Consider the following 55,939-nt stretch of genomic DNA (forward strand, 5'->3'; position numbering starts at 1 on the left):
ACGATCGTGTCGCCGGGTTTCGGGGCCATCATGTGGACCATCAGCTCGATGATGTGGCGCGGGGTGCGGAACTGGCCGTTCTGGCCGGCGGAGGCGATTTTCGCGAGCAGGTATTCGTAGATGTCGCCCTTGGTGTCGCGGTTCTCCATCGGCACCTTGTCCAGGCGATCGACTACCCGCTGCAACATGCCAGGGTTCGGGATCGTGAGCCGGGCGTCCTTCATGAAGTGCGCATACGTGGAGTCCTCGCCGCGCATCTCCTTGATGAACGGGAACACCCGGTTCGCGACGATGTCGAACATCTCGTCGGCATGCCGGTCCCGGAACACCGACCAGCGCAGGTCGTTGTACGGCCGGCCCTCCGGGTCGTTCCCTTCCGGGAACGGGTTGCCCTCGAGCGGCTGCGCCAGCAGGTTCGCCCGCTCCAGCGCGCGGGTCTGCTCATCGTCCAGGCGCCGGATGAACAGCAGGTATGTGATCTGCTCCATCACCTCGAGTGGATTGGAGATGCCACCTGTCCAGAACGCGTCCCAGACTGCGTCGACCTTGTTCTTGATGTCACCGGTGATCACGGGATACCAAAACCTGCCTGTTCTGCTCGACGAAGACCAACAGAACTGTATAGATCACCGGCCGATACCACCGTTCCCCCGCCCCCTTCCGGATCACTCGGACGGTCGTGCCTGCCTGTCCGACTCGCCGACTCTGCCGGCGGGGCGGCCCAGCCGCCGGGGTCCGCCGGCGCCATGACCGAGCCGGCCGTGTCATAGCCGACGACGATTGCGACCAGTGCGCCCGATCAGGCGCGGTGTGGGCCCGGGACCGCGCCGGTGGTGGCCAGGATGGTCGCCGCGACCAGTTCCGGGTCGTCGATCATCGGCACGTGGCCGACGCCGGGCAGGATCTCGAAGCGGGCTTGCGGGAGCCGTTCCCGGGCGATGCGGCCGTTGACTTCGGGTGGCAGGATGGCGTCCGCACCGGACCAGGCCAGGGTGATCGGGCACGGCAGTTCGGGGACGGCGGGGATGTACTCGTCGGTGGCGAGCAGGTCTTCGGTGGCGGCGCATTCGACGAGGTCGGTCGCCGCGGTCAGTGCTTGTGCCGGGGTCAGTCGGTCGGCGTGGCAGGCGATGTCGCGCATGGCGAGTCGGCGGATCGTCGCCGAGCGGAAGACCAGCGGCTGGACCCGGTGGGTTGCCCGGGTGAGTGCGCCGAGGCGGCGCAGTTTCCGGACCGCGGCGGTCTGCCCGTGGCCGCCGGGGTTCCAGAAGCCGGCGGGTGAGAGGGCGCAGACGCTCGAGGCGCGGCCGCGGAGTGCCAGTTCGATGGCGATCCAGCCGCCGAGTGAGTTGCCCGCGAGGTGGGCTTGCTCGATACCGCGATCGTCGAGCATCCGTTCGGCCGCGTCGACGACGTCGCGCACCCGGACCGGGCGCTGCCGCACCGCGGGCCCGCCCCGGTGGCCGAGCGCGGTCGGCGCGAACACGTCGTGGTGGTCGCTCAGGTGCGGGACGACGTCGTCCCACGCCGCCGCGGACATGGTGACGCCGTGGAACAGGACTACTGATGAGCGAGCGGGACTCATCAGCGCATGCTACCCAGCGTTCGCGTCCACGCCCGTCGAGATGGCGGCTCGGCCGATCTGGTGACCGATGTGGGTCAGCAGCCGCCCGGTCAGGTCCGGGTCACCGGCGGTGTCCTCGTCGGTGTAGTCCCCCAGCGCATACACGGCGCTGAACCCGGCCGAACCCCATTGATCCGCCCGCAGCGTGCTCCGACCGGCGACGGCGACGACCGGAACGGGGTGGGCGCGACGGGCCAGCACCGCGGGGAGTTTGCCGTGGGCGGTCTGCTCGTCGATGCTGCCCTCGCCGGTGACCACCAAGTCGAATTCGGGCAGTTGCCGGTCGAATTCGAGCAGGTCGAGAAAGAACCCGGCCCCCGACACGACCGTCCCGCCGAGCAGGAGTGCCGCGAACCCGATGCCACCCGCGCTGCCCGCTCCCGGCACGGCCGCGACCGCCGCCGCGTTCGGGTAGCCGCTGCGGGCGAAGGCCCGGACCAGGTTGTTCAGACCGGCATCGAGGAACGCCACTTCGGCGGGGGTCGCCCCCTTCTGCGGCGCGTAGACGGGCGCCGCACCGGTGGGGCCGAGCAGGGGGTTGGTGACATCGCCGGCGATCACGAGGTCCACCCCGGACAGCCGCATCGCCCGGGACGCGTCGACGGTGTGGACGCGCGCCAGGCTGCGTCCGCAGGCGCGCAGTCGCCTGCCGCTCGCGTCGGCGAAGGTGAAGCCGAGCGCGGCGAGCATTCCCATGCCGCCGTCGGTGCCCGCGCTGCCACCGAGGGCGAGCACCAGTCGCCGCGGGCGGTGCCGCAGGGCTTGCGCGATGGCCTGTCCCAGACCGAGGCTGCTCGCGTCCAGGGGCAGTGGGCGCCCGTTGGGCAGGGTGGTGAGGCCGCAGGTGTTGGCGACCTCGACCACGGCGGTGCCGTCGCCGACCGCGATCCGGCCGTAGGTCGGGGTGCCCGCCGCACCCGCCACGGTGACCGGATGCGGCGCGAGCCCGGCGGCGACGGCGGCGTCGACGCTCCCGTCACCGCCGTCGGCCAGCGGCATGCGCCGGCTCTCGACGCCCGCCGACGCCAAGCCCTGCGCCACGTGGTCGGCCACCTCGGACGCGGTGAGGCTGCCTTTGAACTTGTCGGGGGCGATCAGAACCCGCACCGAGACGTTTCCTATCCGTGATCGGAGGGCAGTGGAATCAGTCCGCGTGCGCCGCGGCGCCGAGCAGATCCCGCACCCGGTTGGCGACCGAGATGAATTCCGGCGTCTCCATGGTGGCGGCGTACTCGCGGTGCGCGGGCAGGTCGACGTCGAGCACTTCGACGATGCGACCCGGCCGCGGACTCATCACCACGACCCGATTGGCCAGGTAGACGGCCTCGGCCACCGAATGGGTGACCAGCAGCACGGTGGTGCCCGTTTCCCGCCAGATCCGATGCAGTTCGACGTTCATCCGCTCCCTGGTGAGCGCGTCGAGCGCGCCGAACGGCTCATCCATCAGCAGCACTTCCGGTTCGTGCAGCAGGGCCCGGCACAGCGAAACCCGCTGCTGCATACCGCCGGAGAGCTCGTGCGGCAATGCGTTCTCGAATCCGGTGAGCCCGGTCATCTCGATCAGACGCGCGCATTCGGCCGCGGCGGCCCGCTTGTTCATGCCGCGCATCTCGGCCTGGAGCAGGATGTTCTTGCGCACGGTCCGCCATTCCAGCAGCGCGGCGCGCTGGAAGACGTAACCGATATTGCGCTGCGGTCCCCGCACGGGGGCGCCGCCGAGTTCGACGCGGCCCTCGCTCGGCTCGGTGAGCCCGGCGACAACTTTCAACAGCGTGGATTTACCGCAGCCGGAGGGACCGACGATCGAGACGAATTCGCCCCGGCCGATCCGTAAATCCACATCGTGCAGTGCGGTGACCTCGCCGCGGTTGGAGGAGAAGCGGACGGTCAGGTCCGCGACCTCGACGGCGGTGTCGGCGATGGTGGTCGGTGTGCTCATGTCGTCCTCGCTCCGGTCACGGCTGGCTGGCGGGGGTGAATGCCGAGTCCCAGTATTTGGCCGGGTCCTCGGCTTTCTCGAGGAGTTTCGCCTCACTGAGCACCTCGACGGTGGCGCGCCAGTTCGCTTCCACGTTGGTTCCCGGCGCCTTGCCCGCGGTCTCGGGCGTGCTGAGCAGCGGGATGGTCTGCTGCCACTGCTCGAGCAACACCGACTGCGGCGGCAGTTGCGGATCCTTGCCCTCCATCGCGGCGACCGCCTGCTCGGGCGCGGCGACGGCGGCGGCGAAAGCCTCACTGGTCGCATCCACCATGGCCTGCACCAGTTCGGGCGAAGACGCGATGGTTTCCTGGTTGGCGATGAGCCCGTTGCTGTAGAAGTTCAGTGCCTGATCCGAATACCGCAGGTAGCGGACTTCTTTGCCGCTCTTGTTCGCGATCGTCGGTCCCTGGTCGTGGGCGAAACCGATCAGCCCGTCGACCCGGCCCGACAGCATCGCCGACATCTTGCCCGCCGAGTCGAGGCTCTGCTGAGTCACCTGGTCGGCGGGCACGCCCGCCTTGTCGAGATACATCGGGAAGGTCGTGGTCGGCGCGTCACCGGCGGAGACGGCGATGGTCTTGCCCGCGAGGTCGGCCGGGGTGCGGATATCCGAATCGGCGAACACCTGCACCGCCGAGGGGGTGGTCTGCAGGAAAACGCCGACGCTTTTGATCTTCACGCCCTTGTCGATATTGCTGAGGACCGCCGGGGTGTCGGCCCAGCCGAAGTCGGTCTGGTTGGCGCCGGTGGCCTGGGCGGTTTTGGTCGAGCCTTGACCCGCCGAGATCTTCAGGTCGATGCCGTGCTTGGCGAAGATGCCTTCCTGCACCCCGTAATAGAACGGGGCGTGCTCGCCGTAGGGGTACCAGTTGAGCATCAGCGACACCTCGGTGGTCGCGCCGTCGGCGCCGGGCGCCTTCGCTTCGGTGCCGCCGCCTCCGCAACCGGTCAGTGCCAGGATCGAGGCCAGCGCCGCGGCGCCGATGGTCGTGCGTGTGCGAGTACGGAATGTCATGCGAGTTCTCCAGCTGTGGCGGTGATACGAAGGGTCGGCGTGCTCATGCGCCGCCGACGACCGAGGCCGTGGACCGACGGGAGGCGTGCCAGGGAATGAGGAACTGCTCGGCGATCTCGATGATCGCGAACAGGATGATGCCGAGCAGGGACATGATGATCAGGGCCGCGAACAGCATGGCCGTGTCGATGTTGCCGTTGGCTTGCAGAATCACATAGCCGAGCCCCTCGTTGGCGCCGACGAATTCGCCGACCACCGCGCCGGTGACCGCGAGGGTGGCCGCGATCTTGAGCCCGGACATCAGTTGGGGCAGCGAGGCGGGAAAACGGACCTTCACGAACGTCTTCCAGTTGCCGGCGCCCATGGTGGAGGTGAGTTCGAGAATCTCCGGGTCCACCGAGCGCAGGCCGGCCATACCGGAGATCACGATCGGGAAGAAGGCCATCAGCACCGCGACCAGGATCTTCGGGCTGGTGCCGAACCCGAGCCAGACGATGAACAGCGGCGCGATCGCGATTTTCGGGATGACCTGCGCGAAGAGAATGAGCGGGTACATGGTTCGCTCGACACTGCGCGAATAGATCATCACCAGCGCGACCGCCTCGCCGATCAACGCGGCGATGACGAAGCCGACGACTGTTTCGTAAGTGGTGACCCACGTGTTCTCGAGCAGGTAGGCCGAGTTGTCGACGGTGGTGCGCCAGGTTTCCGCCGGCGACGGCAGAATATAGGGCTCGACGAGCTCGAATTCGGTGACGACCCACCAGGCGACGACGAGCGCCGCCACCAGGGCGAGCGGCCGCCACACGGTCGACCACAGGCTCGACAGGGGTGGGAGCTTTCGGCGCCGGGGGCGAACGGGTTGCGTCGCTTTCGGTGCGGAGGAACCGGCCTCGACGGACGTGACTACCGCCATCTGGAGTCCTAAAGCTAGTAGTGGAGCGGGGTTCGAACGGTACCCGCCGGGAATGCGCTTTCCGAAGCTGGACCCGAGGCTAGTGTGACCGGACCCACAGTGTCAAGGGTCTCGAATCGGCGCAGGTCAGGACCGGCGCGACACGCTGCTGTCGCGCAGGATCACGCGGCCGGGCACGAATTCGTGGACCCGCTCCGCCGTCGCCGACTCGTCCAGCGCGAGCGCGACGGCACGCTCGCCGATCTCGACCAGGGACAGCGCGACCGTCGACAAACCCGGCACGTGATCCCGCAGCGTCGGAATGTCGTCGAATCCGGCAACACAGACATCGTCGGGCACCGAAAGCCCGAGCTCACGCCACGCGGCGATCGCCCCGATCGCCATCACGTCGCTGACGGCGAACACGCACGGCGCCGCGGCCCCGGTCTGCCCGGGACGCAGATCCAGCGCGGCGGCGAGGCGGCGCGCGGCGCTGAAGCCACCGTCGCGGGAGAAGTCGCCCGCGATCTCCACCAGCGGTGTCACGCCCCGGCACGCGAGCGCTTCGACGAAGCCGTTGCGCCGGTCGACGGCGGTTCTGATATGCGCGGGCCCGCCGATGACGGCGAAGTCCCGATGCCCCTGCCCGAGCAGTGCGCGCGCCAATTCGGCTGACGCCGCATGGTTTTCGGGCTCCACCGCGGCCCCGAAGGACAACGGCTGCCCGATCACGACCACCTTGCCGTTGTTGTCGAGATACCGCGCACACTCCTTCTCGAGGTCGCGGTCGAGGTCCCCGCTCTGGCGCGAGCCCGCGAGGATGATCGCGTCGGCGCGATGCGAGATGAAGGTGCTCACCGACTCGCGTTCGATGTCGAAGTCGCGTTGCGTGCTGGCCAGCAGCACGAGTTTGCCCGCCCGGCGCGCCGCCGCCTGGACGCCCTGGACGATCGAGGAGAAGTAGGGGTCGGCGATGTCGTGCACCACGAGGCCGATGAGGCCGGTCGACGCCCGTGCGAGCGCCTGGGCCTGGGCATTCGGCACGTAACCCAGCTCGGCGGCGGCGGCGCGGACCCGGTCGGCGACGCCTTCGCCGGGAACCCGGGACGAGCCGTTGAGCACGCGGGACGCGGTTGCCAGGGAGACGCCCGCCCGGGCCGCGACGTCTTGCAATCTCACAGCCGCCATGGCTTGGTGCCTCGTTCTCTCGATGCGGGTGGGGTTGACCGAACTTCGGGACTAGCATAGCTTGGAAAGCGCATTCCGAGGCTGCTTGTCCACTCGATGGGTGCGAGTCGCTCCGCACCGTCCACGACGCCGTCCCGCGGTCGTCGGTCCCGTAAATCAGAAGAGGCACAGACCAATGCCCGATTCCCCCACTCCCCCACGCCTGCTCCGCATCGCCATGAACGGCGTCACCGGCCGCATGGGCTATCGCCAGCACCTGATGCGATCGATCCTGCCGATCCGCGACGCCGGTGGCCTGTTGCTCGCCGACGGCACCCGCGTCCAGGTCGAACCCATTCTCGTCGGTCGCAACGCCGCCAAGCTCGCCGAGCTCGCCGAGCAGCACGGCATCGCGGAATGGAGCACCGACGCCGCGGCCGTCCTCGCCGATCCGTCTGTCGACATCTACTTCGACGCGCAGGTCACCTCCCGGCGCGCCGACGCGCTGGCGACCGCGATGAAGGCGGGCAAGCACGTCTTCACCGAGAAGCCGACCGCCGAAACGCTGACCGAGGCCGTCGAGCTGGCCAGGGTGGCCGCCGACACCGGGGTCACCGCCGGCGTCGTGCACGACAAGCTCTACCTGCCCGGCCTGGTGAAGCTGCGCAGGCTCGTCGACGAAGGCTTCTTCGGCCGGATCCTGTCGTTGCGCGGCGAATTCGGCTATTGGGTCTTCGAGGGCGACGGCCAGCCCGCCCAGCGCCCCAGCTGGAACTACCGGGCCGAGGACGGCGGCGGCATCGTGGTCGACATGTTCTGTCACTGGAACTACGTGCTCGAGGGACTGCTCGGCAAGGTCGAGGCGGTCACGGCCAAGGCGACCACCCACATCCCCACCCGCTGGGACGAGCAGGGCAATCCGTATCAGGCGACCGCCGACGACGCCGCCTACGGCATCTTCGAGATGGAGAACGGCGTCATCGCGCAGATCAACTCGTCGTGGGCGGTGCGGGTGTACCGGGACGAGCTCGTCGAGTTCCAGATCGACGGAACGCACGGCTCCGCCGTGGCCGGGCTGCGCAAATGTGTCGCGCAGCACCGCTCGCACACGCCCAAGCCGGTCTGGAATCCGGATCTGCCGGTCACCGAACGGTTCCGCGATCAGTGGCTGGAGGTGCCGGCGAACGCCGAGCTGGACAACGGGTTCAAGCTCCAGTGGGAGGAGTTCCTCACCGACGTGGTGAACCGACGCCCGCACCGCTACGGGATGCTGTCGGCCGCCCGGGGAGTGCAGCTCGCCGAACTGGGTCTGCGCAGCTCCGCCGAGGGCCGTCGGATCGAGGTCCCGGAGGTGACGCTGTGACCGCGACCGCCACGGGCGCCTCGGTCCTGCTGCCCGTCGACGACCGGTTCGAGCCCTATGCGCTCGGCGCGCCCGGCGCGTGGACGCGACCGACCCGGCCGATCAGCTCACGCGTCGCCTTCGCTGCCGCGCACGTGATTCCGCGGTCGACGGCCGACAACACACCGGGCGCGCCCGCCCAGATCGACTGGGACGCGACGCTGGCCTACCGGCACGAACTGTGGTCCTACGGGCTCGGCGTCGCCGATGCCATGGACACCGCGCAACGCGGCATGGGCCTGGACTGGCAGGCGACGGCGGAGCTGATCCGGCGATCCGGTCGCGAGGCCGCCTCCGCCGGCGGCCGGCTGGCCTGCGGGGCCAGCACCGATCAGCTCGACCTCGCCGCACTCCCCTCGGGCGCGGCCGGGCTCGCCAGGATCGTCGACGCCTACCGCGAGCAGGTGGCGGTGGTGAGCGAGGCCGGAGCGCAGGTGATCCTGATGGCCTCGCGGGCGCTCGCGCAGGTCGCGCGGTCGGCCGCCGACTACGCCTACGTCTACGAGCGGGTGCTGGCCGACGTCGAGCGACCGGTGATCCTGCACTGGCTCGGCACCATGTTCGATCCCGCACTGCACGGTTATTGGGGCAGTGCCGACATCGACGCCGCCACCGAGGCATTCCGCACCCTCGTCGCGAACAACCGGACCAAGATCGACGGCGTCAAGGTCTCCCTGCTCGACGCGGCACACGAGGTCGCCTTGCGCCGCGCACTGCCCGACGGCGTGCGGCTCTACACCGGTGACGATTTCAACTACCCCGAGCTGATCGTCGGCGATGCGCACGGCCATTCCGACGCGCTGCTCGGCATCTTCGCGGCGATCTACCCCGCCGCCTCGACCGCCCTACAGGAACTCGACAACGGCAACACCACGCGCGCGGCCGAAATCCTGAGCGCCACACAGGACCTCGGGCGGCACATCTTCGCCGCACCGACGTACTACTACAAGACCGGCATCGCGTTCCTGTCGTGGCTCAACGGACGGCAGGCCGGGTTCTCGATGGTGGGCGGGCTGTCCACGGGCCGATCCGCGCCGCACCTGATCGAAGTGTTCCGGCTCGCGGACAAGGCCGGGCTGCTGTCGGACCCGGAACTGGCCGCCCACCGCATGCGGATCTATCTCGAACTGAACGGACTGGTCTCATGACATCGGTTGCGGCACAGCACCTCCCGTACGATCTGACCGACCCCTATCGCTCGCTCTCGTTGAACACGGCCACCACCAAGCGGTGGACCCTCGCCGAGGCCGTCGACGGAGCCGCCCGAGCCGGACTCGGCGCGATCGGACTGTGGCGCGATCGTGTCCAGGAAATCGGGGTGGCCGCCGCGGCGAAGCTCGTCGCCGACGCGGGACTGCGCGTCTCCAGCCTGTGCCGTGGCGGTTTCCTCACCGCGCCGGGCGACGGACAGTCGGCACTCGACGACAACCGGCGTGCCATCGACGAAGCGGCGGCACTCGGCACGCGCGAACTGGTGATGGTCATGGGCGGTATCGCCGACCGTGACCTCGCCGCCGCCCGCGCGCGCGTCGAGGAGCGGCTGGCCCTGCTGATGCCCTACGCGGCCGAGCGCGGTGTCCGCCTGGCCCTCGAGCCGCTGCACCCGATGTTCTGCGCCGACCGCGCGGTGATATCCACACTGGCACAGGCCCTGACGATGGCCCGCCCGTATCCGGCCGAGACCGTGGGCGTCGTGGTCGACACCTTCCACCTCTGGTGGGACCCCCTCCTGGAAGACCAGATCGCGCAGGCCGGCGCGGAAGGACGGATCAGCTCCTACCAGGTGTGCGACTGGCTGAACCCGATGGCGGCCGATCCGCTGCTGTCGCGAGGCATGATGGGCGACGGCGTCATCGACTTCGCGACCATCGGCGGATGGGTACGCACGGCCGGGTACCGGGGCGACGTGGAGGTCGAGATCTTCAACGCCGCGGTGTGGGAGGCCGATGGGCATTCGGTGATCGAGACGATGAAACAACGCTACCGGGAGTTGGTCCTGCCCGCACTGGTGGGCTGATGCGTTGCGGCCCGCGTCGTCGCCGCCTCGGCAGGACGCGGGCGAGCCCCTCTTCGATCACCGCGTAATCGGTGCCGAGTATCCGCCGCAGGCGCCCGGTCCAGCGCACATCGATCGGCCATCGACCGCGCTCACCGGCTGGCTGGCCGAAGGTGTTGGAATCACCGAAAACAGAACCGCGAAGGCGGATGGATCGACGATCACAGCTCGCGGTCTCGGTGCGTTCCGTCGACCGGTGTCGCACCGGCGGCTTCCGCGATTCGGTCGATCTCTCGGGCGAGCGCGAAGTCCATCTCGGTCAGCTTTCGCCCGACATCGTGGGTCGTGATCCGGAATTCGATCCGCTGCCACGTGATCAACATGTCGGGGTGGTGGCCCACCTCGCGAGCCTTCGCCGCGACATACACCGCCAAGTGCACGCATTCGTGGTAGGTGTGTGTGAACGTGCGGGTGATCTCGTCGCCGTCGCGCACCCAGCCGGGCAGAGCTTCGAGACGGTGGGCGATCTCGCTGTCAGCCAATGGAACAGGCAGTGCGCTCATGGGGCCGACTCTACGAGTATGCGCAGCTCCCGTCCTGCCGACGTATGAACCCATGATTCGGCCTGCACTACTACCTTGTTCAGTTCTCGCCGAATCCTGGCCGACCCGGTGACTCGCGAGGCATCCATCGCCTCCGCTGCTGCCCACAGCGCACGGTCCGGGTCTGGCACTCGGGCGAGCGCGGCGGACTGCCGCGCCCGGAATACAGCGTTGTCTCGTCGGGCAGACGCAGGCATCACATCCATGATTTCGTCCCACAGGGCAGCGGCTGCGGCGGCACCCTGCGCGCTGCCGGTTCGCCCGTAGCAGGTCGCCCGTTGCACTTCCATGTAGTACGGGGTCCGGCGGCAGGCGTTGCCCCACGGTTGCTCATCGTCGATCCGGCTGAGGAGGGGCACAGCTTCATCGAGCAGGCGATCTGCGGTGGCGCGGTCGCCGAGCATCGCATGACCCTGTGCCTCGTGCTGGAGCGCCATTACGCGGGCCTTCGGGGACAGCCGAGCTCCCGCCGCACGAGCTGCCTGCGCGTAATCGATGACAGCGCGGCCGTCGTCCTGGTCGAGCGCGAGCATTGCCATGTTGGACAACCCGTACGAAACCAGTTGGGGGTTCCCGGAACGATGCGCGAAGGCCAAAGTGGTGTCTCGCCAACTCGCTGACGCCGCGCGATCACCCGCGTCCTGGTAGAGCCAGCCGAGCAGCGCAGCGTAAGCTGTGCCGATTTCGAGAAGGCCCCTGCGCACGGACCTGTCCGCCGTGCCGACCAGACGGACGAGTAGTTCGGTCTGGGCTCGCACTGTAGGAACCAGATAGAGCGGCCCCAAGTACATGTCTGCCAGGTAGTGCCCTGACAGTTGGGAGCGGAAGTAGTCGACGAGTTCTGGAGCCACCCGACCTCCACTGACCAGGTCCGACACCGAAACGGGCATCGCCGCCGTATCCGGCTTCGCGCAGGCCGCGGCCAGGACAGGCAGCCCGACGAGGGCGGTTCCGAAATCACGTCGCCTCACGTCGTCGTCTTCCTCAGGTCCGAGTACCACTGATGCCCTACTGGATCGGGACACGCCGGTCCCCGCGGTGGGGAAAGCGATGTTTGGGCGGTGGAGTGCAGCGTCGAACCGCGCTCGCTGCTCATCGTCGAGCCTCCGGTGAGCGGTGTCCATGCACTCGGAGTACTTCGCACCCAAGGTGATGCCGGCACCTCGCCGTTCCCATTTGCCGACCGCCTCAAGAGAGCATCCAATTCGGTCGGCGAACTGAATCTGCGTGTCCCGCAATGCGGTGCGCAGAGCGGCGACCTCACGTCCGGTCCACTTGATGATCGTGATCCCTCGGCGTTCTCCCCTCCGCTGCGGTACCGCAAGAGTACGGCTGAAACCAACGCCTGTGAGCCCACCGAGGTGGATCCGTCCTCGGCGGGGAGCGGTGCCCTGCCCGACCACTACCCGCACCAGGACCTACCGAAGCTCCCCACTCGCCGCACGCACAACCAGTCGATGGCGGCCACCCTCCGGCTCTGGCACACCCGCAACCGCGAACTTCTCGAACGTGTCGCTGTCGGCCTCCGTCACCTCGACCAGCCGCGCGCCTGCCAGAACACCGACCCCGTTCGCGGTCGCGCACACGCCATTCATCTGATGGCCGAACACGTCCGCCACGGATGCCGTCGGTTCCAACTCGCCGCACAGTACATCGAGGACTCGCAGTGACCGCAGAACCCGGTGGCGGTTCACCGGATCATGCAGCGACAGGCACTTCCACGCATCCGAGCAAGACGAGACGAGCGATCGCAGTGCTGCGCAGTGACCACGACCCGGCCGTGTACGACGCGCTGACGCGGGCGCACCCACTGAGGATCGTCTACACCGTGCATACCGATGCCGCCGCCCTCCTGGCAGCGCGCATCGGGGTCCACCACGCCCTTGAACACGCCGCGGACGCGGCCGTGGTTCCGCACCTCGGCACCCTCGAACCCGATTCACCATGGTGGCTGGTCACCCAAGTCGCCGACCTGATCACCGGAAAACAAATCTATTCACTTCGTTCGGCAACCAGCACCCAGCGGAGGTCGGAGCATTGACAACGCTCGGATTCGCCATCGTCATCGGCCTGCCACTGGCCGTGCTGGTCTTGTCGGTAGCGCTTCCCGAACGGCGAGACAAGTCATGAGCGATCGGCAGCGCCAGCCGTGAGCCGGGCTTTCAACGGGGAGTATGTGCCGACATGATCGCAGCGCCCTCGTCTACACCGGTTACACGGTTGTGGTGGGTTGCGGTGTCGGGGCCGCTCGGCGGCTGCCCGCTACCAGCAGGCCGACCGCCACCGCCATGATCGGCCAGGGGGTGAGGATCAGGATCACGGCGCATTGGGCGGTCCACAGGCCGAGCACCCAGGCGAGGAAGCGGGGTGGGGTGATGCCGCGGCGGTCCAGCCACAGGACGGTCAACCCGACCAGGACCAGCGGGATGCCGAAGCTGTTGAGTGAGAGCCACAGTGCGCTGTTCGCCGGGCTCATGTCGGCCAGATCGTCGCGCCACAGTGCGCCGGAGAACCAGTCACCGGCGTGACTCGCGGCACGCATCAAGGTCAGGGCCAGAATCGTGTGTGCGGCTCCGAAGAGGACGATGAGCCGCCCCGCCCAGGTGATCACCGGACCTCCCCGGGGGTGACGGCACGACCGGCCGAAACGCGTTGGCGCCATTGGCGATCCCATCGCCGCAGCATCGCGGGGTAGACGATCAGCAGCCGGAACGGTTCGATGGCGGCCAGGTACAACCGGCCGAAGCGGCCGTTCGGTTGGACCAGGACGGCCATGCGCAGCTCGTACCCGTCGCGGACCGGCACCCAGCCGAAGTGCGCGATCCCGTGCACTGTCCTGTTCGCCAGTTCGAGCGCCGCTTCGTCGTGGAGTTCGTACAGCGTGGTGAACGGGCTGTCCGGCGTCGCCGTTTCCGCCGGGTCCCGCCGCAGGTCGTCGGGCAGCCGGTCGCGGAGGGAACGGACCCGGGTCCCCAGCCCGGTGCGGGGGTCGTCCCAGCCCAGCAGCGCGCCGAGGCGCCAGCGCACCGCGAACAGGAATCGGACCGCCGCAGAGCCGGATTCGGTTCCGTCGCCGCCCGGGAGGAGCTTCAGAGCGGACGCGAAGTCGTCCGGGCCTGCGCCGGGCGCGTGGAAGGCCCAGACGTCCTGTAGGTGGAACTCCGGTGCGATTTCGTGGATGCGCCACGGCCTTTCGGTGTGCGCGGCGCGTGGGAGTCGACTGGACATGACACCGTCCTCGGTGAGTTATACGGTTGCGTATAATCAGATGGTAGAGCGGTTATACGCCTCCGTACAACGTGGAAGTGGGGTGGATCACAGCATGGGCGCGCTGCGCACGCGACGGGAAGCATGGGTGGACGCCGGGCTGTCGGCACTGGCGACCGGCGGGGTCGACGCGGTGCGCGTCGAGGCACTCGCCAAGGCACTCGGGGTGACCAAAGGCGGGTTCTACGGTCACTTCGCCGACCGGGACGCGCTGCTCACGGCGATGCTCGACACCTGGGAACGCGAAGCCGTCGACAACGTCGTCGAGCAGATCGAACACGCCGAGGGCAGCGTCCTCGACAAGGCCCGGCTGGCCGGACACCTCACCTTCTCCGGCGACCGGCTGCTCCCCATCGACCTCGCGGTGCGCGACTGGGCCCGCCGCGACCCCGCCGTCGCCGAACGCCTCCGCCGCGTCGACAACCGGCGCATGGACCTGCTCCGCGCCGCGATCGGCACCGTGTGCTCCGATCCCGACGAGATCGAAGCCCGCAGCCTGCTCGCCTTCTGCGCGGCCATCGGCCGCCATTTCCTCGCCGCCGATCACCCCGGCAGGACCCGCGAGGAGGTCCTGGCCAGGGCCGGAGACCTGATCCTGAAGCGCTCGCCGGAATGAAGTAGCCGATCGGCGCGGCACAGCCAAGTTCTTGCGCCTACTCGCGGATCTGTCGAACGTCGCCCGATTCACCACGGCGAAGATCCGCCAGACGCAGCACCGTGTTGCGCACGGCCGCGAAGTTGAGCAGATCGCCCGGCGCCGATGATTGCCCGAGCGCCATGTCGCCTCGGGCCGCCTCGACGAGTAGGCCGGCTCGACCATCGAGTGCCGCGACGAGTTGCGCGATCTCTCGTGGCGCGATCTCGGCGCACAGCACGGTGCGAAATCGCTGGAGTGCGGATTTCGAGGATTCGATCCCGTGCTCACCGGCCACCGGCGGACCTCGGCGAGGTCGAACACCGGTCACGCTTCGCTACCACCGACCGGAGACGGGAAACCGGGATGCCGCGGACGCCGCTTGCTCACGGCTACTCGGGCGACGCGGCCAGAGATCTCTGCGGCGGCGATCACTGCGAAGGCCTCGGGCATACGCCTCCTTTCGTTCAATTCGAACGCAGAGTTCGAGATAGGCCGAGTCAACCAACGTGGCGCTGTTTGACAATGTTGTCACTTGCACGACGCCGATTCTTCGTCTAACGTCTTCGATGTCCGGCCACGACCCCCGCTGCCCGGCTCTCCACCGCCAATTACTCTGCGCTGCAAGGAGTACCGCCATGTCCAAACCGCGTGCGCGGTTCATCGACCACAGCCGCGACAAGGGCTACCGGCGCCGCCTCGCCGCCCGCGGACACCGCCCCCTGCGGTTGCGCAGCGGCGACGACCTGCGCTGCCTTCCTCCGCTCCCCCGCCGCGGCCGGTGCGTGGCGACCGGGAAGATCCGCTACTTCGATGCAGAGACCGCCGAGCTGGTACTGGCCGGCATCGGCCCCCACAACCCCAGAAGACGGGAGCAGCGAGCCTACCGATGCCCGGAATGTTCCGGCTGGCACCTCACCAGCCAGGCCGGAAACACCGCCACCGGCCCCACGCCGGCGGTCTGACACCAGGAGTACAAGCGGACCCGGCACCGACCGGGCCCGATGTCGCACGCCCACATCACGGAGAACGAAACACCATGAAGATCAAGAAGTTCACTGTCGCCGCAGCACTCGCCATTGCCGCGCTGGGCGTTGCCGAGAACACCGCCGTCGCGGCCCCGCAGCCCAGCACCGCGGAGATCTCGAACGTCGTTCCGCGCAGCGCCCAGGGCATCGAGCAGGGCGTCGGGTATCTCATCAGTCGCGACGGGCACACGTTCACCGCCGAGCTCACGGGAGCGACGTTCGAGATCACCGAGGAATCGATCGACATCCGCACCGGGACCGGCATTCGCATCGCGAGCGTGCCGCGTGCGGTCCAGGTCGGCGAGCACGTGCTCACTCTCGCGCCGCGCGTCGCGGCCGGCGGTGCGAGTCTGGTCGCCGATGTCGCTGCCCAGGACATCGGGCAGTGGCGCAAGACCTCGCCGCGGCAGCGCAGTATCGAAGCCGGTGTGGCGATCGGCGGCGGGGTGGGAGCGTTCGCGGGCCTGGTCGTCGGCATGGTCGTCGGGATCGCCGCCGGAGGTCTCCTGATTCCGATCAGCGTGCCGATCGGGTTGCTCGCCGGCCTGTTCGGCGGCATGGCGCTCGGCGGCGCGGCAGGTGCGGCAATCCCCAACTCCGACGTCCCGGATCAGTGGGACTACCAGGAGGAATGCGAGTACATCGGCGACTACCGCTACTGCTGGTAGTCCGCTCCACCCGGAAGCGGCTGGTTTGCCTCGCCAGTCGCTCGCGGGAACCAGGCCGCTGGATCGCCGCGTTCGGCGGCGACCCGCCTACCGCGACTGACTGAGCAGTTCCCACGGGGAAGCACTCCGCGAGCAGATGCCACCAACCTGAACGACTTCTGAACCAGGAGCAAGATCAGATGACCAATCCACACCACCCCCTCCCCTACCCGCAGCCTCCGCGCAAGAGCCGGACCGGGTTGTGGATCGTTCTCGGCGTGCTCGCCTTCTTCATCCTGCTTTGCGGCGGATGCGCCGGCATCATCGCAACCAGCGCGAACGAATCCGGCGCTCCGGGCGGCAGCATCAGCGCGGGCTCCGGCGCCGACGGCGACGGCATCGCGCCGGCCGGGTCCGAAGTGCGCGACGGCAAGTTCGCGTTCGTCGTCACCCGGGTGGACCCACCGGTGCAATCGGTCGGCCGCGACCTCCTCGGCAAAACCGCACAGGGCGAATACGTTCTCGTCCACATCGACGTCACCAACATCAGCGATCGGTCACAGTCCTACTTCGGCAGCAACCAGAAGCTGATCGACGCGCAGGGCCGTGAGTTCACCAACGACACCGAGGCCGAGATCTATCTCAACGACGACGTCTACACCGAGATCAATCCGGGCAACAGGTTTTCGGTGATCCTCGCCTTCGACGTGCCTGTGGGCACGGAGGCCGCGGCGCTGGAGTTCCATGACTCGATGTTCTCCGGCGGCGTCCGTGTCGCGGTGCGATGAAAACAGTTGATGAGCACGAAGTGACCGGGGAAGGTCGGCGACCTGCTGGGCATGACGGACGGCGATGAATTCCGGCGCGGGTTCCCGTCTCTATCCACACCCGATCCCCGAACCCGAGGAGTCATCATGACCGTCACCTACACCTTCGACGTCTTCTCCAGTCTCGACGGCTTCGGCGGGGTGAGCGGTGGGGATTGGGGTGGCTACTGGGGGAAGCAAGGTCACGAGTTGCTCGATCACCGCCTGGGTCTGTACGCGGCGCCGCAGCGGATGGTGTTCGGGGCCAACACGTATCGGGTGTTCACGCAGTTGCTCGCGGCGGGCACCGAGGAGACGGTGCGTGATCCGTGGGTCGAGCGGATGCGCAATCTTCCGGCGACAGTCGTCTCGACCACGCTGGACGGTCCACTCGACTGGCCGGACGCCACCGTCGCCGCCGGTGACGCCGTCGACGTGGTGGCCCGGTTGAAGGAGGAATCCGAGGTACCGCTGCGGTCGCACGGCAGCCTGTCGATGAACCGGGCGCTGATGGCCGCCGGGTTGGTCGACCGGGTGCAGATCACGATCTTCCCGGTCGTCACGGGCCGGACCGGCGACGACCCGATCTTCCGGGGTGCCGCCGACTTCGACCTCGAACTGCTCGAGAGCCGGACCCTCGACGGCAACATCCAGGAACTCGTCTACCGGCCCACCCTGCACCCCTGACCCGCTGGGATTCACGCGGTGGATGCCCCGCCTGCCGCCCGCCGGAATCTCGCGGCGAGGCGATCGAACGCCACCGCGAGTTCGTCTCCTTCGATCACCTCGATGTCGACGCCGAGCTGTGCCATCGACAGCGCGAGCCCGTCCGGGTCGTCGGAACCCAGCTCGATGTGGCATGTGGACTCGTCGATCACCTCGATGTCGACCGGGATGGGGATCTTCGCGGTGACCGTGGCGGCGGGAGCATGCACGCGCACCCGGGCGCGGTACTTCCAGGTTCCCTTGCTGACACGTCCGACGACGTACTCGACGACATCGTCCGCCGGGTTGGCGCGCGGCTGGAACCGGGCACCGGTCGGGGTGGGCGGAGCCATGCGGTCGACGCGAAAGACCCGCCAGTCGCACCGGTCGAGATCCCACGCGAGCAGATACCACAGCGGCCCCCAGGTCACCAGCCGTTGCGGTTCGATGTGGCGGGCAGCTTCGGCGCCCCCGGGCTTCGTGTATCGGAACCGGAGCCGTTCGTGGCGTCGGGTCGCGGCGGCGACCGCGCCGAGAACCGAGGGATCGAGCGGCGGCACAGCTCCGGGAACGACGCTCGTCGACTCGCGTACCGCCTGGACGCGTCGCCGCAGGCGCGCGGGCAGCACCTGCTCCAGCTTCGCGAGCGCGGTGAGCGATGTCTCCTCGAGTCCGAGCCGTTGGGTCGCGACCGCGCCCAGTCCGACCGCGACGGCGACGGCCTCGTCGTCGTCGAGCAGCAGCGGGGGCATCGCCGTTCCGGCAGCCAGCCGGTACCCGCCCGCCACGCCGGGGCGCGCGTCCACGGGATAGCCGAGCGACCGCAGCTTGCCGATGTCGGCGCGCACAGTTCTCGTGCTCACCGCGAGCCGGTCGGCGAGTTCGGAACTGGTCCAGTCCCGCCCGAGCTGGAGCAACGACAGCAGTTCGAGCAGGCGGGCCGAGGTCTCCAACATCTTTTCGATCATTCCAGCAAACGCGGAAGCTGATCTGCCGCATTACCTGCGAGCGTGAGCGTCATGGACAACGCACTCACCCCCTTCCGCATCGACATCCCGCAGGCCGACCTCGACGACCTGCGCAACCGGCTCGCGCACACCCGCTGGCCGAGCCCCGTGCCGGGCCGAGACGATCGCACCGACTTCAGCCGCGGCATCCCGCCGGCATATCTGAAGGAGCTCGCCGAGTACTGGCGCGACGAGTTCGACTGGCGAGCGCAGGAGGCGAAGCTCAACGAGTACGAACAGGTCACGACCGTCGTGGACGGCCAGACGTTTCACCTCGTCCACGCGCGTTCGGCGAACCCCGCGGCCACTCCGCTGCTGCTGAACCACGGCTGGCCCGGCTCGTTCGTCGAGTACCAGCGCCTCGTCCCGCTCCTGACCGAGGAGTTCCACGTGGTCATCCCGTCGCCGCCCGGTTTCGGGTTCTCCACGCCGCTGTCGGGAACCGGCTGGGAGTTGGCGCGGACGACGGACGCCTGCGCCGAGATCATGACGCGTCTGGGTTACCCGAGATTCGCGGCCCACGGCACCGACATGGGTTCCGGTATCACCGGCCGGCTGGCGGCGATCTACCCCGAGCGTGTCATCGGCACGCACATCGGTGCCGACCCTCGGTGGCTCGGGCTGGTGGGTGACGAATTTCCGCTTCCGGACAGTCTTTCCGACGACGAGATCGCCCAGCTCGCGGCAGTGCGCGCCGAGGCCGCGGCCGATCGCGGGTACCTCGAGATGCAGAATCACCGCCCCGACACGATCGGCGCGGCGCTCACCGACTCACCGGTCGGGCAGCTCGCGTGGATCGCCGAACAGTTCAAGACCAGGCCGGTCGGCGACCACCGGACGCCGGACCAATCGGTCGACCGCGACCAGCTCCTCACGAACATCAGCCTGTACTGGTTCACCCGCAGCGGCGCGTCGAGCGCGCAGTTCTACTACGAGTGCAAGCACTCCGACCTCGACTTGCTCATGGCCTCCGGGGTGCCGTCCGGGTGGGCCGTGTTCGACACCCACCCGCTCATCCGCCGCGTGCTGGACCCGGGGCAGGCGATCGGCCAGTGGAGCGAATTCACCGAGGGCGGACACTTCCCGGCGATGGAGGAGCCGGAACTGCTCGCCGACGACATCCGCGCCTTCTTCCGCAGTATTCCCTGACCCCGCGTCGACGACCTTGGACCCGCCGAGGTCGGCCGAGGCGAAGTCGGCCTCGGCGGTGCGCCCCGCACATGCGCCGCGGTCAGGGCTCCAGGTCGACGACGCCGCGGCCGGTGCGGATGTCCAGGGGTACCGAGACCTGGTCGTGGGCGATCAGCCAAGCGCCGTTTATCCGACGCAGGCCGTAGCTGACCCGGACCCAGATGCCGCTGGTGGCGGTCCCGTCGGCGCGGGTGCCGCCGAGCCGGGCGAACGCGTGGCCGAACGCCACGTCCGCGCCCGCGGTGAACGTCAGGTCGCGGACCTCGTAGGTGACCGTGTCGAATACCTCGAAGACCCTGGCCCAGTTGGCGAGTTTGGCGGCGACACCGACATGCTGGAGGGGCGGTTCGATGTCGAAGGACACCACATCCGGCGTGTAGAGCCGTTCGAGGGCGGCGAGATCCTTGGTGCGGAGCGCGTCGACGGCTTCATCGATCCGGCGGCGGAGTTCGGCGTGCGCTGCCGCGGAATGTTCGGTCGGGTGTGCGTGGTTCACGGCATGCTCCTCAGGATCGGGTGAGCGCGGGGTCGGTGGCGGCGCGCAGTGGCGCGAGCGCGGCGCTCCAGGCGAGCAGCTGGTCGAGGGTCTTGTGCAACGCCGCGGTGTGGTGGTCGCGCGGGGTGAACGTGGTCTGGTCCGCGAAGTCGGTGAGTACCGAGATCGCGACCTGGTACCCCACATCGGCCATGCCGAGGGTGCCGCAGACCGTCCGCAGTTGCACGACGGCACGGGCCCCGCCGTGCACGCCGTAGGAGACGAAGCCGACGGCCTTGTCGCGCCACTGTGCCGACACGTGGTCGAGGGCGTTCTTCAGCACGCCGGGCATGCCGCCGTTGTATTCCGGCGTCACCACCACGAAACCGTCGAACGGGGCGATCCGCGCCGCCCAGGAACGGGTGTGTTCGTGGACGGAAGGGCCGAACATCGGCGGCACCGCTTCGTCCAGGTGCGGCAGCGGGTGGTCGCGCAGGTCGATCACGTCGTATCGGGCGTCGCCGCGCTGCGACGCGGTGTCGAGGACCCACTGCGCGACCTGCGGGCCCTTACGGTTGGGACGGGTACTGCCGAGGATGATGCCGATGCTGGTCATGCCCCTCCGACGACACAGCCGCCCGGAATGTCAGGCGGCCTCACACATCGGGTCGCTGTGTCGTCGGTTCGGTGACGCCCGCACCGACCGAAGGAGCAGACATGACCGACCCGCACCTGGCCGCGGTGATCGGCGAACGCCGCCAGCTGATCAATCTCGCCTATCGGTTGCTGGGTTCTCTCGCCGAGGCCGAGGACGTGGTGCAGGAGACCTACGCCCGCTGGTACGCGCTGTCCGAGCGGCAGCGGCGGGAGGTGACCGCACCCGGCGCCTGGATGACGACGGTGGCCGGCCGGATCTGCCTGGATCTGCTCGGTTCCGCGCGTGCCAGGCGGGAACGCTACGTGGGCGAGTGGATTCCGGAGCCGGTGCCGGGACGGCCGGAATGGCTCGGCGGTTCCGGTCCCGGCGATCCCGCCGATCGGGTCACCCTCGACGAGTCGATCGGCATGGCCTTCCTCGTGGTGCTGGATGCGATGACGCCGGCCGAGCGGGTGGCGTTCGTCCTGCACGACGTTTTCCGCTACTCCTTCCCGGAGGTCGCCGAGATCGTCGGACGCTCCCCCGCCGCGTGCCGCCAGCTCGCCTCCTTCGCGCGCCGACGCCTTCGCACCGCCCGCGGGCCCTCGGCCGCCGAACGCGCCGACGTGGTCCGCGACTTCAAACGTGCCTGGGAGGCGGGCGATGTCCGGGCGCTGATCCGCGTGCTCGACCCGCAGGCGATCGCGACCGCCGACAGCGGCGGCCTGGTGCCCGCCTTCCTCGATCCGATCCACGGCGGCGCGCAGATCGCCCGCGCCTGGATCGAGATCGCCGCCCGCAACCCCGCCGTCACGCTGGCCGAACACCCGGTCAACGGACAGCCCGGCCTGGTCGGGCACCTCGACGGCCGCATCGTCACCGTCTACGCCTTCGACATCGCCGACCACCGGATCACCCGCATCTGGGCGGTCCGCAACCCGGAGAAGCTGCGACATTGGCACACCGTGCGCTGAACGGTATTCAGCCTCAGAGGTTGTGCGACGGGCGGTTTCGGCACAGGGGACAGCGGTACGGGGTGACCGGTTCGGCGTCCGGCGGCGCTGCCGCGCGGGCGGCCGTGATATTGGCGGCGCCGAGCCGGTCGCTGTCGTTCGCCGCGGCCGGCGTGGGATGCTGCCGGGGTGTATCGGGTGGCGGGCCTGTTCGCGGTGGTGTTGGTGGCGTGCGCGGGCCGCTACGGGTACCACCGGGACGAGTTGTACTTTCTCGCGGCGGGGCGGCGGCTGGACTGGGGGTACCCGGATCAGCCGCCGCTGGTGCCGTCGATCGCCAGGAGCATGTCCGCGATCGACCCCGATTCGCTTGTGCTGCTGCGTCTTCCCGCGATCGCGGCCGCGACGGCGGTGGTGGTGTGCGCGGGGCTGATGGCCAGGGAACTGGGTGGCGGGCGCGGTGCGCAGGCACTCTCCGCCGGGTGCACTGCCGCGGCGGCCGTGGTGGTGGCCGCGGGGCATCAGCTGGGGACGGCGGTGTTCGACCTGGCGGCGTGGTCCGGCGTCGTCGTCCTGGTGCTGCGGTTGCTGCGGCCCGAGACGGACCGGCGCTGGTGGCTGCTCGTCGGCGTGCTCGTCGGGGTCGGGCTGCTGAACAAGACACTGCTCGCGGTGCCGGTGCTGGTTCTCGTGGTGGCGTTGCTGGTCGTCGGTCCCCGCGGGGTTCTGCGCACCCGGTACCTTCCGGTCGCGGTCGTGGCCGGGCTGCTGATCGCGGCGCCGAATCTGTGGTGGCAGGCGCGCAGCGGGTGGCCGCAACTGGAGATGAGCCGGGCGATCGCGGGCGGGTCCTCGGGGACGTCGGATGGTCGGCTGGCGTTCGTGCTCACCCAGTTCGGGCTGGTGGGTCCGCTGCTGGCGCCGGTGTGGCTGCTCGGCCTGTGGTGGTTGTGGCGGCAGGTGCGGTATCGCGCGTTCGCCCTCGTCTACCCGGCGTTGTTCTTATTGTTCCTGGTCACCGGCGGCAAGGCGTACTACCTGGGCGGCATGTATCCGGTGTTGCTGGCCGCGGGCGCGGTCGCGCTGGCCGAACGACGGCGGCTGCTCGTCGCCGCGGCGGCGGGACTGACGGCGGTGGGTTCGGCGGCGGTGTTCCTTCCGATCCTGCCGGTCGACGCGCTCCGGGACTCGCCGATCCTCGCCATCAACTACGACGCGGGCGAGACCGTGGGCTGGCCGCGTCACGTCGAGCAGATCGGCGCCGTCCGCGCCCGGCTGGCCCCGGACGCGGAGGTCCTCACCGCCAACTACGGGGAAGCCGCCGCCATCGAACACTTCGGTGATCGGTACGGGCTGCCGACCCCGCACAGCGGGCACAACGCCTACTGGTGGTGGGGACCACCCGCCGACGACCGCCCGCTGCTGACCGTCGGCCTGCCCGAGGCACAGGTCCGCCGGTTCTGCCCCACGCCAGAACACGTGGGCGCGCTCGACAACGGCCTCGGTATCGACAACGACGAACAGGGCGCCCCGCTGTTCCTCTGCCGGTCCGTGCGCGCACCGTGGGCGCAGCTGTGGCCTTCGATGCGGCATCTGGGCTGACGGACACGCCCGCTGCCTGCGCGTTCCGGCACCGAACCGGGATTAGGCTGCGGAGTTGTGGGAGTGGTGAATGTCCGGCTGCGCGCGCTCGAGCGGGAGGACCTGCCGTTCGTCCATCAGTTGTCCAATGACGCCCAGATCATGTCGTACTGGTTCGACGAGCCGTTCGAGGCGCTGGTGGAGTTGCGCGACATCTACGACCGCCACATCCACGACGAGCGGGAGCGGCGGTTCATCGTCGACGCCGACGGGGCCGCGGCCGGCTTGGTCGAACTGGTGGAAATCGCGCCGGTGCACCGCAAGGCCGAGTTCCAGATCATCATCGCGCCCGGTCATCAGGGCCGCGGGCTGGCGACCCTCGCCACTCGCAAGGCGCTCGACTACGCCTTCGCGGTACTGAATCTGCACAAGGTGTATCTGATCGTCGACGTCGCCAACACCAAGGCGATCCACATCTACCGCAAGCTCGGCTTCCAGGACGAGGGCACCCTGCGCGACGAGTACTTCGCGGCCGGCCGCTACCGGGACGCGCTGCGGATGAGCATTTTGCAGCACGAGCATCTCGACGGATCCGCCGACTGAGCGGCCGCGGCGGAGGGTGGCTTGCCGCCCCGGCCTAACCGAGGTGGCGGGTGTCCGCCCAGCGGGCGAGCACGAAACGTCCACCATCGCACCGCCATTCGGATACCGACGCGTTGGGGACCGGGTCGAGCGAGTCCGTCCCACCCGCGCCGTCGAAGATGTCGCGCAGGACGGCGATGACGGCGTCATGGGTGACGATCAGCACCCGGGCCCCCGCCGCCGCGCGATCGAGGTCGGCGACCAGGGCGCGCAGCCGCAGCGCCACATCCGCGAGGGATTCGCCGCCGGGCGCGCGGTAGGCCCACTCGCCCTGCCGGATTCGCCGGTGCGCCTCCTGCGGGGCCAGTCGCCGGATCGCGGCGGGCGGGTGGAGTTCGAGCACGCCCATCTCCCGGTCGCGCAGTCGCTCGTCGAGCACCGCGCGCGGCGGTGACCAGCCCGGGACGAGCGCGCGCGCCGCGCGCACCATCGCGGCCCAGGTCTGGCGGGTGCGCCGGTAGGGCGAGCAGATCACCAGGTCGGGCGGTTGCGCCGCGAGCAGCCCGCCCAGTGTCTCGGCTTGGCGCACACCGAGATCGGAGAGCGGGACGTCGGCGTCGCGGCCGGGGACCGGGGTGTCGGCGTCGGCCGCGAACGCGTCGTTGGCGGTGCTGCGGCCGTGCCGGATGGCGAGGATCCCGGCGGGGCCCGGCGCGGCGAGCGGGCCGGGATCGAACGTCTCGTGCGCGAGATCCGCCACACCACGAGCTTAGGCCGCCTCGTCCCGGCTCGGCGGGACCACGACGGTTCGGGCGGAGGGCTAGCCACCGTCCGGCTCGAGCAGCTGGGCGGCGCGCTCGTAGGCCTCCCGCAGGTGCGCCTCCCGCCCGACGCGTTCGGCCGCGTCGGGCGTCCACAGCTCCCGGCGGTCGGGATCGTAGGTCTCGATCAGCGTCGGCAACGAGCGCGGCCGCAGCCGGGTGACGTCCTGCCAGGCATTGCGGACGTCACGTCCGTGGGCGACCACGGCCCGGAGTTCGGGCAGCAGGGCGAGCAGCCGGTCCAGCGCGGCGAGGCCGCCGTCGAGGTCGGCCGGGTCGGTGGAGCGCTCCAGGTACCAGGGGTGGATGTTCCAGGGCACCAGGTCGAGCACGGTGAGCCCGGATCGCCCGACGATCGCGTGCAGGCGTTCGGCGGCCGGGTCGTCGTTCTCGAGCGAGAGCATCCCGCTGCCCGTCACCTGACGGGCCGGCGGACCCGGATCGTGGCACAGGACGAGAACACGCGCGCGCACGCCACCGCAGGCGGGCGCGACATGGGGCAGCGGACGGCCCGACTCCTCGCGCAGGTCGTCGACCAGCCGGTTGATCGGTGCGACGTGCGGGTCGTAGCGGTGGGCGAGCTGGCTTTCCCGGTGCACCGGGTCGCGCATCCGGCCCGCGATGGTGATCGGGGTGGGTGGGCGGCCCGCGGCAACGATTCTGCGTCGTGTCGTCACGTCTCTCCGATCGCCGTGGTGCCGTGCGGGCCTCGGAACACCGTCGATCCGATTATGGGCCGCGATCGCCGGGCCGCCGCACGCACTCGTTGATGACGATTAGGTCAAGACGCTGTGCGCGGAGCCGGATCACGTTGTAGGGTCGGCAATGAGCCAGCTACTCCCCCCCCATAGCTGGCCCCGCGATCCGTCCCCCTGCGGGTCGCGACCCGAATCAGGTGCCGCCGGATCTCCCCCCATCCGGCGGCACCGTCGTGTCGGGGGCGGTTCGTGCCGTCCCGAACATCTCGCCACTCGCCGGTACCGCTCCCGGTCCGGCACCGCGGCTCCGGCGAACCACCCGCGAATCCCGTGGTCGGCGCCGGATTGCGGTGCACGTGCATGTGCACGGCGCACCGGTCAGCCGACCGGCACCAATTGGTCGAACCACGCGAGGGTCTGCACCAACCCGGCCCGACCGGTGGCACCGTGATCCATCGGGCTCAGATCCACCCGTTCGACCCGCGGGCCGCGCAGCGATCGCAGACAGTGATCCGTGTTGGCCGCCGCGACACTGCGATCGGCGGTCGAGACGTACAGGCGGACCGGTGCGTCGGTGGTCCACTCGCAGGTGCCGTCGCTCTCGGTCACCGCGCGCAGCGCCGGGCCGGTGGGTTGGCGCGCCCACGCGAGGAAGCGGTCGGTGAGCAGTTCGGCCGGAGTCGCGGGCAGGCCGGTGCCGACGCTCAGCACGTCGTGGTAGCCGTCGAAGAGGCTCTCCACGCGATCGGCGTAGGGCTGGCGGAACGCCTCGGTGGGATGGTCGTAGAGCCCGTAGATCGGGTTCATCGCGGTGAGCCAGTAGGCGAGGTAGACCACGGCACTGCGCGGGCTGACACCACCGTCCAGCGCGGCCGGGGTCTGGGCTTCGCGGATGGCGTAGGGTCCGCTGATCGCCGACAGCGCCGCGACCCGGAAACCCGTGCCGGGGTTGTCGTGCAGTTCCCGCCCCAGCGCGGTCGCGGCCTGCCCGCCCTGGGAGAAACCCACGATGTAGACGTCGGATTCGAGAGTGCGGCCGCGCTCAGCGGCCGCATCGCGGGCGGCCCGCAGCAGATCCAGCGACGCGCTCGCCTCGGTGGGGGCGTGCGCGTAGGGGTGGCGGCCGGGGCCTTCGCCGAGCCCGAGATAGTCCGGCGCCACCGCGGCGTTGCCGACCGCCGCGAACATGATCGCGCGGGCCCGGTCGGTCTCACCGTCGGCGGAGGGCGCTTCGTCCTTGCGCACGACCGTGCCGTGCGCGTAGCTGACGACCCGCAGGCGTTCGGTCTCGGTGCGCGGCAACACCATCAGCCCGCTGGCGGTGGTCTCCTCCCCCAGCGGACCGACGGTGCGGTAGACGATGCGGTAGGTCTCCACACCGTTGCGGACCGGCGTCTCGAGCTGTCGCTCCCCGAGGTAGGCCGCGGTCTCGGCATCGGTCATGGTGCTCAGCGCCGTCACCGAGACGACCTCACCGCGGCGCGCGGCCGGATCCCCGTCGTCGCGGGACGTTCCGCAGGCCGACGCCAGCACGATCAGGAGTACGGCGAGCACATTCCCGACCATCCGACGGGTACCGGCCGCCGTCGTGGCGGGCGGGGTGCCGGGCGCGACGCCGCTCATCAGACCACCATAGTCCCGGCGCGATTCGCCCACCCCGCCCACGCCGATCGGGGACAATCACGCCGACTCGCGCACCCGCGAGCCGCTGGACCCAGGAGGCCACGATGCTGTCGCTACAGGAGATCTCGGACCGGATGGAGATCGAGGACCTGATGGTCCGCTACGCCCACGCCATCGACACCCACCAGTGGGACCTGCTCGACGACCTCTTCACCGCCGACGCCCACATCGACTACACCGCGATGGGCGGCCCGGCCGGCGACCTGGCCGCCACCAAACAGTTCCTCGCCACGGCGCTGCCGAACTTCCCCGCCTTCCAGCATCTGATCTCGAACTCCGCGCTCACCATCGACGGCGACACCGCCACCGGCCGCACCATGTGCCAGAACCCGATGCTCGTCGGCGGCCCGGACGGCCCACAGCAACTGATGCTGTGCGGGCTGTGGTACCTCGACACCTTCGCCCGGATCGACGGGCGCTGGCGCATCCGCAGCCGGGTCGAGGAGAAGAGCTACATGTTCCTGGCCGGATCCGCCGTCACCTCGTGACTCGTCCGCACCCGCGCATAACCTGACCGGCGCGCGGTAACCCCCCGGCATGGACGCACCGACTGTCGGCGTGGAAGAGGAATTCCTGCTCGTCGACCCGCGCACCGGCGCGCCGACCGCCCGCAACGAGGCCGTCGCGCACACCGCAGGCGAACTCGGCATCGATCTGCAACTCGAGCTCACCCGCTGCCAGGTGGAGACGAGTACCGCCGTGCACTCCGACATCGGCGCGTTGTTCGGGCAGCTCCGCGACCTGCGCTGCGGGGTCGCACGGTGCGCGCAGGCCAACGAGAGCCGGTTGCTCGCGGTCGCCATCCCCCCGACCGTGCCGCACGAATTCCCGGTCACCGACACCCCGCGCTATCGGCGCATCGCCGAAAGTTTCGGGATGATCGCGCACGAACAGGGCCTGTGCGGCTGCCACGTGCACGTCGCGGTGCCCGACCGGGAGACCGCGGTGCAGGTGAGCAACTACCTGCGGCCGTGGCTGCCGATGCTGCTCGCGCTCACCGCGAATTCGGCGATCTACCGCGGCTCCGACACCGGCTATGCCAGCTGGCGCAGCATTCTGTGGCGGCGGTGGCCCAGCGCCGGACCCCCGCCCTATTTCCGCACCGCCGCCGACTACGACGCGATGGTGACGATGATGCTCTCCAGCGGCATCGTGCTGGACGAGAAGATGGTCTACTGGGACGCCCGCCCCTCGATCAACTACCCCACCATCGAGGTCCGGGTCAGCGACGTGCCCGCCACCGTCGGCGAGACGGTGCTGCTGGCCGCGCTGGTGCGGGCGACCGTGCACACCGCCCGGCGCTTCCTCGCCGAGGGCAACATCGCGCCCGCGGTGCCCGCGGAGGTGCTGCGGGCGGCGTACTGGAAGGCGGCACGCAGCGGGATCGGCGGCGACGCGGTGGCGCCGCTGGACGGGCGCGTGCTGCCCGCCCGCGATCTGCTCGACGAACTGCTCGAGACGGTGGACCCGGCGCTGGAGGAACTGGGTGATCGCGGGTTCGTCTCCGACGCGCTCACCGCGCTGTTCGCGCGCGGCAACGGTGCCCAGCGCCAGGTGCGCGCGTTCGGCGCGGACCACGACGTCGCCGCGGTGATCGCGGAGCTGGGTGAGGCGACCCTGGAGGGCTGTGCTCCCGAGCCCGCCAATTCCGGTGGAGGCGAACACGTTCCGGTGGAAGGACGACACTGATGGCTGCTGGGAAGGCACCGGGAGCCGCGGAGTTCGTGCCCGCGGACGCCGATCTGGAGACGCTGCGCACGGCGGTGCAGGGCTGCCGCGGGTGCGAGTTGTATCGCGGGGCGACCCAGGCGGTGTTCGGCGAGGGGCCCGCGCACGCGCCGGTGTTCGTCGTCGGCGAGCAGCCCGGCGACCGCGAGGACGTCGCCGGGCACCCGTTCGTCGGGCCGGCGGGCAGGCTGCTGGACAAGGCGCTGACCGAGGCGGACATCGACCGGGAGGCGGTGTATCTGACCAACGCGGTCAAGCATTTCAAGTTCGAGGAGCGCGGCAAGCGGCGCATCCACAAGCAGCCGGGCCGCACCGAGGTGGTGGCGTGCTCGCCGTGGCTGACCGCCGAGCTGGACGCGGTGCGGCCGCAACTGGTGGTGTGCCTGGGCGCGGTCGCGGCCAAGGCGGTACTCGGCCCGTCGTTCAAGGTGAGCGAGCGCCGCGGTGAGGTGGTCGAGGCGGGCGAGCACCGGGTGATCGCGACCGTGCATCCCTCCTCGGTGCTGCGCGCGCCCGACCGCGCGGCCGCCTACGCGGACTTCCTGGCGGACCTACGCAAGGTCCGCACGGCGGCAGGAGAGCTGCACCGCGCGTGAGCGGGTCAGCGGCCGGAGGAGGCAGCGCAGCGTCACCACGCAGGCCGCCCCGCGCACGCGAATCCGACGAATCCGACACAGCGTGAGCGGTCAGCGGCCGGAGACGGTCGTCCCCCTCAGGCGTGGTCGACCAGTTGTGGGTGCCCGGCTTCGTGGGCGCAGTGCGCGCAGCAGAAGATCTGCTCGCCCGCCTCCACGCCGTGGCCGAGGATTCGGCAGCTGCAGTGCGCGCACACCGGCGCGATCGCGGCGGCGGCGCATTCGATGCTGTCGAACGTGGCCGTGTGCCCGTCCCGGGTGACCGTGAACGCCTTGTCGTAGTCGTTGCCGCAGGTGTCGCATACCGCCATCCGGCTCACCTCCCGATCGTCGATGGGTCCGTTCGAGGGTCGCGGTACCCGCGGTACGGCGCGCGAAACGCCCGGTGGTGGCGCCTCAGCCGCGCTGTTGGACGGCCAGGCTCGCCTTGCGCGCGGCGACCAGCACCGGATCCCAGACCGGGGAGAACGGCGGGGCGTAGCCGAGGTCGAGGGCGGTCATCTGCTCGACGGTCATCCGCGCGGTCAACGCCACCGCGGCGATGTCGACCCGCTTGCCCGCCCCCTCCCGGCCCACGATCTGCACCCCGAGCAGCCGCCCGGTGCGGCGCTCGGCGAGCATCTTCACCGTCATCGGCGCCGCCTCGGGGTAGTACCCGGAGCGGCTGGTCGACTCGATGGTGACGGTCACGAACTGGAGGCCCGCGGCGTGGGCTTCCTTCTCGCGCAGGCCGGTTCGCGCCACCTCCAGATCGCAGACCTTGCTGACGGCGGTGCCGACCACGCCGGGGAAGGTGGCGTAGCCGCCGCCGATCACCTGGCCGATGACCTGGCCGTGCTTGTTGGCGTGGGTGCCGAGGGCGACGTGGCGTTCCCGCCCCGAGACCAGGTCGAGCACTTCCACACAGTCGCCGCCCGCCCAGATGTCGGTGTGCCCGCGCACCCGCATGGACAGGTCGGTGAGCAGCCCGTCGTGCTCACCGAGCGGCAGGCCCGCCGCCCTGGCCAGCGTGGTCTCCGGGCGTACGCCGAGGCCGAGCACCACCACGTCGGCCGGGTACTCCTCGTCGGCGGTGGCCACCGCGCGGACGCGGCCGTGCGCGTCGGTGCGCACCCCGGTCACCTCCGCGCCGCCCACGACCTCGATACCCATGCCGTCCATCGCCTTGCGCACCAGCGCGCCCATGTCGGGGTCGAGGGTGGACATGGGTTCGGCGCTGCGGTTGAGCACGGTGACCCGGAAGCCGCGCTGGATCAGCGCCTCGGCCATCTCCACGCCGATGTAGCCCGCCCCGACGACCACCGCGCGCCTGCCCTCGGTGCGGTCGAGGGTGTCGATGAGGGCTTGGCCGTCGTCGAGGGTCTGCACGCCGTGCACGCCGGCGGCGTCGATGCCGGGCAGGGCGGGACGCAGTGGTCGCGCACCGGTGGCGAGGACGAGTTTGTCGTACTCGGTCCATGATTCGACGCCGCTGTCGAGGTCGCGCGTGCGCACGCGCCGCCCGGTGACGTCGAGCTCGATCGCCTCGGTGCGCATGCGCAGATCGATGTCGCGGGCACGGTGTTCCTCGGCGGTGCGCGCGATCAGCGCGTCACGCTCGGTGACGACCCCGCCGACCCAGTACGGGATGCCGCAGGCCGAGTACGAGGTGAACCCGCCCCGCTCGAACACCACGATCTCCAATTCGCGCGGCCCGAGCATGCGCCGCGCCTGGGAGGCCGCCGCCATGCCGGTCGCGTCGGCCCCGATGACGACCAGACGTTCGCTCATGATCGCCACGCTACGTGGTCGCGCGACCGGGGACCGGCGCTGTTGCGGACAACCGTGCCGGTGGGTTAGTTTCGCCGGCGCCGGGGCCTGGTCCGCTCCCGGGTCCGCGTGGTGCGGGCCGCGGACCGGCGTGGCGCGGGAGGGAGTTCGGGGTGGGCGGCGCGGTGCGTGAGGTGCTGGCCGGTGTGGGGGTGTGCCTGCTGGTCGCGGCGGTGCTGGCGTTCGTGTTCGCGGGCACCTGGTATGCCACTCGCCCGCCCGGCCCACGCGGCACGGCCGGGCGGCGGATGATCGATGGTGGGCTGGCGTTGGCCGCGCTCGGCGTGTGCGTGGCGGTGGCGGGTCTGCTGCCGGTCCGCTCCCCCGGATCGCCGGAGACACTGCCGACGGCCACGACGGTCGCACCCACCGCACCCGCAGCTAACCGCCCCGGTGACATGGCCTCCGGTGCACAACCTTCACCGCGCTGAATCCGCGCGCCGGGCCGGAACCCGGCGCGAACGCCGGGCAATTCCGAACGACCGCCGGGCAGGCATTTCCCGGACCGGATTTCCCCCGGCGGGAACCTCCCGCGCACGCGATTCGGAAGTTACCTTGTCACGGTGAGTTTCGAGTATGTGGTCGTGCCGGTCGGCGCGGTCCGGACGCCCGGTGAAATTCCGGACTATCTCCGGTCGCAGGCCGGCAGGCCCCTCGACGACGACCTGCGCCTGGTGGTCGTCGCCGGATTGCGGGCGTGGAATTCCGCGGTCTCGGGGTCGCGCCCGCACGCCGGTGTTCGCATCGAGGCGGCGGGCTACGCGGTGCGGGTCACCGCCGCCGACCGCGGGGGTCCGCGGGTGCCCGGCGCGCTCGACAACGCTGCCGCGCCGGTGCGGCAGCTGCTGGAAGACCTGATCACGGGCTTCGACTACGAGCTCTACGACGCCCGTTCCTATACCGTCAGCCGCGCGCCGGAGCACCGGGTGGTCGAGGTCGACATCGGCGGTGAACAGCGGTTCTCCTCGATGACCGAGCGTCAGATCCACGGCTGGATCCCGAACCTGGACACCCTGGCCGCCACGCCGTTCCTCATCGCGGGCAAACCGCACGACGACCAGACCTTCATCCAGACGTACCGCAATTCCGCGGTCGACTACACCCTCGAGGTGCACCACAGCGGGCGGCCCGACCACTATTTCGCGACCACCCTGTCCGATCCGGCGCTGGTGGCCCGGCTCATCTGGGAATGGGCGGGTGACGATTGGTCCACCCTGGAACGGGTGGACTGGCTGCGCGAATCGAAATGAGGGCCGGTCAGGAATGGCCGGGCAGCACGCAGGCCGTGTCGAGCCCGAGCACCCGGTTGAGCCTGCCGAAGGCGAGCCACGAGCCGAGGCACATGCTCAATTCCACGATCTCGGCCTGGCTGTAGTGGGCGGCCATCCGCGCCCAGAACTCCTCGTCGATGCCGTGATGGTCGGTGGCGTAGCGGTCGGCGTATTCGGCGGCCAGCCGGGTGCGCTCGTCGAACGCCTCGGTGGTGCGCCAATTCGTGACCGCGTCGGCGAATTCCGGTTCCACCTTCGCGCCGTCGCGTTCGGTGCGCCAGTCCTGGCAGAACAGGCACCCGTTGATCTGGGCGATACGCAGCCGGGCGGCCTCGAATTCGCGCAGCCCCAGCGTGCTGTGTTCGTAGACGGCCAGCGCCAGGGCCGCGGCGGCCGGGCCGATCCCGGGCACCATCTCCCCCCACACGTAGCCGATGGGGTCCTTGCCCGCGGGGACATCGACGATCATCACTGTTTCCTTCCCTGTTCGCCCGGCGTCCGTCCGAGTTTCCCCAGCGCCGGACGCAGGGGCACCGTGAGCGCGTCGTAAAGGCCGGGGCCCGCCTCGACCAGCCAGTCGATGGCGTTGACCAGGCGGCCCGCCGCGGTGGCGTTGCCGCCCGCCGAGCGATTCCCGTGCTCGTCGTCGGCGGCCACGGTCACTTCGATGCGGGGCACGCCGGTCACGATCACCCGGTGGGCGCCCGCGCCGCCGTCGGGTGGACTCGGCCAGTCCGGCGCGCAGTCCGGGTGGATGCGGGTGACGTGTTCGATCACCAGGCGTGGCTCGCCGTCGACGATGCCCTGCACCTCGAACCGCACCGCGCCCTGGGTGCCCGCCGCGAACTCCCCCATCAGCTCGGTCCGCACGGTGTGTTCGAGGGGGCGGCGCTCGAGCGTCTCGCGCAGGTCGTCCAGTTCGACGCCGAGCGCACGGGCCAGCAGCCGGACCTGCCCACCCCACACCATGGTCGGCACGCCGGCGGCGAGCATGGGCGGCGCGTAGTCCATGGGCTGGCCCATGCCGACCAGGTAGCGCACCGAGTCCGGCTGGTCGTAGGTGGTGTAGTCGAAGATCTCCTGGCAGCGCACGGTCTCGACGGTGCCGGCCAGACCGCTGACCAGCAGGGGCAGCACGTCGTTGCCCCAGCCCGGGTCCACCCCGGACACGAACAGCGCGCCGCCGCCCTCCTCGATCGCGGCCAGCACCGGGTCGCGGATCTCGGCGGGGGCCCCGACCGGGTCGTAGAGGGCGTAGAGCGAGGGGGTCACGACGACGGCGCCCGCGCGCAGCAGCCGCAGCACGTCGGCGAGCGCGTCGTCGGGGCGTAGATCGCCGGAGGCGGCGTAGACGACGGCGCGCGGCCGGGCCGCCAGCGCGGCGTCCACGTCGTCGGTGGCGGTGACGCCGAGGGTGCGGTCCAGTCCGGCCAGCTGCCCCGCGTCTCGGCCGGATTTGGCCGGGTCACGCACGAGCACCGCGGCGAGTTCGAGGTCGGGATGGGCGTCGACGGCACGGATCGACGCGCGGCCGACGTTGCCGGTGCCCCAGACGAGCGTGGGGATCATCGCGCGAGCGTAGCAAGTGCTTGGTAGATTCGCGGGCGGATGGCACCGGATCGTCGCGACGCGTTCTCGTGCGACGAGTACGCTCGAGCCGCCGCGCCCGCGCGGGAGGCGGTCAGCAGCATCGGGCGGGAAGCGGAAGGCCAGCAGATGAACGAGCCGTATTCGCAATGGCATCAGCGCAATTCGCCGACCGACCAACCGCTGGCCGCCCGCTACACCGGGGCCGAGCCGATCCTCTGGAACGGCAGCATGGTCTACCCGATGTACAGCGACCGACTACCGCAGGAACCGACGCTGTTGTTCATGAGCCTGCTCTCCCAGGCGCCACCCGCCGGGCTGCGCGGGCACGGACTCGGACTGGCGGTGCAGGACGCCTACATCGAACTCGACGGCCACCGGCTGACCGGGGTGGACATCTGGAGCGACGCGCTCGCCCGCGGGGTCACCGTCGAACTGGTGCCCACCGGCGCCGCGCCGCTGTTCACGCTGACCCCGGTCTGGGTCGATCAGACCGGCGCGCACCGCTGTTGGACGGGCAACTACGGCATGCTGGTCGAGGACATCCCCAACGACATCGTCGCGCTGTGGTGCAGTCTCGGTGAGGGGCCACCCAATTTCGCCAATCTCGTCGTCGGCGTCGCGACGGTGCCCGCCAAGCGCACCGGCGACGCGGGCCGGGACCCCGACGCCGACGCCCCTGCCGCCGAGGAGATCCGAGCCGCCGAAGAGACCGGAGGCGGCGAAGAGATCGGAGGCGGCGAAGAGATCGGAGGCGGCGAAGAGATCGGAGGCGGCAAGGAGGAGACCCGTCCCGGCGCCCACGCCGTCGCCGCCGATCCGCCCCCGGCCGCGCCATCGCCGGCGCACGACGACCTGTCCACCGTCGACACCGACCCGAGCCTCCCGACGGTCGACGAAAACGCCACCATGACAATGCACTACGTGCGCATGGCGTCGGCGGCGGGTGCCGAGCCGCCGGCGACCGGCCCCGGCCACGGCTACCGCAACGCCCTCTACGAACTGGGCACCGCGATGTACGACCGTGGCGAGGAGGCCGAAGCGTGCGGCCTGTGGGCTCAGGCCGCCGAGGCCGGCCATGCCGGGGCCGCCTACGACCTCGCGGTGCTGCTGTTCCGCCGCGGCGACCACGGGGGCGCCGAACGGTGGTGGCGGCGGGCCGCCGAGTACGGCGAGTTCCGGGCCATGTCGCTGCTGGCCGAACTACTCGACCGCCGCGGCGATCACGCCGAGGCGCGGCAATGGCGGGCCCGCGCGGCCGAGTACGCCGCCCGCGCGGGACAGACGCTGTACTCCTGAGCGGTACTCGCGTCGACAACTGTCCGCCGCCGACCGTGGGAAATTCGGTGGCGCCCGCGGCGCGTGCCTCGCTACGGTGTCGCGCATGTGTGCAGCAGTGAACGGAGCGTGCGCGGTGGGCGCGTACTTCATCCGGCTTCGCCGGCGGGCCCGGGCTCTGCCGCGCACCGCTGCGTCTCCCCGACAGCGCTGATCGGGGTCCGCTACCGCTGATCGCACCCGCCCCGAGCGGGTGGTTCGTGGTGCTCCGGTACGGGTCCGGGCGAATCACCTTTCCTGATTCCCCACTCCGTTCGGAGGACAGCCATGTCCCGCGCCTCGTCGCGCGCCGCCCGGGCCGGCGCGCGCAAACGCTTCTCCCAGAACTTTCTCGCCGACCCGGACATCGCGCGGCGCATCGTCCGGTCCGCCGGTGTCGGCGCCGGCGATCTCGTACTCGAGATCGGCCCCGGTGACGGCATGCTCACCGCGCAACTGCTCGGTGTCGCCGGCCGGGTGCTGGCCTACGAGATCGATGCCCGCTACGCCGCGCGACTGCAGGCCCGCTACGCCGCCGACCCTCGAATCCACTGCTATCACAAGGATTTCCGGGACGCCCCGCTGCCCGACGAGCCCTTCGGCGTGGTCGCGAACGTGCCGTTCGGGAGCACCACCGACATCGTGCGCTGGTGTCTGGCGGCGCGGCAGCTCACCTCGGCGACCCTGCTGACCCAGCGCGAATTCGCCCGCAAGCACACCGGCGACTACGGCCGGTGGAGCAAGCTCACGGTGACGCACTGGCCGACGACGACCATGCACCTGGGCGCGCGCATCGACCGGCGGCACTTCCGCCCGGTGCCGCGCGTCGACGGCGCGCTACTGCACCTGCGCCGCCGCCCGGACCCGCTGCTCGCCGGGGCCGCGGCGCGCGACTATCGCCGCCTGGTGGAACTCGGGTTCACCGGGATCGGTGGTTCCCTGGCCGCCACACTCGCCACCGCCTTCCCGCCACGCCGGGTGCGGGCGGCGTGTGCGGCCGCGGGCATTCCGGCCGGCACCCCGGTGGGTCTCGTGGCCCCGGAGCGATGGTTCGCCCTGTTCCGGGCACTGCGACCCGGCGCCGCGACGGGCCGATGACCGGTGCGGTGCGTCGCCGCGGCGTTACGATGCGCAGATGGCGCACCCCGCAGCGCGGGTCTCCCGCGCGACGGCCGCAGCGAGCCCGCCGCAGTCGGCGGGCCGCGGGTCGCCGGTGGCCGACGTGGTGACCCGCTTCGCCGAAGCCTGGCGGGACGCCCGCACCCCGCCGGACCTGACCGCGTTCCTGCCCGACTCCCCCGCGCTGCGCCGGGTCTCGCTGATCGAGTTGATCAAGGTGGACCTGGCGCAGCGCTGGCGCCGCCACGTCGAGCCCAAACGGCTCGCCCAGTACGTCGCCGAGCTACCCGAGCTGCGCACCTGGCCGCTGCCGCCGGACCTGATCTACGAGGAATTCCACCTGCGCAGGCAGGCCGGGCAACCGGTCGACGTCGCCGAGTACACCGCCACCTATCCGGCGCAGGCGCAGGTGCTCTCCGAACTGCTCACCACCGACGACTACCACAGCACCCTGCTCGCGGGCCCGGTGGAACCGGCCGGGCTCGACGAGCTCGAACCGGGCACCAGCGTCGACGATTTCGACCTGATGACCAGCCTGGGCCGCGGTGCGTTCGCGCGGGTGTTCCTGGCCAGGCAGCGGTCGATGCAGCGGCTGGTGGCGGTGAAGATCTCCCGCGACAAGAGCACCGAGCCGCAGACCCTCGCCCAGCTCGACCATCGCCACATCGTGCGGGTCTTCGACCAACGGGTGCTGCCGTCGAGCGGGTTGCGGCTGCTGTACATGCAGTACGTGCCCGGCGGCACGCTGTTCTCGGTGCTGGAACGGCTGCGCGCGCACCCCGCGCAGGCCAGGGCGCGCGGCGGGGCGCTACTGCTCGACGTCATCGACGAGGTGCTCACCGGCAAGGGCGAGATCCGGCCCGGCGAATCGGCCACCCGCGCGGAACTGGCCGGTCTCACCTGGCCGGAGACCATCGCCTGGCTGGGCAGGCGGCTGGCCGACGCCCTGGACTACGCCGACCGGTGCGGTGTGCTGCACCGCGACATCAAACCGGCCAACGTACTCCTCACCGCCGAGGGCGAGCCGCAGCTGGCCGACTTCAACATCAGCTTCGGCAGCACCGTCACCGGCGCCAGCCCGGTCGCCTACTTCGGCGGCTCGCTGGCCTACATGTCGCCCGAGCAGCTCGCCGCCGTGCACCCGGATCTGCCCGGCACCGCCGCCGATCTGGACGTGCGCAGCGACCTGTACGCGCTCGCGGTGATGCTGTGGGAACTGCTCACCGGCCACAAGCCCTTCGGCGACGACCACGTGACCGGCGGCGACCGCACCACCCTGGACGGGATGCTCGAGCGCCGCCGCCGCGGTCCCGGCGCGCTGCCGTACGCCGATCTGCCGCCGGACTGTCCCGCCGCGCTGCGCCGCACCCTGGCCCGCGCGCTCGACCCCGACCCCGATCGCCGCTGGCCCACCGGCGCGGACATGGCCCAGCAGTTCGACGTGTGCCTGGATGCGCGCGCCCGCGATCTGGTCGACCCGCCGCCGCGGAGCGCGCGGGTGCGGGCCAGGGCGTGGCTGCATCCGATCATGGCCTGCGCCATCGCGATTCCCAACGCGCTGGCCATCCTCTACAGCTACCAGCACAACCGCACCCTCATCATCGACAAGCTCGACGCGCAGACCCAGCAGCGCTTCGATCAGGTCGCTCTCACCACCTACGGGTTGTGCTTCCTGCTGGGCGTGGTCGCCACCAACGTGCTCATCGCGCACCTGTGGTCGGTCTCGCGTGGGCTGCGGCACGGCCGGCACTACGACGCCGCGACGCTGGCGAAGGCGCGCAGCGACACCCTGCGGCTGGCGCAGCGCAACGTGCTCACCTGTTTCGTGCTGTGGGCGCTGGCCGGGATCGTGGTGCCGTTGACCGTGCAGGTCTCCGGCAGCAGCCTGCCCGCGCAGTCCTACCTGCACTTCTTCGCCACCCAGATCGTCTGTGGCGGGATCGCGATGGCCTATCCGTACTTCCTGGTGAGCTTCTATTCGGTGCGGTGCCTGTATCCGATGTTCGTGCCGCACGGCTGGCTCGGTCCGGCCGACGCGGCCGAACTGGACCGGCTCGACCGCCGCGGCACCGCCTTTCTCGCCGTCGCCGCCGCCGTCCCGCTGCTGGGTGTCGCGGGCGCGACCTTCATCCCACCCGCCGATCTGCCCGCGGTGATCGTGCCGCTGCGGGTACTCGGCGTCGGCAGCGCGCTGGCCTTCGTCGGGGTGTACTGGCTGTTCCGGATGTCCGAGCGGGATCTCACCGCGCTGGCCCGGGTGGTCGGACAACGCTGAGACGCCGGCGCGCCGGACGACTCTGACGGTCGTCCGGCGCGCCGGGCGGGTGATCCGCGGTCTACAGCGGGGTGAAGTCGCGGCTGCCGATGTAGGTGGGCCGCGGCGCCGGGGCGGCGAACGGCTCCACCAGCGTGTTCTCCACGCTGTTGAACACCAGGAAGATGTTCGAGCGCGGGAACGGGGTGATGTTGTTCGCCGAGCCGTGCATGATGTTCGAATCGAACAGCAGGGCCGAACCCGCCCGGCCGGTGAACTGCGCGATGCCGTAGCGCTGGGCGAGCACGGTGATGTCCTCGGTGCTGGGCACCCCGATCTCCTGCTCGCGCAACGACTCCCGGTAGTGGTCGGCCGGGGTGGCGCCCACGCACGGCACGAAGGTGCGGTGCGAGCCGGGCATCACCATCAGGCTGCCGTTGAACGGGTAGTTGTCGGTCAGGGCGATCGACAGGCTCACCGCGCGCGGGGCGGGCATACCGTCCTCGGCGTGCCAGGTCTCGAAGTCCGAGTGCCAGTAGAACCCCGTGCCGCGGAAGCCCGGCATGTAGTTGATCCGGGTCTGGTGCAGGTAGACATCGGAGCCGAGCACCTGCCTGGCCAGCCCGACGATGCGGGTCTGGCGCACCAGATCGGCCACCGCGGCGCTGAGCTTGTGCACCTCGAACACCGAGCGCACCCGGTTCGAGGTCTTCTCCCGGATCACCCGCTCGTCGTCGAGCAGGGACTTGTCGGCCGCCAGCCGCTCGACCTCGGCGCGGAACTCCGACACCTCCTCCGGGCTCAGCAGATTCTCCATGATCGAGAAACCGTCGCGGTCGAAGGTCGACAGCTGTTCGCTGTGGACCTCACCCCACACCGTCGGGTCCAGCCGCTCGATGTGCGGTGCCGGCTCGGCGGTGCGGGTCGGATACCGATCGATGCGGTCGACGGGATCGCGATCGATGGCCTGCTGCAACACTTCTCGTCGCTCCTCTCAGCTGGCGGGAACCGCTACCAGCGGATACACCCCGTTCTCGTCGTGGACCTCCTGCCCGGTCACCGGCGGGTTGAACACGCACATCATCCGCATGGTGGTGCGCGCCTGCACCCGGTGCTTCTCGTGGCCGTTCAGCAGGTACATGGTGCCGGGGCGCAGGTCGTAGACCTGATCGTTGTCCAGATCGGTCAGCGTGCCCTCGCCCTCGACCAACCACACCGCCTCGATGTGGTGGACGTAGTGGAACTCGTGGGTGGTTCCGGCGTCGATGGTGGTCTCGTGGAAGGAGAAGCCGACCCCGTCGCCGCCGAGCACGATGCGCTTGCTGCGCCAGCCCGGGCCCGCCACGTCCCGCTCGGTGCCGGTGATCTCGTCGGTGGTGCGCACGATCATCGGCGCTCTCCTCCCTCGGCCGGGGCGCGGTGGTGCAGGCGGCCCCAGCCGGTGCAGACGGTGTCGATGGCGCCGGTCAGGATCTGCAGGCCCCGATCCAGCTCGTCGTCGGTGATGGTCAGCGGCGGCAGCAGCTTGACGACCTCGTCGCTGGAGCCCGAGGTCTCCACCAGCAGCCCGCGCTCGAAGGCGACCTGGCAGACCTTGCCCGCCTGCGAGGGATCCTCGAAGGCGATGCCGTGCACCAGCCCGCGACCGCGGGTGGACAGGCCGGGGAAGTGCCCGGCGACGGTGGCCAGCTCGGTGGCGACCTTCTCGCCCTTGGCCTTGGTCGCGGCCTCCAGCGCGCCGTCGGACCAGAACGTCTCCAGCGCCACCTGCGCGGTGACGAAGGCGGGGTTGTTGCCGCGGAAGGTGCCGTTGTGCTCGCCCGGAGCCCACTGGTCGAGTTCGGGCTTGAACAGCACCAGCGCCAGCGGCAGGCCGTAGCCGCCGATGGACTTCGACAGCGTCACGATGTCGGGGGTGATGCCCGCGACCTCGAAGGAGAAGAACGGGCCGGTGCGCCCGCACCCCATCTGCACGTCGTCGACGATGAGCAGGATCTCCCGCTCCGCGCATAGCTGCGCCAGGTGCTGCAGCCACTCCACCCGGGCGACGTTGATGCCGCCCTCGCCCTGCACGGTCTCCACGATCACCGCGGCGGGCCGGTCGAAACCGGAGGAGGTGTCGTCGAGCACCCGCTCCATCCACTGGAAGTCGGCGGTGGTGTTGTCGAAGTAGCCGTCGTAGGGCATGTGCGCGGCGTGCACCAGCGGCACGCCCGCACCGGCGCGCTTGGCGGCGTTACCGGTGACCGACAGCGCGCCCAGCGTCATGCCGTGGAAGGCGTTGGTGAAGCTCAGCACGGTTTCGCGGCCGGTGACCTTGCGCGCCAGCTTCAGCGCCGCCTCCACGGCGTTGGCGCCGGTCGGGCCGGGGAACTGCACCTTGTAGTCCAGGCCGCGGGGGGCGAACACGGTGTCGCGCAGCGTCTCGAGCAGCTTGCGCTTGGCCGCGGTGGACATGTCCAGGCCGTGCGTGATGCCGTCGGAGGCGATGTAGTCGATCAGCGGCTGCTTGAGCACCGGGTTGTTGTGGCCGTAGTTCAGCGCACCGGCACCGGCGAAGAAGTCCAGGTAGTCCTTGCCGTCCTCGTCCTGGAGCCAGGCGCCCTTGGCGGTGGTGAACACCGTGGGCCAGTTGCGGCAGTAGCCGCGCACATTGGACTCCAGCGACTCGAAGACGTTCGTTTCAGCGGTGATCATCGAATCTCCTGTGCAATAGGGGCGATGCGGTAGAGGTCCTCGGGGGCGTGTTCGTCGGGGAACACACCGGCGTCGAAGAGGGGCTGCTTGGTGAGCTGCGCGCCGCGGCGCCGCGCGACCGCGGCGAACATCGCGATCGAGGCCGGGTTGTCCGGGGAGATGGTGGTCTCCAGCGCGGTCACGCCGTGCGGCGCCACCCGGTCGAGCAGCTTCTGGATCAGGGCCGTGCCGGTGCCGCGGCCGCGCTCGGTGGGCGAGACGGCCACCTGCCAGACGAACACGGTGTCGGGAGACTCGGGCCGTAGATAGCCGATCACGAAGCCGACGACCCTGCCGTCCACCTCCGCGACCACCGTCGTTCCCGGGAAATCCCGGCACCACAGCAGGTAGGCGTAGCTCGAGTTGGTGTCGAGGACGCGCGAATCCTTCGCGATCCGCCAGATCTCCGCGGCATCACCCAGCTGGGGAGCCCGCAGGAGCGCGGTGCCGATGCGGTCGGACACCTGCCACGGCGCCTCGACGGGCCGTGGTTCCTCGACGGGTTCTGCGGTAGGCGTGGACAACGTTTGCAGTGACATACAACTCCCAGGTCGGTCTGTCTACGCGTCCAGGTTTGCCAACCAACTTTGCGGTGAATTGGTCGATCTCTTTGCGGTTGTGTTACGAATGTGTTTCACGAACCGGCTTGGGCGCAGCACGGGATCGCGGCGCACGCGGGCGTCGCTGCGGACCGGCGCGGTGTCCGTTCCCGGTGTGGAAACGGACCCGCCGCGGGTCACTTCGGCAGATCGAGGCGGTAGCCCAGGCCACGCACGGTGACCACGATCTGCGGGTCGGACGGGTCGAGTTCGATCTTGGTGCGCAACCGGCGCATGTGGACGTCGACGATCCGCTCGTCCCCGAAAAAGTTCTCGTCCCAGACCTTTTCGAGCAACTGCGCACGACTGAGCACCCGGCCGGGGACGTCGGCGAGTTCACACAACAGGCGGAATTCGGTGAGGGTCAGCTTGATCTCCTCGTCGCCGCGCCGCACGGCGCCGCCCTCGCGATCGAGCATCAGCGGGGCTTCCTCGTGCGCGTCGAGCGCCACCTCCCGCGGGGCGTCACGCTCGGCGGCCAGCTTGGCCCGCCTGCGCAGGGCCCGCATCCGGGCGGAGATCTCCTTGATCTCGAAGGGCTTGGTGACGAAGTCGTCGGCGCCGGCCTCGAGCGCGGCCACCACGTCGTGGGTGTCGTCGCGGGAACTGATGACGATGATGGGGACGTCGTGGTCGCGACGGATCTCGCGGATGCACTCGAAGCCGTCCATGTCGCCGAGCATCAGCTCGACGATCATCACGTCCGGGGCGCCGTTGCTGCGCAGGTAGGTGAGCGCGTCCTCGGCCTCGTTGGCCTCGGAGACGTCGTAGCCTTCGTCCTCCAGAGCCTCGCGCAGTTCGCGGCGGATCCGGTCGTCGTCGTCCACGATCATCAGGTTCGCGCTCAAGACCCTCATCCCTTGCCGATGTGCGGAAGCGGGCTCGGAGGCGGTCCACTTCCGGCAAACTTGCCGATCTATCGGTTACCCATACCGACCGATCGGTAAACGCGGGTTTGCTGGAATGTGGCGCGGATCGCTCGAACGGACGCGCGAAAAGCTCTCGATCAACCATCCCCCACGGCGCGCGCCCGCGCAAGGGCGCTATGGTACCGGTCACATCCCGCCGCCGCTGCCCGGCAACTCTCCCAGGGCGGCCGCACGGGCGTGCCGGGGACGCCGAACATGGCCGCTGCCACCGTGATCGGCGCCTGGTTTGCGGCCTCTGACCGGGGGTAGCTGCCGGTTATGGGCTTTTCTGTGCGGAGAGATCTTCTCGGACCGTTGGTCACCACACCGATGTCGCTGGCGGGTACGGTCGCCCGCGCGGGCGCCGGGCTGGCGCTGGACGCCGGCGGCAAAGTGGCCACCGTTCCTCTGCGCGCGGTCGAGTCCGGTGTGCAGTGGGCGGCGGCGGGCACCGAGGCGTTGTTACCGGAGACCACCGTGCGGCTGCGGGAGGAGACGGTGCGGTGGCGCGACGACCTGATCGATCTGATCGACCCGCGGCCGGATCGCACGCATCGCCGCGTCGACCTGCACGAGCAGCGGGCCACCGTGGAGGTGCGGGGACTGGACGGCGACCGGGCCCCCGACATCGCCGAGGCGCTGGGCAAGCGCCTCGATCGGTTGCGCGCGGTGCGCTGGTGGGAGATCAACTCGGTGACCGGCCGGGTGGTGGCGGCGCTGGCCGACGGCGCCGCCGACCTGCCCGCGTTTCTGGCCGAGGTGGAACGCACCGAACGCGACACCGACGTCGCCGACCGTGACTGGAGCCGCCGCGCCGAATTTCCCGCCGACCGGGAACCGCTGCTGGCCACCACGATTCAGGTCGCGGGCGATCTGGCCGCGCTCGGCGTCGCGGCCGCCGGGCTGCTTATCCCCGGCAAACCGCCGACCCGGGTGCTGCGCGCCGCGGCCACCCTCACCGACACCCAGCCGCGCCTGCGCAAGGTGCTGGAGGAGCGCCTGGGCCGCCCCCGCACCGACCTGCTGCTCAGCATCACCAACGCCGTCGGCAACGCGCTGAACGAGGGCGCCGCCGAGGGGGTGGTGAACCTGGTGGTCGACACGGTGCAGCGGTCGATCATGATGACCGAGGCGATCACCCGCCACCAGCAGTGGCGCGCCTGGGAACACACGTTGACCTCGCACGACGCCTTGGCCGTCGATCAGCCGCTGCCCGCACACGAACGCCCGGCCGAGATGCCGAAGGGTCCGGTCGAGCGGGTCGCCGACGAAACCGCGGCGGGCGCGCTGGCCGGCGCCGGAGCGTTCGGCATCGCCGGGCGGCTCGGTCCCGCGGCCTCGGCGCTGGAACTCGGCGCGCCCAAGGCGGCCAGGGCGACCAGGGAAGCGTATGCGGCGGCGGCATCGACGACGCTCGCCCGCGCGGGCGTGCTCACGCTGCACCCGGGCGCGTGGCGCCGGTTCGACCGGCTGTCGGTCCTGGTCGTCGACGGCGAATCGCTGCTCACCCGCCGCCGCATGGTGCTCGATGCCGAAGCCGTCGACCCGCACTGGCGCGATCCGGGCACGACCCGGCGCGCCGACCCCGCGTTCTCCCGCGACGGCAGCGCGGACCGCACCGAGCGCGCCACCGCGATGATCCCCGCCGACGAACACCCCGCCGACGCTCCCACCGGCGCGGCGACGCCCGGCCAGGACACCGCGCCTGCCGATTCCGCGCACTCCCCCGCCGACGAGGCCCGCGCGGCCGCGCACGTCTGGACCGCCGCGCAGCGGCTGCTGCACGAACAGGAGAAGGGCGGGGCGGCCGCGGGCGGCCTGCGGCTGGTGCATCCCGACACCGGCTCCCCGGATCGCGGCGCGACCTTGCGACCGGCCTGGCGGGAACTCCGCGACGGCGACCGCGTGGTGGGACGGGTGCTGGTCGGGCGGGAGCTGGACCGGCGTGCCCACGCCGTGCTCACCGCGGCCCGCAACGCCGGGCTGCGGGTGGTGCTGGTCGGCGGCGACGACGTGGCCGAATTGCGCACGCTCGCCGACGAGTTCCGCACCTCGGCGGGGTCGATGAGCGCGGTGGTGCACCGCGCGCAGGAGGACGGGCACGTCGTCGCGGTGCTCAGCCCGCGCGCCTACAAGGCGTTGGCGTGGGCGGATGTGGCGATCGGGCTGAGCCCGGTCGAACACGGCTGCCCGCGGCCACCGTGGAGTTCCGACATCGTCTGCCGCGACCTGGTCCAGGTGCAGCGGGTGCTCGCGGCGGTCGGCCCGGCCCGGCAGGCCAGCGAACGTGGCCGCGCGCTCGCCCTGTCCGGCGCGGCACTGGCCGCGCTGCTGCTGGCCATCGGCCCCGAGCAGCGTGGCCGCACCTCCCCGATCGTCACCGCCCACGTGCTCGGCCTGCTCAACGGCGCCGTCGGCGGCTGGCAGGCGGTGCGCAGACAGCCGCGTGACGACCTGGCCCCGCTGCTGCCCTGGCACGCCCTGGGCCCCGGCGAGGTCGTGGCCCGGCTACCGGAGCCGCCGGGTCTCGACGAGCGCGCCGAGGCGCAGCGGTCGAAGCTGGGCGCCGCACTGGCCCCGCTCGCCCCGGCGGTGTCCTTCGGCAGGCAGCTGCGGCGGGAACTGGCCGACCCGCTGACGCCGATCCTCGGCGTGGGTGCCGTGGCCACCGCGATTCTCGGCTCCCCCTCCGATGCCATCCTGCTGTCCTCGGTGCTCACCGTGAACGCGGTGGTCTCGGCGCGCCAGCGCCAGCGCGCCGAGCACGCGTTGCAGGATCTGATGGCCGACGAGGAACTGACCGCGCGGCTGGTCGGCCGTTCCGGGGACGCCGAGCAGGTGATCCCGGCCCACCGGCTGCGGGTCGGCGATCTCATCCGGCTGCGCGCGGGCGATGTGGTGCCCGCCGACGCCCGGCTGATCGAACTGGACGATCTCGAACTGGACGAATCCGGACTCACCGGTGAGTCGGTCACCGTGGAGAAGCAGCTGGCCGCCACGCCGGGCGCGGCGCTGGGCGACCGGGCCTGCATGGTCTTCGAGGGCAGCACGGTGGTCAGCGGCGCGGGCACCGCGGTCGTGGTCGCCGTCGGCGCCGACACCCAGGCCGGGCGGGCGGCCGCGGGGGCGATGCCGCCGGAGAAGGGCGGCGTGCAGGCGCAGCTGCGCAGGCTCACCGACCGCGCGCTTCCGCTCACCCTCGCCGGCGGCACCGCCGTGACGGCACTGGGCGGCCTGCGCCGCCAGCCGCTGCGCACCGCGATCGCCGACGGTGTCGGTGTCGCGGTGGCGGCGGTACCGGAGGGTCTGCCGCTGGTGGCTACGGTGGCGCAGCTGGCGGCGGCCCGCCGGTTGTCCCGGTTCGGTGTGCTGGTGCGCGCCAGCCGCACCGTCGAGGCGCTGGGCCGCGTCGACACCCTGTGCTTCGACAAGACGGGTACCCTCACCGAGGGCAAGCTGCGGCTGACCACGCTGGCCGACCTGGACGAGCAGTGGGAGCCCGACACCGACAGCGACCGGGCCCGCCGGTTGCTGCGCGCGGCCGCCCGCGCCTGCCCCGACCCCGCCGACGGCCCGGTGCTGCACGCCACCGACCGCGCGGTGCTCGACGCCGCCGAGGTGCTGGGCGACGAAGCGCACCGCTGGGATCCGATCGAGGAGATCCCCTTCGAATCCAACCGCGGTTACGCCGCCGCCATCGGCCAGACCACCCGGCGGCTGCGCCTGGTCGTCAAGGGCGCGCCGGAGGTGGTGCTGCCCCGGTGCAGCAAGGTGCGCACCGGCGACCAGCCCAAGCAGGCACTCACCGAGGAACTGCGCGAGCGGGCCGTCCGGCGGGTGGCCGAGCTGGCCGAACAGGGCCTGCGGGTGCTCGTGGTGGCCCGCCGCGACCTGGCCGACCGCCCCGAGGACATGGAGGACGCGGTCGGCGAACTCACCCTGCTCGGTTTCCTCGGCCTGGCCGACACCCCGCGGCCGCAGACCGTGCCGCTGGTGAAGTCGTTGCAGGACAACGGCATCGGTGTGCGGATGATCACCGGCGACCACCCCGTCACCGCGGCCGCGGTGGCGAAGCAACTCGGCATCGAGGTCGGCGAGGTCACCACCGGCGCCGACCTCGACCGGCTCGACGAGACCGCCCAGATCGAGCGCATCGAGCGGAGCACCGTGTTCGCGCGGGTGAGCCCGGAGCACAAGGTGCGCATCGTCGCGGCACTGCGCAAGGCCGGCCACGTGGTGGGGATGACCGGCGACGGCAGCAACGACGCCGCCGCCATCCGCACCGCCGACGTCGGCATCGGCCTGGCCGCGCACGGCTCGGCCGCCGCCCGCAACGCCGCCGACATGGTGCTCACCGACGCCGACCCGACCGCGCTGCTGCACGCGCTGGTGGAGGGCCGCGGCATGTGGCAGCGCATCAGTGCCGCGGTGGGCGTGCTGGTGGGCGGCAACGCGGGTGAGGTGGCCTTCACTCTCTACGGGACCGCGGTGAGTGGTCACGCGCCGCTGGGCACCCGGCAGTTCCTGCTGGTCAACATGCTCACCGACATGTTCCCGGCGCTGGCACTGGCGCTGGCCCAGGACCGGGAGACGGCGGCGGGGGTGGACACCGCCCAGCGCGCGGCGCAGCTGTCGGAGATCCCGCCCGCCCATCTGGGCGCCGAGCTGGCGCACACCATCGCCGTGCGCGGGCTCGCGACCGCGGCCGGTGCCGCAGGCGCCTGGACGGTCGGCCGGTTCGTCGCCACCCCGCGCCGCGCCGCCACCATCGGCCTGGTCGCGCTGATCGGCACCCAGCTGGGGCAGACGCTCGTCTCGGGGCATCGCAGCCCCGGCGTGTGGCTCACCACCGCCGTCAGTGGCGCGGTGCTGTGCGGTGTGGTGATGACACCGGGCGTGTGCCACTACTTCGGCTGCACCCCGCTGGGACCGCTCGGCTGGACCATCGCGACCACCTCCGCGGTGGCGGCGACCGCGGGCTCGATCGTGCTGCCGCGCGTGCTCCCGAACGGCCTGCTGCCCAACGGCGCGCTGCCCGCGGCACCGGCCTCGTCCGACGCGGATCCGCAGTGAATTCCGGCCCGGCCGCGATCGCCCCACCGGTGATTCGCGGCCGGGTCGCTGGGTAACCGCCCACTGATCCGCCCGCACCGCCGGAAACACGTCCGAGGCAACCGAGGCGCGAGACGACAACCTGCTCCGGGGGCCGGCGGCGGCAGCGGAGCGCGACCACGAAGGCCGCCCCGCTCGGACCGATCGGACACCGCCCGAGCGGGTCGGCGGCCGGAGGCGGCTGCGGAACGCGAGCGAGGAGGACGGCGCCATGAACGACCGCACACCACCGGACCCGACACCGGACCCCGTCCCGCCGGTACCGGAGCCGGACCCGGTGCCCGGTCACCCGATCCCACCCGAGCCTGACCCGGTCCCCTTCCCACCCGAACCCGACCCGGTGCCCTTCCCACCCGAACCCGAACCCGGCCATCCCTTCCCGCCCGAGCCCGGCAGGCCAGAGCCCCCCGAGCCGGGTCATCCGTTCCCGCCGGAACCCCACCGCCCCGTCCCGCCCGGCGACCCGGGTACGCCCGGCGAGCCGCACCCACCGGGCGAGCCGGGCAGACCGGTGCCGCCGGTCCCTGGACCCGATCCGCGCGATCCCACCCCACCGCCCGCGCCGGGCCCCGGACCGGACCCGATACCGCCGAACCCGCAGTGAGCAAGGAGGTCACCGTGCTCGACGACATGTCCGCGATCGACCTGCGCGCGCTCGCGACCCGTCCCGGCCCGTTCGCCTCGGCGTACTACGACAGTTCGCACAACACCGAGGACGCCGCACGGCAGCTGGCGTTGCGGTGGCGCTCGATCGCCGAGAAGCTGCGCGCGGCAGGCGCTTCGGAGTCCATGCTCGACGTGCTCGCCGAGGCCGCGGTGCGCGGCAGGCCCGATCGCGGCCGTGCCGGGCACCTGCTGATCGCCGACGAGAACGAGGTCCTCGTCGACGTGGAGTTGCCGCAGCCACCGGCCCGTGAGGTCGTGCGCGTCTCGGAACTGCCCTATGTCCTGCCGTTGCTGGAGGCACGCGCGCATCGGGTGCCGCATGTGGTCGCGGTGGTCGACAAGGTGGGTGCCGACCTCTACGCCGTCGACGAGAACGGCGGCGAACGCAGGCGCACCGTGCGCGGCGAAGACCACCCGGTGCACAAGGTGCCCGGCGGGGGCTGGTCGCACCGCACGATGCAGACCCGGGTCGAGGAGACCACCCGCCGCAACCTCGGCGAAGTCGCCCACGACGTCGAAGAACTGGCCGAGGCCGCACACGCCGAGGTCATCGTGCTCGCCGGTGAGGTCGAATCCCGCGCGAAGCTGCACGCCGAGCTCGGCAAGCAGCATCACCGCGTGATCGAGGTGGAGACCGGCGGCCGGGCCGCGGGCGTCGACCCGGCCGCCTTGGACGCCCGCGTGCACGAGGTGGTCGACGAGTGCGCCGACCACCACCGGGCCGACGCGCTGGACAGTTTCCGCGCCGCGCTCGGCCGCGCCGACGGCCTGGCCGTGCAGGGCCTGCACGAAACCGCCCGCGCGCTGGCCGAAGGCAACGTCGCCACACTGCTCATCGACACCGACGCGGTACCCGAGACGACCATCCACCTCGACCCGCGCCATCCCGAACAGCCGCGGGAGCGGCGGGCCGACGAGGCGCTACCGGTCGCGGCGATCGCCTCGGGCGCGGAGATCACCCCGGTACACGGCGCGCAGGCCCCCGCCGACGGCGTCGGCGCCCTGCTGCGCCACCGCTGACCACCGCGCCACCGCTGACCACCCACCCCCGAAGGAGGACATCATGGAACGCGGAAACACCAAGCACGGACCTGTCGCCGACGAGGAGCTGGCCCACGAACTGGAGGGCACCCTGCGGGGCAACCGGTCCAGCCGGGCCGAGGAATGGCGCGACCCGGAACCGCCCGCCGACGACGACAATCCCGCCGCCGACCGGGTGGAACGCACCGAACTCGATACCGAATAGGCCGGACGGACGACCGGGCAGGCGCTGCGCGTCAATCGCGCAGCGCCTGCTCGCGTAAGGCGTGCAGCGTCTTGGACAGGATGCGCGAGACGTGCATCTGCGAGACACCGAGCACATCCGCGATCTGGGTCTGGGTCTTGCCCTCGAAGAACCGCATCACCAGCACCTGCCGCTCACGCTCGGGCAGTTCGGCGATGAGCGGGCGCACCGCCAGGTAGTCGTCGACGAACTCGAAGGACGGCTCCTCCGCGCCCAGGCTCTCCGACAGCGGCAACGGGGTGTTCTCGCCGTCGTCGCCCGCGGTCGAATCCAGCGACGAGGACTGGTAGGCATTGCCCGCGATGAGCGCCTGGGTGACCTCCACGACGTCGATGCCGAGCTCGGCGGCGATCTCACGGGCGCGCGGCATCCGCCCCAGCCGCTGCGAGAGCTCCTCGACGGTGGCGCCGATGCTGCCCTGGATCTCCTTGGTGCGGCGCGGAACCCGCACCGCCCAGGTGTTGTCGCGGAAGTGCCTGCGCACCTCGCCCATGATCGTCGGCACCGCGAAGGCCAGGAACGAGGAGCCGCGGCCGACGTCGAAGCGGTCGGCGGCCTGCACCAGGCCCAGGCGCGCCACCTGCAGCAGATCCTCGAACGACTCCCCGCGGCCGGAGAAGCGGCGCGCGATGTGCTCGGCCAGCGGCAGCGCCCGGTCGATCACCTCGGCGCGCAGCGCGGTCCGGCGCGGGTCGCCGGGATCGAGCGCCGCGATCTTCTCGAACAGCGGCTCGATGTTGTCGTAGCTGTCGCCCGCCGACCGGGACTCAGCTGCCATCGACCAGCTCCCTGGTCCACCGGAAGTCGATCGTGGTCCGATACCCGCCGATGCGGCCGTCGTACGGTTCCTGCACCGCCGCAATGGATTCGGTGAGAGTGCGCACGATGTGCCAGCCGAAACCGGCCTGGCTGACCACCGCGTCCGACAGCGCGACACCGCGCACCCGCACGTGCATGCAGTCGGCCGCGTAGGAGAACTCGCATTCGAGGATGGATTCCGGCGCCGCGTCGAGCACCAGGGCCGTCGCCACCTCGTCGAGGGCCAGGCGGATGTCGGTCACCTCGTCGATCGCGAAATCCGCGATCAATGCGACGGTTTCGGCGAGTGCCCGCAGCATCGTCAGCTGGTCGGGCCGGGCGGGCACCCGGATACCGATGCTCGTCGTGCCGGTCGAGGACCGTCCGATCCGCTCCCCCATACCCATCACCACCTCACTCCACACGCTGCCGGTTCGCCACGAGCGGCCACCGGACCGTCGCGGGCTCGGGGAGCGCGTACCCGTGGTGGGGGTGACCAAACCCGAATCGGACACCGCCTCAGCGTTTCCCGATCCGCTCGTGCGCGGTGAGCAGCAGGTGATCGAAGTGGCTGCGCACGCCGACGGGCACCGGCACGGCGCCGATGTCGGCCAGCAGTTGGGCGGCCAGCGCCCGCAACTTGGTGTTGGTCTCCTGCGATCGCCAGCTCAGCACCCGGAACGCCTGTTCGGCGCCGATGCCGTAGACGAACATCAGCACACCTTTGGCCTGCTCGATCACCGCGCGCGCGGCGTACAGCTCGGGCAGGGTGTCGTCCAGGGTCTCCCGGCGGTGCGCGGCCAGCGTTCCGGTGACATCGATGTAGTAGCCCGCGGTACCGATCGGCCTGCCGCTCGCGTCGGTCATCCGGTCCGCGACCACGATCACGTGGCGCACCCGGCCCGCGGTGTCGACGATGCGATGCCTGCTGGAGAACGGCGCGGCATCCCGGATCGCCCTGGCCAGCGTGGCGGCGACCTGCTCGCGGTCCTCGGGATGCTTGTGTGACAGCAGCAGCTCGGTGGTCGGCACCACCGAGCCGGGCGGATAACCGTGCATGGCGGCCACCTCGTCGGACCATTCCCACCGCTGATCGGCGAACCGGAAGCGGAAGCTCCCGACGTCGCGTGGCGCGCCGGCGCCGACCACCCGGTCCCGCGCCCCCGATTCCCCGGGCGAGACCGACCCACTCTCCGTCACCGTCCCAGTATCGGAAGAACGGGAGGCGACAGCGAGCGGATCGGACCTTCCGAGGACCAAGGTCACGGAAGAAGAGGCCGAAGTCCTCACGCCTCCATGGCGGCACGCATGGACGGGTAGCGCGGGAACTGGGAGCGGACGCCGGTGATCTCCAGCGATCGCTCGATCTCCCGCCGCCCGGTGACGACGCGCAGGTCGACACCGTGTCGGGCGGCCTCGCCGCGGACCGTGCCGAGCATGGCGGCGGCCCGGATACTCAGGAACCGGGCGGCCCGCAGGTCCACCACGACGGCATGGCAGTCCGAGTGGGTGGCCCGATCCAGTGTCTCGTGGAATCGGTGCTGGGCGAGCGCGTCGAGTTCGCCTTCGATGCGGATCACCACGCACCGGTGGCGATGCTCGACCCGCTGGGCGCAGACCCGTCCGCCGGGCGAGCGCGGATCGGCGTCGTGGTTGCTCGAGATCGTGGCGTCTACTGACATGGAGGACCTCCCTGGAAGCGGTTCCAGATCGGTGCTGCGGGTTTGTGGCGAGTGACGATCCTGGTGGATCGTCAGGCATGGTGCGGACGGCTGATGCTCGTGCTGTGCTGCGTATCAGCCGCGCCCTGCGCGTGGTGTCGTGCAAAGCAAAAGCCCTCGTCGACCGGGCCGGGCGGACCGCCGAGACGGAACCGCGCCGGTGGGGGTAACCCACTGCGTCGAACCGGGGTCGGCTGGAGTCTCAACCTGCCTACAGTCTTGCACGCCGAGCGCGCAATGTCATGCCGTCGGCCGTTATGCCGGAATCGCCGAGGTCGCCCGCTGCCACGTCCGATGGTTCGCCAGTGCCCGCGCCAGATCGGCCACGAATCGCTCGTCAAGACCGTCACCGTGGGTGTCGGTGGTTATCACGCCGGTGGTCGGGTCGGCCTCGTGCACCCGCGCCGCGTCGAGGATGCCCGCGATCCGCAACAGCGAGACACCCGCACCGAACGCCGCGACCGGTTTGGCGTGCTTGAACGCCTCGAGGACGAAATGCACCGCCTCGCCGTTGCGGGTCAGCGTCTCCACTCCGGTCTGCCCGCCGGCGACCACGACGCCGTCATAGAGCACCGAGGCCACCGTCATCAGCGTGCGATCGACCGGCAGGGTGTCGCCGTCGCCGCCGTCGGCGTGCACCATGCCGCCGTGCGAGGCGATCACCTCCACGATCGCGCCGCGTTCGGTGAGCGCCGAGCGCAGCGCCCGCACCCCCGCCGCGTCCACTCCGTCGGCGGCCAGCACCGCGACCTGCCGGGTGGCGATGCCGTCCTTGGCGGTGTGGGCTTGCGAGAGGGCCGGGGAGACGAAGGCATCGGTGCCGGCCTCGGGGTCCGGCGGCGGCGCGGGCAGACCGAGCCGGCCCGCCACCCGCACGGCCAGGTCGGGGTCGATGCGCACCAGCTGGCCGAGCGTGCGCTCGCGGATCTCCACCCGCTGCACCTTGCCGAGTTCGAAGGCGAAGGCCTCCACGATGTGTTCGGCCTCCGGTGCGGACATGCTGCGCCAGAACATCCGCGGCTGCCGGTAGTACTCCCGGAAGCTCTCGGCGCGCCGGCGCTGCGCCCGGCCGTCCACCTGCCGCGGGTAGTGCTCGTAGGAGCCGTCGCCGCCCACGACGGGGCAGCCGCCGCCGATGCTGTTGACGGTGTAGCTCGCCTGCCCGCGCGGGATGGCGTGCTGGCCGTAGCCGTCCTGCTGGTGGTTGCGCACGTCGGCGACCGGGCGGTTGATCGGGATCTGGGCGAAGTTGGGGCCGCCGAGCCGGATCAGCTGGGTGTCCAGATAGGAGAAGTTGCGCAGTTGCAGCAGCGGGTCGTCGGTGAAGTCGATGCCCGGCACCAGGTTGGCGGTGTGGAAGGCGACCTGCTCGGTCTCGGCGAAGAAGTTGTCCGGGTTGCGGTCGAGCACCATCCGGCCCACCGGCAGCACGGGCACCTGTTCCTCGGGGACCAGCTTGGTGGCGTCGAGCAGGTCGAAGTCGAAGTCGAACTCCTTCTCCACCGGGATGAGCTGCACGCCCAGCTCCCACTCCGGATAGTGCCCGGCCTCGATGCAGTCCCACAGATCGCGGCGGTTGTAGTCGGGGTCGCGCCCGGCGATCTGCTGGCATTCGTCCCACACCAGCGAGTGCACCCCGAGCTTGGGCGTCCAGTGGAACTTCACGAAGGTCGGCGTGCCCGCGGCGTCGAGGAACCGGAAGGTGTGCACGCCGAAGCCCTGCATCATCCGGTAGCTGCGCGGCAGCGCCCGGTCCGACATCAGCCACATGATCGCGTGCAGGGTCTCCGGCTGCAGCGACACGAAGTCCCACAGGGTGTCGTGCGCCGAGGCGGCCTGCGGTATCTCGTTGTGCGGCTCGGGTTTCACCGCGTGCACGAAGTCGGGGAACTTGATGCCGTCCTGGATGAAGAACACCGGGAAGTTGTTGCCGACCAGGTCGTAGTTGCCCTGCGAGGTGTAGAACTTGGTCGCGAAACCGCGCACGTCGCGCACGGTGTCGGCCGAACCACGGGAACCGGCGACGGTGGAGAAGCGCACGAACACCGGGGTGCGTTCGGCGGGATCGGTCAGGAACTTCGCGACGGTGTATTCGGCCAGCCGGTCGTCGTAGGGCTGGAAGTAGCCGTAGGCACCGGCGCCGCGCGCGTGCACCACGCGTTCGGGGATGCGCTCGTGATCGAAGTGGGTGATCTTCTCCCTGGCATGGAAGTCGTCGAGCAGCGTGGGGCCGCGGGCGCCGGCCGAGAGCGCGTCGTCGGTGTGGCGCACTCGCACGCCCTGCTGGGTGGTGAGGTGGCCCTGCTCCCGGTCGACCCGGTGGGCGTCGAGCTGACGCTGCTTGCGATCCGCTCCGCCGGCGGCGTGGTCGGCGTCGGCGGCATTGTCGGGGGTGTCGGGGGTGTGCCCAGTCATCCTCACCTCTCGCGTTCTCGCAGTCCGTGCGCGTGTGTGCGGCGGCCCGGGGCGGGCCTCACTGGCGGCCTTACCCCACCGGGTCGGGCTCACACCCGTTTGGCGGCGCCCGTCGGCGGGCATATCCGCGACGAGACCGCGGATGCCTCGCTCGGTCCCCGGGCCGCGGCGGATGTGTCTGCGCGCCACTCAGTCGGCCCGATCCGTCCTTCTCGCCCGAACGGAGCATCCGTGAAGATCGCCCTGGTATCCGAGCACGCCAGCCCCCTCGCCGAACCGGGCGGACCCGAAGGCGGTCAACAGCTGCACGTCGCCGAGCTGGCGGCGGCGCTGGCGCGGCGCGGGCACTCGGTCACCGTCTACACCCGCCGCGTCGATCCGCACACCAGGACCGAGGTGCTCACCCGTCCCGGCTACCGGGTGGTGCACGTACCCGCGGGCCCGCCCGAGCCGTTGCCGCGCGACCGCACCCTGCCGCACCTGGGTGAGTTCGGCACCTTCCTGCGCAGGCACTGGCTCACCGACCGACCGCAGCTGGTGCACGCGCACTTCTGGATGTCGGCGCTGGCGGCCGAGCTGGCC

Annotated in this window: 57 protein-coding genes and 1 pseudogene (2 of these 58 only partly in view); 26 read left to right on the forward strand and 32 right to left on the reverse strand. The window is 70.7% G+C overall.

Features of this window, described 5'->3' with window-relative positions:
* The 7 genes from AMO33_RS06510 to AMO33_RS06540 form a co-directional block, all read right to left on the reverse strand.
* On the reverse strand, nt 1-572 hold the start of the coding sequence (locus AMO33_RS06510) for a type I restriction-modification system subunit M (RefSeq protein WP_060591236.1). It extends 973 nt beyond the left edge of the window; only the first 572 of its 1,545 coding nucleotides appear in the window; it begins with the start codon at nt 570-572; the stop codon falls past the left edge of the window.
* Nucleotides 573-799: 227 nt separating this feature from the next.
* Nucleotides 800-1,585, reverse strand: a complete 786-nt coding sequence (locus AMO33_RS06515; protein ID WP_060591239.1) for an alpha/beta fold hydrolase — start codon at nt 1,583-1,585, stop codon at nt 800-802.
* Nucleotides 1,586-1,594: 9 nt separating this feature from the next.
* The gene (locus AMO33_RS06520; protein ID WP_060591241.1) at nt 1,595-2,731 is read right to left on the reverse strand and encodes a glycerate kinase; all 1,137 of its coding nucleotides are present in this window, start codon (nt 2,729-2,731) and stop codon (nt 1,595-1,597) included.
* Between the two features lie 37 nt (nt 2,732-2,768).
* Nucleotides 2,769-3,563 carry an ABC transporter ATP-binding protein gene (locus AMO33_RS06525; RefSeq protein WP_011209290.1) on the reverse strand — a complete coding sequence of 265 codons (795 nt, stop codon included), beginning with the start codon at nt 3,561-3,563 and terminating at the stop codon, nt 2,769-2,771.
* Nucleotides 3,564-3,579: 16 nt separating this feature from the next.
* A complete protein-coding gene (locus tag AMO33_RS06530; RefSeq protein WP_011209289.1) occupies nt 3,580-4,620 on the reverse strand; it encodes an ABC transporter substrate-binding protein in 1,041 nt (346 codons plus the stop codon).
* Between the two features lie 43 nt (nt 4,621-4,663).
* A complete protein-coding gene (locus AMO33_RS06535) occupies nt 4,664-5,407 on the reverse strand; it encodes an ABC transporter permease (RefSeq protein WP_240327441.1) in 744 nt (247 codons plus the stop codon).
* 255 nt (nt 5,408-5,662) lie between these two features.
* Nucleotides 5,663-6,703: a LacI family DNA-binding transcriptional regulator gene (locus AMO33_RS06540; RefSeq protein WP_060591244.1), complete on the reverse strand. Its 1,041-nt coding sequence runs from the start codon at nt 6,701-6,703 to the stop codon at nt 5,663-5,665.
* A gap of 175 nt (nt 6,704-6,878) precedes the next feature.
* Here AMO33_RS06540 and AMO33_RS06545 point away from each other — a divergent pair, with 175 nt between their 5' ends.
* Genes AMO33_RS06545 through AMO33_RS06555 form a run of 3 tightly spaced genes read left to right on the forward strand, consistent with a single transcriptional unit; the run spans nt 6,879 to nt 10,101 of the window.
* Nucleotides 6,879-8,045, forward strand: a complete 1,167-nt coding sequence (locus AMO33_RS06545; protein WP_011209286.1) for a Gfo/Idh/MocA family protein — start codon at nt 6,879-6,881, stop codon at nt 8,043-8,045.
* The gene (locus tag AMO33_RS06550) at nt 8,042-9,232 is read left to right on the forward strand and encodes a dihydrodipicolinate synthase family protein (RefSeq protein ID WP_060591246.1); all 1,191 of its coding nucleotides are present in this window, start codon (nt 8,042-8,044) and stop codon (nt 9,230-9,232) included. The genes AMO33_RS06545 and AMO33_RS06550 overlap by 4 nt, the downstream gene beginning before the upstream one ends.
* The gene (locus AMO33_RS06555) at nt 9,229-10,101 is read left to right on the forward strand and encodes a sugar phosphate isomerase/epimerase family protein (protein ID WP_060591249.1); all 873 of its coding nucleotides are present in this window, start codon (nt 9,229-9,231) and stop codon (nt 10,099-10,101) included. Before AMO33_RS06550 ends, AMO33_RS06555 begins: the two co-directional genes overlap by 4 nt.
* A gap of 200 nt (nt 10,102-10,301) precedes the next feature.
* Here AMO33_RS06555 and AMO33_RS06560 read toward each other — a convergent pair whose 3' ends face one another.
* Nucleotides 10,302-10,643, reverse strand: coding sequence for a 4a-hydroxytetrahydrobiopterin dehydratase (locus tag AMO33_RS06560; protein WP_011209283.1), 342 nt, complete (start codon nt 10,641-10,643; stop codon nt 10,302-10,304).
* Entirely contained in the window at nt 10,640-11,653 is a 1,014-nt protein-coding gene (locus AMO33_RS06565) for a Twin-arginine translocation pathway signal (protein WP_139337496.1), read from the reverse strand. The genes AMO33_RS06560 and AMO33_RS06565 overlap by 4 nt, the downstream gene beginning before the upstream one ends.
* 90 nt (nt 11,654-11,743) lie before the next feature.
* Between AMO33_RS06565 and AMO33_RS31350 the strand changes: the two genes are divergently transcribed.
* Nucleotides 11,744-12,352 carry a hypothetical protein gene (locus AMO33_RS31350; RefSeq protein WP_139337497.1) on the forward strand — a complete coding sequence of 203 codons (609 nt, stop codon included), beginning with the start codon at nt 11,744-11,746 and terminating at the stop codon, nt 12,350-12,352.
* A complete protein-coding gene (locus AMO33_RS06575) occupies nt 12,349-12,723 on the forward strand; it encodes a hypothetical protein (protein ID WP_139337498.1) in 375 nt (124 codons plus the stop codon). Before AMO33_RS31350 ends, AMO33_RS06575 begins: the two co-directional genes overlap by 4 nt.
* Nucleotides 12,724-12,894: 171 nt before the next feature.
* Here the strand turns inward: AMO33_RS06575 and AMO33_RS06580 are convergent, their stop codons facing one another.
* The gene (locus AMO33_RS06580) at nt 12,895-13,293 is read right to left on the reverse strand and encodes a DUF6463 family protein (RefSeq protein ID WP_060591259.1); all 399 of its coding nucleotides are present in this window, start codon (nt 13,291-13,293) and stop codon (nt 12,895-12,897) included.
* Complete coding sequence (locus AMO33_RS06585) at nt 13,290-13,910, reverse strand: DUF2867 domain-containing protein (protein WP_060591262.1); 621 nt, start codon at nt 13,908-13,910, stop codon at nt 13,290-13,292. The genes AMO33_RS06580 and AMO33_RS06585 overlap by 4 nt, the downstream gene beginning before the upstream one ends.
* 94 nt (nt 13,911-14,004) lie before the next feature.
* Between AMO33_RS06585 and AMO33_RS06590 the strand changes: the two genes are divergently transcribed.
* The gene (locus AMO33_RS06590; protein ID WP_011209277.1) at nt 14,005-14,565 is read left to right on the forward strand and encodes a TetR/AcrR family transcriptional regulator; all 561 of its coding nucleotides are present in this window, start codon (nt 14,005-14,007) and stop codon (nt 14,563-14,565) included.
* 37 nt (nt 14,566-14,602) lie between these two features.
* On the opposite strand, the gene AMO33_RS06595 is transcribed toward AMO33_RS06590, so the two are convergent.
* Nucleotides 14,603-14,881 carry a hypothetical protein gene (locus tag AMO33_RS06595; RefSeq protein ID WP_060591270.1) on the reverse strand — a complete coding sequence of 93 codons (279 nt, stop codon included), beginning with the start codon at nt 14,879-14,881 and terminating at the stop codon, nt 14,603-14,605.
* Nucleotides 14,882-15,221: 340 nt separating this feature from the next.
* On the opposite strand from AMO33_RS06595, the gene AMO33_RS06600 reads away from it, so the two are divergent.
* From AMO33_RS06600 to AMO33_RS06615, 4 genes are all read left to right on the forward strand, one after another.
* The gene (locus AMO33_RS06600; protein ID WP_060591273.1) at nt 15,222-15,548 is read left to right on the forward strand and encodes a hypothetical protein; all 327 of its coding nucleotides are present in this window, start codon (nt 15,222-15,224) and stop codon (nt 15,546-15,548) included.
* A gap of 74 nt (nt 15,549-15,622) precedes the next feature.
* Nucleotides 15,623-16,279 (forward strand): hypothetical protein, encoded by a 657-nt coding sequence (locus tag AMO33_RS06605; protein ID WP_060591278.1) that lies wholly within the window; start codon nt 15,623-15,625, stop codon nt 16,277-16,279.
* Nucleotides 16,280-16,458: 179 nt separating this feature from the next.
* Nucleotides 16,459-17,046 (forward strand): DUF4352 domain-containing protein, encoded by a 588-nt coding sequence (locus tag AMO33_RS06610; protein WP_060591281.1) that lies wholly within the window; start codon nt 16,459-16,461, stop codon nt 17,044-17,046.
* A gap of 126 nt (nt 17,047-17,172) precedes the next feature.
* Nucleotides 17,173-17,751: a dihydrofolate reductase family protein gene (locus tag AMO33_RS06615; protein ID WP_086845043.1), complete on the forward strand. Its 579-nt coding sequence runs from the start codon at nt 17,173-17,175 to the stop codon at nt 17,749-17,751.
* 11 nt (nt 17,752-17,762) lie between these two features.
* Here AMO33_RS06615 and AMO33_RS06620 read toward each other — a convergent pair whose 3' ends face one another.
* Nucleotides 17,763-18,725: a helix-turn-helix transcriptional regulator gene (locus tag AMO33_RS06620; protein ID WP_060591286.1), complete on the reverse strand. Its 963-nt coding sequence runs from the start codon at nt 18,723-18,725 to the stop codon at nt 17,763-17,765.
* Nucleotides 18,726-18,788: 63 nt separating this feature from the next.
* Here AMO33_RS06620 and AMO33_RS06625 point away from each other — a divergent pair, with 63 nt between their 5' ends.
* Nucleotides 18,789-19,925 (forward strand): epoxide hydrolase family protein, encoded by a 1,137-nt coding sequence (locus AMO33_RS06625; protein WP_060591287.1) that lies wholly within the window; start codon nt 18,789-18,791, stop codon nt 19,923-19,925.
* An 82-nt stretch (nt 19,926-20,007) separates the two neighbouring features.
* Here the strand turns inward: AMO33_RS06625 and AMO33_RS06630 are convergent, their stop codons facing one another.
* Nucleotides 20,008-20,463 carry a YybH family protein gene (locus AMO33_RS06630; protein WP_060591289.1) on the reverse strand — a complete coding sequence of 152 codons (456 nt, stop codon included), beginning with the start codon at nt 20,461-20,463 and terminating at the stop codon, nt 20,008-20,010.
* Between the two features lie 10 nt (nt 20,464-20,473).
* Complete coding sequence (locus AMO33_RS06635) at nt 20,474-21,058, reverse strand: NADPH-dependent FMN reductase (protein WP_060591291.1); 585 nt, start codon at nt 21,056-21,058, stop codon at nt 20,474-20,476.
* Between the two features lie 101 nt (nt 21,059-21,159).
* Between AMO33_RS06635 and sigJ the strand changes: the two genes are divergently transcribed.
* The 3 genes from sigJ to speG all read left to right on the forward strand — a co-directional run bounded on the left by sigJ (nt 21,160) and on the right by speG (nt 24,216).
* Nucleotides 21,160-22,053 (forward strand): RNA polymerase sigma factor SigJ, encoded by an 894-nt coding sequence (gene sigJ, locus AMO33_RS06640; RefSeq protein ID WP_060591293.1) that lies wholly within the window; start codon nt 21,160-21,162, stop codon nt 22,051-22,053.
* Nucleotides 22,054-22,221: 168 nt separating this feature from the next.
* A complete protein-coding gene (locus tag AMO33_RS06645) occupies nt 22,222-23,634 on the forward strand; it encodes a glycosyltransferase family 39 protein (RefSeq protein WP_060591296.1) in 1,413 nt (470 codons plus the stop codon).
* A 57-nt stretch (nt 23,635-23,691) separates the two neighbouring features.
* Complete coding sequence (gene speG, locus AMO33_RS06650) at nt 23,692-24,216, forward strand: spermidine N1-acetyltransferase (RefSeq protein WP_011209268.1); 525 nt, start codon at nt 23,692-23,694, stop codon at nt 24,214-24,216.
* 34 nt (nt 24,217-24,250) lie between these two features.
* Here speG and AMO33_RS06655 read toward each other — a convergent pair whose 3' ends face one another.
* From AMO33_RS06655 to AMO33_RS06665, 3 genes are all read right to left on the reverse strand, one after another.
* Nucleotides 24,251-24,955: a histidine phosphatase family protein gene (locus tag AMO33_RS06655; RefSeq protein WP_082668602.1), complete on the reverse strand. Its 705-nt coding sequence runs from the start codon at nt 24,953-24,955 to the stop codon at nt 24,251-24,253.
* Nucleotides 24,956-25,015: 60 nt separating this feature from the next.
* Nucleotides 25,016-25,693: a uracil-DNA glycosylase family protein gene (locus AMO33_RS06660; protein ID WP_139337499.1), complete on the reverse strand. Its 678-nt coding sequence runs from the start codon at nt 25,691-25,693 to the stop codon at nt 25,016-25,018.
* Between the two features lie 399 nt (nt 25,694-26,092).
* Nucleotides 26,093-27,337: a hypothetical protein gene (locus AMO33_RS06665; protein WP_076573525.1), complete on the reverse strand. Its 1,245-nt coding sequence runs from the start codon at nt 27,335-27,337 to the stop codon at nt 26,093-26,095.
* A 104-nt stretch (nt 27,338-27,441) separates the two neighbouring features.
* Between AMO33_RS06665 and AMO33_RS06670 the strand changes: the two genes are divergently transcribed.
* From AMO33_RS06670 to AMO33_RS06680, 3 genes are read left to right on the forward strand one after another with little or no spacing between them, the layout of a single operon-like run.
* A complete protein-coding gene (locus tag AMO33_RS06670; RefSeq protein WP_011209263.1) occupies nt 27,442-27,885 on the forward strand; it encodes a nuclear transport factor 2 family protein in 444 nt (147 codons plus the stop codon).
* Between the two features lie 49 nt (nt 27,886-27,934).
* On the forward strand, nt 27,935-29,086 hold the full coding sequence (locus tag AMO33_RS06675) for a glutamate--cysteine ligase 2 (RefSeq protein ID WP_060591302.1): 1,152 nt from the start codon (nt 27,935-27,937) through the stop codon (nt 29,084-29,086).
* A complete protein-coding gene (locus AMO33_RS06680; protein ID WP_060591306.1) occupies nt 29,086-29,721 on the forward strand; it encodes a UdgX family uracil-DNA binding protein in 636 nt (211 codons plus the stop codon). Before AMO33_RS06675 ends, AMO33_RS06680 begins: the two co-directional genes overlap by 1 nt.
* Nucleotides 29,722-29,837: 116 nt before the next feature.
* Here the strand turns inward: AMO33_RS06680 and AMO33_RS06685 are convergent, their stop codons facing one another.
* Nucleotides 29,838-30,071, reverse strand: coding sequence for a hypothetical protein (locus tag AMO33_RS06685; protein ID WP_060591308.1), 234 nt, complete (start codon nt 30,069-30,071; stop codon nt 29,838-29,840).
* Between the two features lie 85 nt (nt 30,072-30,156).
* Nucleotides 30,157-31,530, reverse strand: coding sequence for an FAD-dependent oxidoreductase (locus AMO33_RS06690; protein ID WP_060593330.1), 1,374 nt, complete (start codon nt 31,528-31,530; stop codon nt 30,157-30,159).
* 152 nt (nt 31,531-31,682) lie between these two features.
* On the opposite strand from AMO33_RS06690, the gene AMO33_RS06695 reads away from it, so the two are divergent.
* Both AMO33_RS06695 and AMO33_RS06700 read left to right on the forward strand, forming a co-directional pair.
* Nucleotides 31,683-32,000 carry a hypothetical protein gene (locus tag AMO33_RS06695; protein WP_060591310.1) on the forward strand — a complete coding sequence of 106 codons (318 nt, stop codon included), beginning with the start codon at nt 31,683-31,685 and terminating at the stop codon, nt 31,998-32,000.
* A gap of 132 nt (nt 32,001-32,132) precedes the next feature.
* On the forward strand, nt 32,133-32,819 hold the full coding sequence (locus AMO33_RS06700; protein WP_011209257.1) for a hypothetical protein: 687 nt from the start codon (nt 32,133-32,135) through the stop codon (nt 32,817-32,819).
* A gap of 7 nt (nt 32,820-32,826) precedes the next feature.
* Here AMO33_RS06700 and AMO33_RS06705 read toward each other — a convergent pair whose 3' ends face one another.
* Nucleotides 32,827-33,309: a carboxymuconolactone decarboxylase family protein gene (locus AMO33_RS06705; protein ID WP_060591313.1), complete on the reverse strand. Its 483-nt coding sequence runs from the start codon at nt 33,307-33,309 to the stop codon at nt 32,827-32,829.
* Nucleotides 33,309-34,409 carry an NAD(P)H-dependent amine dehydrogenase family protein gene (locus tag AMO33_RS06710; RefSeq protein ID WP_060591314.1) on the reverse strand — a complete coding sequence of 367 codons (1,101 nt, stop codon included), beginning with the start codon at nt 34,407-34,409 and terminating at the stop codon, nt 33,309-33,311. Before AMO33_RS06710 ends, AMO33_RS06705 begins: the two co-directional genes overlap by 1 nt.
* A 39-nt stretch (nt 34,410-34,448) precedes the next feature.
* Here AMO33_RS06710 and AMO33_RS06715 point away from each other — a divergent pair, with 39 nt between their 5' ends.
* The 3 genes and pseudogenes from AMO33_RS06715 (at nt 34,449) to AMO33_RS06725 (ending at nt 39,138) form a co-directional block, all read left to right on the forward strand.
* A complete protein-coding gene (locus AMO33_RS06715) occupies nt 34,449-35,726 on the forward strand; it encodes a tetratricopeptide repeat protein (protein WP_060591319.1) in 1,278 nt (425 codons plus the stop codon).
* 329 nt (nt 35,727-36,055) lie between these two features.
* Nucleotides 36,056-36,842: pseudogene (erm, locus tag AMO33_RS06720) on the forward strand (23S ribosomal RNA methyltransferase Erm); the annotation flags it as partial.
* A 37-nt stretch (nt 36,843-36,879) separates the two neighbouring features.
* Nucleotides 36,880-39,138 (forward strand): serine/threonine-protein kinase, encoded by a 2,259-nt coding sequence (locus AMO33_RS06725; RefSeq protein ID WP_082668603.1) that lies wholly within the window; start codon nt 36,880-36,882, stop codon nt 39,136-39,138.
* 61 nt (nt 39,139-39,199) lie between these two features.
* On the opposite strand, the gene thpD is transcribed toward AMO33_RS06725, so the two are convergent.
* The 5 genes from thpD to AMO33_RS06750 all read right to left on the reverse strand — a co-directional run bounded on the left by thpD (nt 39,200) and on the right by AMO33_RS06750 (nt 43,300).
* On the reverse strand, nt 39,200-40,096 hold the full coding sequence (thpD, locus tag AMO33_RS06730; RefSeq protein ID WP_170916110.1) for an ectoine hydroxylase: 897 nt from the start codon (nt 40,094-40,096) through the stop codon (nt 39,200-39,202).
* Nucleotides 40,097-40,111: 15 nt separating this feature from the next.
* Entirely contained in the window at nt 40,112-40,507 is a 396-nt protein-coding gene (locus AMO33_RS06735) for an ectoine synthase (protein ID WP_011209250.1), read from the reverse strand.
* Nucleotides 40,504-41,814, reverse strand: a complete 1,311-nt coding sequence (gene ectB, locus AMO33_RS06740; protein WP_060591329.1) for a diaminobutyrate--2-oxoglutarate transaminase — start codon at nt 41,812-41,814, stop codon at nt 40,504-40,506. The genes AMO33_RS06735 and ectB overlap by 4 nt, the downstream gene beginning before the upstream one ends.
* A complete protein-coding gene (gene ectA, locus AMO33_RS06745) occupies nt 41,811-42,392 on the reverse strand; it encodes a diaminobutyrate acetyltransferase (protein WP_170916111.1) in 582 nt (193 codons plus the stop codon). The genes ectB and ectA overlap by 4 nt, the downstream gene beginning before the upstream one ends.
* 197 nt (nt 42,393-42,589) lie before the next feature.
* On the reverse strand, nt 42,590-43,300 hold the full coding sequence (locus AMO33_RS06750) for a response regulator transcription factor (RefSeq protein ID WP_041560984.1): 711 nt from the start codon (nt 43,298-43,300) through the stop codon (nt 42,590-42,592).
* A 375-nt stretch (nt 43,301-43,675) separates the two neighbouring features.
* Here AMO33_RS06750 and AMO33_RS06755 point away from each other — a divergent pair, with 375 nt between their 5' ends.
* From AMO33_RS06755 to AMO33_RS06765, 3 genes are all read left to right on the forward strand, one after another.
* The gene (locus tag AMO33_RS06755) at nt 43,676-48,433 is read left to right on the forward strand and encodes a cation-translocating P-type ATPase (protein ID WP_139337500.1); all 4,758 of its coding nucleotides are present in this window, start codon (nt 43,676-43,678) and stop codon (nt 48,431-48,433) included.
* Between the two features lie 639 nt (nt 48,434-49,072).
* Nucleotides 49,073-50,158, forward strand: a complete 1,086-nt coding sequence (locus AMO33_RS06760; protein WP_060591334.1) for an Rv2629 family ribosome hibernation factor — start codon at nt 49,073-49,075, stop codon at nt 50,156-50,158.
* Between the two features lie 43 nt (nt 50,159-50,201).
* Nucleotides 50,202-50,384, forward strand: coding sequence for a hypothetical protein (locus tag AMO33_RS06765; RefSeq protein WP_060591336.1), 183 nt, complete (start codon nt 50,202-50,204; stop codon nt 50,382-50,384).
* A gap of 31 nt (nt 50,385-50,415) precedes the next feature.
* Here the strand turns inward: AMO33_RS06765 and AMO33_RS06770 are convergent, their stop codons facing one another.
* From AMO33_RS06770 to AMO33_RS06790, 5 genes are all read right to left on the reverse strand, one after another.
* Complete coding sequence (locus tag AMO33_RS06770) at nt 50,416-51,201, reverse strand: RNA polymerase sigma factor SigF (protein ID WP_060591339.1); 786 nt, start codon at nt 51,199-51,201, stop codon at nt 50,416-50,418.
* A complete protein-coding gene (locus AMO33_RS06775) occupies nt 51,191-51,622 on the reverse strand; it encodes an ATP-binding protein (RefSeq protein ID WP_060591341.1) in 432 nt (143 codons plus the stop codon). Before AMO33_RS06775 ends, AMO33_RS06770 begins: the two co-directional genes overlap by 11 nt.
* 118 nt (nt 51,623-51,740) lie before the next feature.
* Nucleotides 51,741-52,421, reverse strand: a complete 681-nt coding sequence (locus tag AMO33_RS06780; RefSeq protein WP_062954105.1) for a PAS and ANTAR domain-containing protein — start codon at nt 52,419-52,421, stop codon at nt 51,741-51,743.
* 86 nt (nt 52,422-52,507) lie between these two features.
* The gene (locus AMO33_RS06785; RefSeq protein ID WP_011209240.1) at nt 52,508-52,903 is read right to left on the reverse strand and encodes an STAS domain-containing protein; all 396 of its coding nucleotides are present in this window, start codon (nt 52,901-52,903) and stop codon (nt 52,508-52,510) included.
* Nucleotides 52,904-53,197: 294 nt separating this feature from the next.
* Nucleotides 53,198-55,357, reverse strand: coding sequence for a catalase (locus AMO33_RS06790; protein ID WP_060591348.1), 2,160 nt, complete (start codon nt 55,355-55,357; stop codon nt 53,198-53,200).
* 231 nt (nt 55,358-55,588) lie between these two features.
* Here AMO33_RS06790 and AMO33_RS06795 point away from each other — a divergent pair, with 231 nt between their 5' ends.
* Nucleotides 55,589-55,939 carry the beginning of a glycosyltransferase gene (locus AMO33_RS06795; protein WP_011209238.1) on the forward strand. The gene runs 915 nt beyond the window's last position, so only the first 351 of its 1,266 coding nucleotides appear in the window; its start codon is at nt 55,589-55,591; the stop codon falls past the right edge of the window.

It is taken from the genome of Nocardia farcinica, from assembly GCF_001182745.1.
Taxonomy (GTDB): Bacteria; Actinomycetota; Actinomycetes; order Mycobacteriales; family Mycobacteriaceae; genus Nocardia; species Nocardia farcinica.

Excerpts from the sequence above, each read along its gene's own strand:
- AMO33_RS06555 (WP_060591249.1), top strand. The coding sequence starts at position 9,229 with ATGACATCGGTTGCGGCACAGCACCTCCCGTACGATCTGACCGACCCC.
- AMO33_RS06770 (WP_060591339.1), bottom strand. The coding sequence starts at position 51,201 with ATGGCAGCTGAGTCCCGGTCGGCGGGCGACAGCTACGACAACATCGAG.
- AMO33_RS06605 (WP_060591278.1), top strand. The coding sequence starts at position 15,623 with ATGAAGATCAAGAAGTTCACTGTCGCCGCAGCACTCGCCATTGCCGCG.
- AMO33_RS06690 (WP_060593330.1), bottom strand. The coding sequence starts at position 31,530 with ATGAGCGAACGTCTGGTCGTCATCGGGGCCGACGCGACCGGCATGGCG.
- AMO33_RS06615 (WP_086845043.1), top strand. The coding sequence starts at position 17,173 with ATGACCGTCACCTACACCTTCGACGTCTTCTCCAGTCTCGACGGCTTC.
- AMO33_RS06715 (WP_060591319.1), top strand. The coding sequence starts at position 34,449 with ATGGCACCGGATCGTCGCGACGCGTTCTCGTGCGACGAGTACGCTCGA.
- AMO33_RS06785 (WP_011209240.1), bottom strand. The coding sequence starts at position 52,903 with ATGTCAGTAGACGCCACGATCTCGAGCAACCACGACGCCGATCCGCGC.
- AMO33_RS06545 (WP_011209286.1), top strand. The coding sequence starts at position 6,879 with ATGCCCGATTCCCCCACTCCCCCACGCCTGCTCCGCATCGCCATGAAC.
- AMO33_RS06705 (WP_060591313.1), bottom strand. The coding sequence starts at position 33,309 with ATGATCGTCGATGTCCCCGCGGGCAAGGACCCCATCGGCTACGTGTGG.
- AMO33_RS06600 (WP_060591273.1), top strand. The coding sequence starts at position 15,222 with ATGTCCAAACCGCGTGCGCGGTTCATCGACCACAGCCGCGACAAGGGC.
- AMO33_RS06540 (WP_060591244.1), bottom strand. The coding sequence starts at position 6,703 with ATGGCGGCTGTGAGATTGCAAGACGTCGCGGCCCGGGCGGGCGTCTCC.
- AMO33_RS06685 (WP_060591308.1), bottom strand. The coding sequence starts at position 30,071 with ATGGCGGTATGCGACACCTGCGGCAACGACTACGACAAGGCGTTCACG.
- AMO33_RS06675 (WP_060591302.1), top strand. The coding sequence starts at position 27,935 with ATGGACGCACCGACTGTCGGCGTGGAAGAGGAATTCCTGCTCGTCGAC.
- AMO33_RS06525 (WP_011209290.1), bottom strand. The coding sequence starts at position 3,563 with ATGAGCACACCGACCACCATCGCCGACACCGCCGTCGAGGTCGCGGAC.
- AMO33_RS06560 (WP_011209283.1), bottom strand. The coding sequence starts at position 10,643 with ATGAGCGCACTGCCTGTTCCATTGGCTGACAGCGAGATCGCCCACCGT.
- sigJ (WP_060591293.1), top strand. The coding sequence starts at position 21,160 with ATGACCGACCCGCACCTGGCCGCGGTGATCGGCGAACGCCGCCAGCTG.
- AMO33_RS06775 (WP_060591341.1), bottom strand. The coding sequence starts at position 51,622 with ATGGGGGAGCGGATCGGACGGTCCTCGACCGGCACGACGAGCATCGGT.
- ectA (WP_170916111.1), bottom strand. The coding sequence starts at position 42,392 with ATGTCACTGCAAACGTTGTCCACGCCTACCGCAGAACCCGTCGAGGAA.
- AMO33_RS06790 (WP_060591348.1), bottom strand. The coding sequence starts at position 55,357 with ATGACTGGGCACACCCCCGACACCCCCGACAATGCCGCCGACGCCGAC.
- AMO33_RS06680 (WP_060591306.1), top strand. The coding sequence starts at position 29,086 with ATGGCTGCTGGGAAGGCACCGGGAGCCGCGGAGTTCGTGCCCGCGGAC.
- AMO33_RS06765 (WP_060591336.1), top strand. The coding sequence starts at position 50,202 with ATGGAACGCGGAAACACCAAGCACGGACCTGTCGCCGACGAGGAGCTG.
- AMO33_RS06620 (WP_060591286.1), bottom strand. The coding sequence starts at position 18,725 with ATGTTGGAGACCTCGGCCCGCCTGCTCGAACTGCTGTCGTTGCTCCAG.
- AMO33_RS06585 (WP_060591262.1), bottom strand. The coding sequence starts at position 13,910 with ATGTCCAGTCGACTCCCACGCGCCGCGCACACCGAAAGGCCGTGGCGC.
- AMO33_RS06635 (WP_060591291.1), bottom strand. The coding sequence starts at position 21,058 with ATGACCAGCATCGGCATCATCCTCGGCAGTACCCGTCCCAACCGTAAG.
- AMO33_RS06725 (WP_082668603.1), top strand. The coding sequence starts at position 36,880 with ATGGCGCACCCCGCAGCGCGGGTCTCCCGCGCGACGGCCGCAGCGAGC.
- AMO33_RS06515 (WP_060591239.1), bottom strand. The coding sequence starts at position 1,585 with ATGAGTCCCGCTCGCTCATCAGTAGTCCTGTTCCACGGCGTCACCATG.
- AMO33_RS06710 (WP_060591314.1), bottom strand. The coding sequence starts at position 34,409 with ATGATCCCCACGCTCGTCTGGGGCACCGGCAACGTCGGCCGCGCGTCG.
- AMO33_RS06670 (WP_011209263.1), top strand. The coding sequence starts at position 27,442 with ATGCTGTCGCTACAGGAGATCTCGGACCGGATGGAGATCGAGGACCTG.
- ectB (WP_060591329.1), bottom strand. The coding sequence starts at position 41,814 with ATGATCACCGCTGAAACGAACGTCTTCGAGTCGCTGGAGTCCAATGTG.
- AMO33_RS06610 (WP_060591281.1), top strand. The coding sequence starts at position 16,459 with ATGACCAATCCACACCACCCCCTCCCCTACCCGCAGCCTCCGCGCAAG.
- AMO33_RS06665 (WP_076573525.1), bottom strand. The coding sequence starts at position 27,337 with ATGAGCGGCGTCGCGCCCGGCACCCCGCCCGCCACGACGGCGGCCGGT.
- AMO33_RS06625 (WP_060591287.1), top strand. The coding sequence starts at position 18,789 with ATGGACAACGCACTCACCCCCTTCCGCATCGACATCCCGCAGGCCGAC.
- AMO33_RS06590 (WP_011209277.1), top strand. The coding sequence starts at position 14,005 with ATGGGCGCGCTGCGCACGCGACGGGAAGCATGGGTGGACGCCGGGCTG.
- AMO33_RS06735 (WP_011209250.1), bottom strand. The coding sequence starts at position 40,507 with ATGATCGTGCGCACCACCGACGAGATCACCGGCACCGAGCGGGACGTG.
- AMO33_RS06530 (WP_011209289.1), bottom strand. The coding sequence starts at position 4,620 with ATGACATTCCGTACTCGCACACGCACGACCATCGGCGCCGCGGCGCTG.